The sequence below is a fragment of the Paenibacillus solanacearum genome (assembly GCF_910593845.1).
GTDB lineage: Bacteria > Bacillota > Bacilli > Paenibacillales > NBRC-103111 > Paenibacillus_G > Paenibacillus_G solanacearum.
In genome coordinates this window covers 115,344-157,113 of sequence record NZ_CAJVAS010000013.1, presented here as the reverse complement: position 1 = coordinate 157,113, position 41,770 = coordinate 115,344, and the positions used below count along the sequence as shown (strand labels likewise).

Sequence of the window (41,770 nt, the reverse complement as noted above, 5' to 3'; positions counted from 1 at the left end):
CCGTCCGCCGCTAACCCCGAAGGGTCCGCTCGACTTGCATGTATTAGGCACGCCGCCAGCGTTCGTCCTGAGCCAGGATCAAACTCTCCATTAAGGTATCTTTTTCGGACCGAAGACCGAATTGGATACAAATTGCTCGCATAATCCGAAGATTATGTTCGCTATAATGTAAGCTGATTGAGCTCAAAATTTACTGCTAGCGAGAATTTGCATTCTCTATTTCACTCACTCGTTGTTCAGTTTTCAAAGGGCAATTCGTGATCGTTTGCATCAGCCGCTGTTAGCAGCGACAAGATCGAAATTTACCACACTCGCTTTTAAAAAGCAAGCATTTTTTTCGTTCTTTTGTTTCGCAAGTTTCGGCATCATCTTCTCGACCAGCCGGATCACAACATATCACATTTGTTTCTCTCACGCAAGTACAATCTGTCTTCCATTCTTGAAGTTAAACTAGCAAGATCAGAGCTTACACATCGTCTTCGTTCAAGTCCTCGCTTATCCTTCCGGACAGCCGAGTCACAACATAACACATTTGTTTCTCTCACGCAAGCGCAACCTGTCTTCCATTCTTGAAGTTAACCTAACAAGATCAGAGTCCTTCCGGACAGCCGAGTCACAACATAACACATTTGTTACTTTCGCGCAAGCACAACCTGTCTTCCATTCTTGAAGTCAACCTAGCAAGATCAGAACTTACAAATCGTCATTGTTCAAAAGCTTTCCGCCAATCCTTCCAGATCGCCGAAACACAACATAACACATGAGTCACTTTTCCGCAAGCGCAACCTGTCTTCCATTCTTGAAGTCAACCTAGCAAGATCAGAGCTTACACATCGTCTTCGTACAAGTGTCCCGGCATGTCCTAGTGAACGACCGGACTAACAATGTATCACATTTGAATGATGCAAAGCAAGTATAATGTTTTCCATATAATGTTTTCCATTAAAAGAACGCCGCGCGCTCGCGGTTACTCGCTCCATTGAATCGCCGTAAGCAGCCGGTGCTTAAATAAGCATAAGACGAACTCGACATAGTAATCATGCCGAACGATCCACTGATATTCTTCGCCATGATGCGTGTAAAACAATACGTCCGTTATCACGTCGTTGTCATTAAAGTGATCCCTGATCTTCTTGACCGCCTTCTCCACTTCAGCATCCGGACGCTTTACCCGCAGGCAAAACTCCATATCCTGCCCGTCCAGCTTTTCTTCAAGCGACAGGAGCTCTTGATCGTATTCATAGTGCAGCAAGAGTACTCCTCCTTCATTAAATGACTATCCTACATCCAATATCTCACATATCCATATCCTTTTGCAATCGAGACGGATACGCGCATATGCGGAAAAGTCGATTTAAACAGATCTGAATCCTTCTCCTCTCCGCATTATGTCGGACGGCGATGCACATAGTACGTGAACACATGCTGCAGTATCACCTTCATGACGGCAAAGAACGGCACTGCCAGTATCAACCCGACAATGCCCGCCAGCTCCCCGCCAACCAGCAATGCGAAAATGATGATGAGCGGGTGCATTTTCAGCGAACGCCCGACCACTTGCGGCGAAATGACATTCCCCTCTAAAATCTGGCATGCCGTATTTACGATGATGACGAACAGCACCATTTTGAAAGACAGCGTCGACGCTACGACCAAAGCCGGCGCCGCTCCGAGAAAGGGTCCGAGATACGGAATGATGTTGAACACGGCTACGATGCAGGCAAGCAGCAGCGCATACGGCATGCCGATCAGCCAATAGCCGATATAAGCCAGTCCGCCGACAATGCAGCATACGAGAAACTGCCCCCGGATATAGTTGCCGAGCGCCGTGTCGATATCGACGAGCATCGTGACGATTTGCTTGCGCCGCGTCTTGGGCACGATGGCAAGCGCCGTATTCTCGAGCAGTTGAAAATCTTTGAGCATATAGAACGCCACGAAAGGAATGATGAAGATCAAGAACAGCGTATCGACCGTGTTGCCGATGTCGCGTATGTATTCCGCTACAGCCAGCGAAATTCCGTTCTCCAGCTTAGCCAGCGACTGATTGATTCCATTGCGGATGCTATCAGGCAAAAATTCGACCCGGTTCAAGTCGTCGACAACGCTCTGCGCCTTGAACGCCAGATCGGGCATATGCTCGTTCAGCTCGCTGAGCTGTCTTACGAGCATCGGAATCACATTCATCAGCACGACGGTCGATGAAGTAATAAACACGGCGTAGATCAGCAGCACCGCGGCCGTACGCGGCACTTTACGCACCCCGAGCAGCGTGACGACCGGATTCAGCACATACGAGATGATCAAAGCGACGATAAACGGCGTGAGGATTTCGCACAAAAAGTTATACACCCAGGAGATCATCGGCCTGATTTGGATCAGCAAAAACAAGATGATCAAACCGAGCAGCGTATAAACCATGCCGATGAACAAATGGTTTTTCGTAAACCGATCCACAGCATGCCCTCCCCCTTGAAAATGCGCTTTTTACAGTATATGTACAAGTTGATTTTTCTAATCCAGCTCCGCGCGGACATAGCCCGGCCCGACAGCGAATATATATAATAGAAAAAACAAGCATTCGAAAACGCAAAAAAACACCGCCCCCGCCATTCCGATCATCGAAAAGGCAGACACGGTGTAGGAACCGTCCGGTTAGTTCGCGTGCACTTGCGGTATTTCTTCTTCAAAAAACAAATCGTCCAGCGAGCTCAGCGTGCCGTCTTCTTCTACTTGATAAACGGACATTTTCTCGCCATTCACGGTCAGTTCGATGAAGCAGCCCCAGCAGTAAAACTGATGAGAGCCGATCTTGCCGATATCTTTGGAATTGCAATTTGGACAACGTAACATAGTGATCACCCTATTCTTCTAAAGGTTCGAAGATTTCCTGCAGCGCTTCGGAAGCGCCGACGGGAACAATAACGGCGTCCTCGCCGATTTTTACCGAATCCGGGAGCGGAAGCCACTTGCGCCCTTCCTTCAAATCCGAAATGAATCCCTCGGTCAATTCATAGCCTATTACCTGTTTACCCCATTTGGGCTCCAAATAAACATCCTCGATGACGCCAAGCTGCTGGCCGTTCACCGTGATGATCGGCATTCCCTTCACTTTGTTGTCCCCGCTGAGCAAAGCGGTCCATTCCAACTGCTCGACAAACGGTTTCACTACGTCCAGATTCGGAATCGTGATGGCATCCTCGCCGATCGCGATGACATCTGAAAGCGAAATGAATTTCGCATCGGAATACCAATGCTTGATTTCGAGCAATATTGCCTCTACCTGCCATTCGGCGTTCAGCAGGAGATCCTTCGCGATGCCCGCATGCTTGCCGGTTTCTACGCAAAGGATCGGCAGCCCGATCACATACCGCGCTCTTTTCAAAAGAGATTCTCTCCTGACTCAAAGATGAATTTCCAATGGGTGTGCTGCGTACGCGGGTGTAAATCAACATTTGTTTACCTTATTTACGCAAACGGTTCATGATCGTTTCAACGATTTGCACGACGGCGGTTACTTGCTCCAAGGTGTTGTTCGTGCCGAAGCTGAATCGTACGGCAGAATTCGTTATTGCCTCAGGCAGCCGCATGGCTTGAAGGACGTGGGACACTTCGAGGGAACCGGAGGTGCAGGCGGAACCGCTGGCTGCAGCGATCCCTGCCAGATCGAGGTTCATCAGCATCGTTTCCGTGGATATTCCGGGAAAGCTCACGTTCAATATGTGCGGAAGCCGCTCGGTGGGATGACCGTTCATGACAAACGCGTGCTCTCCCAAACGTATTCGCAGCTCATTCACCATTTCCTGACGTAGTTTTTCCATCTTTTGTTGCGATTCATACCTGTTGCTCTCAAAAATTTGCACGGCCTTGGCAAAACCGGCAATACCTGCCGTATTCTCCGTGCCGGGACGCCGTTTGCGTTCCTGGGAGCCGCCGAACATGAGCGGCGATAAACGAACGTGCTTCGCTATATATAAAGCGCCGACCCCTTTGGGTCCATTCAACTTATGCGCGGAAAAACTCATCAGATCGACCGGCAGCGTGCTCAGATCGATCGGAACATGCGCCAGCGCTTGCACCGCATCGACGTGAAACAAGATGCCTTTGCTTCGCGCCAGCTTGCCGATCTCCCCGATCGGTTGAAGCGTGCCGACCTCATTGTTGCCGTACATGACGCTGATCAGGCTCGTATCGGGCCGGATGGCCGCTTCTACATCGGCTGCGGCGACCTGCCCGCAGCGATCCACCGGCAAATACGTAACCTCATAGCCGAGCTGTTCGAGCCGCTCGCAAGCATGCAGCACCGCATGGTGCTCAATCTGCGTCGTCACAATATGTTTGCCTCGCGACCGGCCCGCTTCCGCAGCGCCGAGCAGCGCCATATTGTCGCTCTCCGTGCCGCTTCCCGTAAATACGAGCTCTGCGGGACGGCAGCCGACAAAAGCGGCGATGCGATCGCGCGCTTCGTTCAGCGCGTGCCGGGCAGCCCGCCCGGCTTGGTGCGTGCTGGACGCGTTTCCGTATATACCCGTCAAGTAGGGCAGCATCGCTTCGACGACGTCCGGATGAACCGGCGTCGTAGCGGCATGATCCAAATAAATAAAATCCAATGCATTCACCACAATCGGTTTCGTTAAATGTAGAACATATAGCTGTCTTTGCTGCCTTCGTCTTTATAGCTGATCAAGTCGGACAACGTGGTGGAGTCCAGTACATTCGCAATGCTGTCGCGAATGCGCACCCACAAATCCCGCTTCGCCGGGTCGTCCTCTTCCGTGAAATCGACGGGGCTGATCGGCCCTTCCAGAACGCGGATGACATCGCCCGCGGTAAGCTCCTCAGGCGCTTTGGATAAAATATATCCGCCATAGGCGCCGCGAATGCTTTTGACCAGTCCGGCATTGCGCAGCGGAGCAACCAGCTGTTCCAGGTAATGCTCGGACAGTCCGTGCTTTTCCGCAATGCTTTTCAATGAAGTCGGGCCATCGCCGAATCTGGTGGCCAGCTCCATCATGATGGTCAGGCCGTAGCGACCTTTGGTAGAAATTTTCAATGCAAGCACCTCGTTTACATTTCATACATTTTTGTATCATTACTATGTTATCATAAATCCGTGTATTGTGGGAGAAAAACCTTGACATAATGATGAAATATTTTATTATTGCAGCAAACCGATGTATAATACAAAACAAGCTAGCCAGCTTATGCATGCAAAGTGAGGTTGAACCTAATGACGAACAAACCGCGCGTCGTCCTCGGCATGTCCGGAGGCGTCGATTCTTCCGTTTCGGCGCTGCTGCTCAAAGAGCAAGGATACGAGGTCATCGGCGTTTTTATGAAAAACTGGGACGATACGGACGAGCTCGGCCACTGCACGGCGGAGGAAGATGCCGAGGACGTGCGCCGGGTATGCGATCAGATCGGCATTCCCTATTATACGGTAAATTTTGAGAAACAATACATGGACAAGGTGTTCTCCTACTTCCTGGACGAATACCGCAAAGGACGCACGCCGAATCCGGACGTGATGTGCAACCGGGAAATCAAGTTCGGTGAATTTTTGCAAAAAGCGCTGGAGCTCGGCGCCGACTATATCGCCACCGGCCACTATGCCCGCGTCGATCAAGTCGACGGGAAATACCGCCTGCTTCGCGGGCAGGACGCGAACAAGGACCAAACGTATTTCCTTCATGCGCTGAACCAGTATCAGCTGTCGAAGGCGATGTTCCCGATCGGTCATATTCCGAAACCCGAGGTGCGGGCCATTGCCGAGAAGGGCGGACTGGCCACCGCGAAGAAGAAGGACAGCACCGGCGTATGCTTCATCGGCGAGCGCAACTTCAAGGAGTTTTTGGGCGGCTATTTGCCGGCTCAGCCCGGTGATATGCGTACGCTCGAAGGCGAAGTAAAAGGCCGCCATGACGGTTTGATGTACTACACGCTCGGGCAGCGTCAAGGGCTCGGCATCGGCGGTTCGGGCACCGGGGAGCCTTGGTTCGTCGCCAGCAAGGACCTGGAGAACAACATTCTCTACGTGGTGCAGGGCGAGAAGCATCCGGCGCTGTATTCGAAGGGCCTCCTTGCGACCGACCTGAACTGGATTGCCGGAGAGCCACCGAAGGTAGTGCGCTGCACTGCGAAGTTCCGCTACCGCCAGCCGGATCAGGGCGTCTCCGTGCAGTTCGGCCCGGACGGCCGCTGCGAGGCCGCTTTCGACACGCCGCAAAAGGCGATTACGCCGGGACAATCCGTCGTGTTCTACGACGGCGAAGTATGCCTTGGCGGCGCAGTTATCGATAAGCTGCTCATGTAACGACTCCAGCTTACCGGGGCCATTCGCTGCTCCGGTTAGCCTCATAGCAAGAGCAAACGATGCCAAAAAGACGCTTCGATCCGCTATGCAAGCGGAATGAAGCGTCTTTTGCGCGTGAACCTGGAACCGGGACGAAGCCAATCCGTCTTCCTGGACGGATCGGCTACTGGTTGCGGATGCGCATGCACGCTCCCGGTCAGCTTCCGTGCGGCTGTCAAGCCCCGGATACGGCATCCTCCGCCGGCTGCTGCGTCCGGATCGGGCTCAGCCTTTCCTTGCTCATCCACAGCACGCACACGATGGTCAGCGCCGCCGGAACAAGCGCCCACAAAAACGTATGGGCGATGGAGCCGGACAGCGCGTCGGTAACGGCATCCAGCGTTGAGGCTGGAATCCCGCTCCGGGTCTCCGGCGACAGCAGCTGCCGCGGGTCGCTCATGCGCATCCCCGCCCCGCCCGCCTCCCCAATAGCGACTTCCAGATCGCCGGCAAACAAATGGCGCTGGACGATGCCGAACACGGTAATGCCAAGCGTCATGCCCAGCGAGCGTACAAAAGCCAAGGTCGCGTTGGCCGAGCCGCGCTGCCGCATATCGAAGTGATGTATGCCCGCCATCCCGAGCACGGAGAACGAAGCGCCGGTGCCGAGCCCTACAATAATCATGAACAGTGTGATCAAATAACGCGGCGTATCGACCGTCAAGGTACCAAGCAGCAAAATGCCAATGGTGAAAATGAGGGAGCACAAAATCATGACGCCGCGGTAGCTGAGCTTGCCGGAGCCCGCCAGGAAACCGCCCAGCTGTGAAGAAACGACGGTGCCGAGCATCATCGGCAGCAGCACAAGCCCCGAATGGGTCGCCGTCCCGCCAAGCACGCCCTGCACGTATATCGGAATGTAGACCGTAGCCACGATAAAGGCAGCGCCGTATAGCAAGGCGATCACGTTCGTTGCGGCGAACAAGCGAATGCGGAACATGGTGTACGAGAGGATCGGTTCCTCGGCAGCCTTCTCGGCAATCAAAAACAAGCCGAACAACAGCGCAAAGCCTGCGAATAAACCGAGGATCGGTATGGAGTCCCACGCAAACTCACCGCCGCCGAGCTCAAGGCCGAACATCAAGCACAATATCGCGCCAACCAGCGTCATGGCGCCAAGCCAATCGATCTTCTGCTTGGCATGGACCGGAGTTTCTTTGTAACACAGCGTAACGAAAGCCAGCGACAGCAAACCTAAAGGCAAATTGATGTAAAACACCCATCGCCAATCGGTATAGTCGGTTATATAGGCGCCAAGCAGCGGCCCGAATATGCTCGACAAGCCGAATACCGCACCGAACATGCCGGCCATCTTCCCTCTTTTCTCCGGAGGGAACAGGTCAAATACGATGGTGAAAGCAATCGGCATCAGCGCCCCGCCGCCGATCCCTTGAATGGCGCGATAGATGCTGAGCTGCACGATGCTCTGCGCGGTTCCGCACAGCACCGAGCCGAGCAAAAACACGATCAGTCCGAATACGAAGAAGCGCTTGCGCCCGTACATGTCGGACAGTTTGCCGAAGATCGGCATGCCCGCCATCTCGGCCGCCATATAGGCGGACGTAACCCATACGAACTGGTCGAGTCCGCCGAGATCGGCGACGATCGTGCCCATCGCGGTCGCTACAATCGTATTGTCCATTGCGGCGACCAGTATCCCGATCAATAAGCCTGCAATGACAAAGCCGAGGCGGCTGCCTTCAGATTTGCTTGGACTCATTGATCTTCGCCCCTTGATGCGGCTCGAATTGCTCCTTGTACTCCACGAGCTCGATTTCGCAGCCTTGCCCGATCGTCACGCGCTTGCCCCGCACGACCTTGGCCTTCGTATTCACCAGGTAAATGTCATCGCCTTCAATGACATCGGCGGTCAGCTTGAGCGCCAGCACCGGCAAGAACGGATACAGCAGCGAGCGCAATCCGTTTCGCTTGCCAACCTTGATCATTTCGCCGCCGATTTCCTTCGCACGGCACGAGCCGTACAGCGTAATATCGACAACCCCTGCATTCAGCAGCCCTTCGATCTCGAACGCGCCTTTGGCGCAAAACACCTCTGCTTCGCAATCGCCGTCCACCGTCATCTCGCCTTCAAGATCGAGGTTTTCCCCCGTCAAATCACCGTTAATCCGGGCGATGCCCCGGCACTTGAAATCGCCGTATTTGCCGCTCCCTTCCAGCTTCATGTCGCCGAAGACGCGCACCTCCTCCGCTTTCAGATCGCCGGTGATCACCGATAAGCCGTTAATTTGTGCGATCCTTGCCAAGACGCTGCCGTTTACTTCGCTTTTTCCGTTCGTCTTGAACTGGTTGCACTCCACATTGCCATACACTTTGCCTTCCCCGCTAATTTTCACATCGCGATATTGACCTCCACCCGAAGTTCCACTGCCGGATATGACCAAATCGCGGCGATTGTCCTGTTCCACCATAAAGCACCTCCGTACGCTAAGTTAATTTCAGTTTTAATTCTTCGATACAGCCGGCAACCGGAATCCGGTTCACCACGCGAATTCTCGGTTCCATGTACAGCTCGCCGGTCGCGCTCTTGAGCGCGAAGCCGGAAAGACCCATTTTACGGAAAAAAATAATGTCAAATGGCTTCCCTTCGAACTTCGCATAATGCTCCGTCAGCGTCTGCAGCAGCGACTTCCCCTCCTCCAGTGTCATCTCGCCCGTTTGCAGCAGCTTATCGACGACATAGAGAAACAAAATTTTGTCAAACGAGTAGATCGGCGGCTCGCCATACAGCTCGATGAAACAACGCAATGTTTCTGTCGAAACAATGTTACGATGATCCAGTTCCGTCCGCGTTAACGCCGTCTCCGTCAAATTCGGCGAAAAGACGTCCGCCAGCTCGTCGAGCGATAAGCCCTCCTTCATATTCACGATCTTATCGATTCTCGCCAATATGCTCTGCTTCGGAAAAAACGTTTCCTGCCCGGTAAAAGTCGATTTTCGGATAAACCAGTCTTCCGGGATGAGGTTTTTCCGCTTCCACCGGTACAGCTGCCCGTAGGATATCCCCGCAAGCTCCAGCAGATCTTTCTTCGAAATGAGTTCCTGTTCGGTCACCGCGAATCCCTCCTTACACATTTAATGTAACATAACACTGTTACGTTGTAAACATAAAAATAAAACGACCTGCCGCAAAACCATACGCAGCAAGCCGTTCTTCATATCACACTGTTACGGTAACCATTTTTCCTTGTACACGCTGTTACGTTGTTACGCTGTTATGTTCCTTCCGCCGCAGCGGAATCGGAATCCGAATCGGGCCCCGTGTGCGGATCTTCACTCTGTGGAAGCCGCTTTTTGACAAGAATGCGCGCTATGCGCAGATGGTCGGTCTCCTCGATGATAAACTCGATGGAATCTCCACCAAGGATGCGCTGGTCTTTCTTCGGCGGCATTTCCACTTGGGAATAAATCCATCCGCCGATCGTATCATAATCGTCCGACTCGATCCGCAGACTGAAGTAGCTGTTCACTTCCTCAATCAACATCCGGCCGTCGATCGAATAGGCCGCATCGTCTCTCTTTTCAATTTGGGGGCGCTCTTCGTCGAATTCGTCCTGTATTTCCCCGACGATCTCTTCGATAATATCCTCGAAGGTCACAAGTCCCGAAGTGCCTCCATATTCGTCAATCAACAGCGCCATCTGCGTTTTCTTTTTTTGCATCAGCTTGAGCAGCGCGCTAATGTGCATCGATTCGGGCACTTTCGTAATCGGGCGGATCATATCCTGCAAACTGTTCGTATCCGCCTCGGTCGTAAGCAGATCTTTGATATGAATGAAGCCGACAATGCTGTCTTTATCCGGGTCGCAAACCGGGTAGCGCGTATGCATCTCGTTAATCGCGATGGCTTTGTTTTCATCATACGTATTGCCTGCGTACAAGCAAACCATCTCCGTCCGGGGGATCATGATCTCCCGCGCATGCGTTTCCGTGAATTCAAAGATGTTGTCCACGAGGGCCAGCTCGGTGCTGTCGATCAAGCCGCTTTGGTTGCTTTCTTTCATCAAGCCGCGAATTTCCTCTTCCGTATGGGCAAGCCGCGTCTCCTCCGTCGGCTCAATGCCGGCAAACCGCAGCAGCATATTGGAAGCTCCGTTCAAAAACCAGATAAACGGGTACATCAATCGGTAAAATCCGATCAAGGGTACGGAGGATAGCAAGGTCACCTGCTCCGATTTGCGGATCGCGTACGTTTTCGGAAATTGCTCGCCGAGCGTAATATGCAGCACGGTAATGAGGGAGAAAGCGGCAATGAATGAAATGGTATGAATGACGGAGTCGGGCAGCCCAAGCGGATAAAGCAGAGGCTCCAGCACGCGAGCGACCACCGGTTCGCCGATCCAGCCGAGACCGAGCGAAGTCAGCGTAATGCCGAGCTGGCAAGCGGATAAATAAGCATCGAGGTTGCCGACAATCGATTTGGCGAAGCCGGCGCTTCGGTTTCCTTCCTGAATCAGCGTATCGATTCGGCTGGATCTCACCTTCACCATGGCAAACTCGGCTGCGACGAAGAAGCCGTTCAAAAACACCAACAACAGCACAAACAGGATGTTCAAAACTAACGGTACAGAGCCATCGCTCAAATGTTTTACCTACCCGCCCGTTTGAGGCGAACAGGTACACCTCCTTTGGGATACCAAATTGTAAGCGTTCGGCCGAGTCAACAGGAATTGTAAATAGACTGTTAATCCATGTATAAGCGCATAACCTGTTCAAATATGCGTTCTTTGCATGAATCAGCGGGAACTTTTCAGAGCATTCAGCATTTTGGAGGGGAGACATGCACGTTGGAAACGATGGGCTTGACCGGACACAGCTGGATGGACGAGACGATAGCGAAGGATGAGAGGATGAGCCAGGCTTCCGGTTTGTTCGCGGGAAAATCGTGGTTGAACATAAAGGAATAGACCGCACCTCAACAAAGGTAAGCGGTCTATTTCGGTCGCAGCCCCCTTTAAATCGGGTGCCCTTACAAGCGCTAACACTCGTCCTTCTGCAAGCTTATTGCGATCTTAATTACGCCCCGAAGTGCGGCGCCTTTGCTGGTTCTGGCCGATCTTCTCTTCCATCCCTTGGCGGGTCGCCTCGTAAAAATGCTCATGCTTGATCGGATCGGGCAAATACTGCTGATCTACATAGTGGCCGGGATAGTTATGCGGATACTGATAGCCTTTATGCCCGAGCTGCTCCGCCCCTTTGTAATGCGCGTCTCTCAAATGCAGCGGCACTTCCGCGGCGCGCAGCCGCTCCATTGCCTCCATCGCCTTGCCGATCGCCATCGGGATGGCGTTCGATTTGGGGCTCTCCACCGCGAACAGTATGGCCTGGGCAATGACATATTTCGACTCCGGCCAGCCGATTTTGTGATAAGCATCCATCGCCGTGACCGCCTGCACCATCGCCTGCGGGTTGGCCAGGCCGATGTCCTCGCTGCACATGACGATCAGCCGCCGCAGGAACGTCATCGGGTCCATGCCCAGCTTCTCGACGGCGTGCAGAAACCAGAACAGCGCCGCGTCGCTGGAGCCGCGCAAGCTTTTGTGGAACGCGGACAGCACGTCGTACTGCGTCGATTCGTCCGCCTTGACCGTCGGGCGCCGAATCGACTCCTCGGCGACCTCCAGCGTAATGCGCACCGTACCGCTCGCTTCAGGCGGCGTCGTCATCGCCGCAAGCTCCAGCGCATTGAGCGCCCGGCGAATATCGCCGCCGGCCATGCGCGACAGGTGCTCGAGCGCGCCGTCCTCGGCCTCGATCGTCATGAAGCCGAGTCCGCGGTCGCGGTCGGCCAGCGCGCGCCGCATGGCGATCAGCGAATGCTCGTGCGTCAAGTGCTGCAGCTGAAACAGCGTCGAACGCGAGAGCAGCGCGCCGTTGACGTGATGGAACGGATTTTCCGTCGTCGCGCCGATGAAAATGATAATTCCCTGCTCGACCGCAGGCAGCAGCGCGTCTTGGCGGGACGTATTAAACCGATGCACCTCGTCGAGGAACAATATCGTCTTTTTGCCGTATAACGCCCGGTTTTGCTTCGCTTGGTCGATCACCTCGCGCACGTCCTTGACGCTGGCGTCGACCGCGTTCAGCTTCACGAAGATGCCCGACGTGCGGTGCGAAATAATGTTCGCCAGTGTCGTCTTGCCGGTTCCCGGAGGGCCGTACAGCAAGATCGAGGTCACCTGATCCGCCTCGATCGCGCGCCGGAGCAGCTTGCCCGGTCCGACGATATGCTCCTGGCCGATATATTCATCCAGCGTGACCGGACGCATCCGGTCCGCCAGCAGTTTGCCGCTTGGACTTTGCTCCGCCGCCAGTGTAAATAAATCCATCGCTCACACAACCTTTATTCGAATGAGATCATGACCGTTCGACTTGACTGCTTCTGCCTCCAAAAAAAGAAGAAACATAGCGCCTCAGCATGTCCATGCCGGCTCTATGTTTCTATTATAATGGACGGCCGCGCTTTTCGAAACCTCGCGGCGTCCTTCCGTCTCTATTCCCTCGTTTCCGAGAGTCACAACCGTTCGGTTACTGAATACCGTTCTTCGTCAGCAAATCTCTAACCGCGACGCTGACCATAATGAGTCCGGCGACCGGCGGTACGAAGGCATTGCTGGCCGGCGGCTGCTGCGCTTTGCGGATTTCCGGCGCGTTCTCCGGCACGATCCGCTGGGTTACGTCGCCTCGCGGCTTCATCGGCTCCTCGGTGGAGAAGACGACCTTCACGCCCTTCTTGATCCCTTCCTTGCGCAGCTTGTGGCGAATAACCCGGGCCATCGGATCGACCGTCGTCTTCGAGATGTCCGCCACCTGGAACCGGGTCGGGTCCATCTTGTTCGCCGCGCCCATGCACGAAATGATCGGGATTTTGCGCGCGAGACACTGCTTGATCAAATGAATTTTATAGCTGATCGTGTCCGATGCATCAAGCACGTAATCGACCGGGTACTCGAACAACTGCTCATACGTTTCTTCGGTATAAAACATTTTCAGAGCAATCGCGTCGCACTCGGGATTGATTTGCAGGATGCGGTCGCGCATCAGCTCAGCCTTCGGCTGGCCTACCGTCGTGGTGAGCGCGTGAATTTGCCGGTTCACGTTCGTAATGTCGACGACGTCCTTATCGATCATGACGACGCGGCCGACGCCGGTGCGGGCGAGCGCCTCGGCGGCAATTGAGCCGACGCCGCCGATGCCGAGCACCGCCACCGTACTGTTCTTCATGACTTCAAGACCTTCGGGTCCGATCGCAAGCTCCGTTCGCGAAAATTGATGCAGCATCGGCTTTTGCCCACACTCCTTGTTCGATTCTTATTTGGAAGAAGGCTGCTTCAGCGCGAGACGAATCGAGAGCTGCTCCAGCTGCTTGTCGTCCACCGCTCCCGGCGCATCCGTCAGCAGATCGGTCGCGCTTGCGGTTTTCGGGAACGCGATCGTTTCGCGCAGGTTGGTGCGGCCTGTAATCAGCATGACCAGACGGTCGAAGCCGAACGCGATGCCGCCGTGCGGCGGTGTGCCGTACTCGAACGCCTCAAGCAGGAAGCCGAATTTCTCCTGTGCTTCCTCTTTGGAGAAACCAAGCGCGCTGAACATTTTCTCCTGTACCTCGCGCTTGTAAATCCGCATGGAGCCGCCGCCTACTTCGTAACCGTTGAGTACAAGGTCATACGCTTGCGCGCGGATTTGTCCCGGATCGGTATCGAAGAAATGGACGTCCTCTTCTTTTGGACGGGTGAACGGATGGTGCTCCGCCACGTAGCGCTTTTCTTCTTCGTCGTAGCTGAGCAGCGGGAAGTCCACCACCCAGGCGAATTTGAACTGGCTCTCGTCGATCAGGCCAAGCTGACGACCGATCTTCAGGCGCAGGTTGCCGAGTACGTCCGCAACGACCTTCTTCTTGTCGGCGGAGAACAGCAGCAGGTCGCCTTCCTCGGCTTCCAGACGCTCCTTGAGCAGCTCCAGCTCCTGCGCGTTGAAGAACTTCACGATCGGCCCTTTCAGCTCGCCTTCCTTATACGTAATCCAGGCAAGGCCTTTGGCGCCGTAACGGGCGGCGAATACGCCAAGGTCGTCGATCTCCTTGCGGCTCCAGCTCGCGCAGCCTTTGGCGTTCAGCGCCTTCACCTGGCCGCCGTTCTTGATGACGCTGGCGAACACTTGAACACCGGATTCGGACACAATATCCGATACGTCTTTCAGTTCCAGTCCGAAGCGAAGGTCCGGCTTGTCGGAGCCGTACTTGCCCATCGCGTCGGCATAGCTGATCCGCTGGAACGGCGTCGGGATGTCGGCGTTTGCCGTTTCTTTGAACAAACGGACGACAAGCTTCTCCATCAAGTCAAGCAGCTGATCCTGGGACAGGAACGATGTCTCGATGTCGACTTGCGTAAATTCCGGCTGACGGTCGGCGCGCAGGTCTTCGTCGCGGAAGCAGCGGGCGATCTGGTAGTAGCGCTCCATGCCGCCTACCATCAGCAGCTGTTTGAAAATTTGCGGCGATTGCGGCAGCGCGAAAAATTCGCCCGGATGCACCCGGCTCGGTACCAAATAATCGCGTGCGCCTTCCGGCGTGCTCTTGGTCAAGATCGGCGTCTCGATCTCGACGAAGCTGTTCTCGTCCAGATAATCGCGGAATACTTTGGCCGCTTTGGAACGAAGCATCAGCGTGCGCTGCATTTCCGGACGGCGCAAATCCAGGTAACGGTATTTCAAGCGAAGCGATTCGTCGATTTCAATGCCGTCTTCGATAAAGAACGGCGGGTTTTTGGCAGCGTTCATAATTTCGATTTCCGTTACGCGAATTTCGATCTCGCCGGTCGGAATGTTCGGGTTCACCGTTTCCTTATCGCGCTCGACGACTTGGCCGCGCACGGCAAGCACATATTCGTTACGGGCGCGGTCGGCAATGGCAAGCGCGTCCCCGGAGAATGCAGGGTTGAATACGATTTGCATCAGACCGCTGCGATCGCGCAGATCGATGAACAGAACGCCGCCCAGGTCGCGCCGGCGCTGTACCCAGCCGTTCAGTACGACGGTTTCCCCGACGTTTGCTTTCGTTAAAGCTCCGCAATGATGTGTTTTCAGCAACATTTGATATCTACCTCCAAGTGTGGTTAAGAATGGTCTCCCTTATACATGCCGGCTTCGGCTTTGCATCGTTTGTACGAATGCGTCGAGCGCGACCGTTTCCTGTTCGCCGGTTGCCATCGCCTTGACGGTAATCTCGCCGCGGGCGAGCTCGTCGTCGCCGAGAATCGCTACATAGGCCGCCTTATAACGGTCGGCCGATTTCATCTGCGCCTTGATTTTGCGGCCGAGATAGTCTTTCTCGGCCTTCAGCCCCGCGAGACGCAGGTCGTGGAGCAGCTTGACGCACGCTTGCTCGGCGGCTTCGCCGAGCGCGACCAGATACACGTCAAGCGGTTTGGGGACCGGAATGTCAACGCCTTGCGCCTGCAGCACAAGCAAGATGCGTTCCATCCCGAGGCCGAGCCCGACGCCGGGCTGATCCTGTCCGCCGATTTGGCCGACGAGGCCATTGTAGCGGCCGCCGCCGCCGATCGTATCGATGGCTCCGATGCCGCCGGCTTTGTACTCGAACGCCGTATGCGTGTAGTAATCCAGACCGCGGACGAGGCGCGGATTCAAGCGGAACGGAATGTCCATCGCCGTCAAGTAGTTTTGCACCGCCTGGAAGTGCGTGGAGCATTCCTCATCGAGATGCTCGACGATCGTCGGCGCGCCTTCGCCATACTTCTGGTCGATCTTGCAATCGAGAATGCGCATCGGGTTGCGGTCGAAGCGCGATTGGCAGTCCTTGCAAAGCTTATCCTTCACCGGAGCGAAGAATCGCTGAATATGTTCCCGGTACGCCGCGCGCACCGCCGGATTGCCGACGGAATTGATCTCCACCGTTACCTCTTTCAGCCCAAGCTCCTTGTAGAACGTGTAGCCAAGCGCGATCACCTCCGCATCGATGGCCGGATCCTGCGAGCCGAACGCCTCGATCCCGAATTGATGGAATTGGCGGTAGCGGCCGGCCTGCGGCTGCTCGTAACGGAACATCGGGCCGATATAATACAGCTTGTTTACATCCGGTTCGCCGTACAGCTTGTTTTCCACATAAGCGCGCACTACGCCGGCTGTCCCTTCCGGGCGGAGCGAGATGCTGCGGTCTCCTTTATCCAGGAAAGTGTACATTTCCTTTTCTACGATATCCGTCGTTTCTCCGACGCCGCGCTGGAACAGCTCGGTATGCTCGAAAACAGGCGTGCGAATTTCTTTGTAGTTGAACCTCGCGCACAGCTCTCTCGCTTTGGCTTCGACATACTGCCATTTCTCGATTTCGCCGGGCAGCAGATCCTGGGTTCCTTTCGGCTTTTGAATACTCATCGATTCCAGCTCCTTTCTTCCGGTTCATGCGGGTTCAGATTAAATATAATAAAAAAACTCTCGTCCCTGAAGGCTGCATTGCAGTCAGGGACGAGAGTTGATGTCGATCAAGCTCCCGCGGTACCACCCACGATTCGAATGAACGGGCTATGCCGTTTCATTCACACTTTAAGGATGCGGGTAACGCCCGCTTGCGCCGAACGGCTACTGCCCAAGGGTTCGCCGCCGGTCCTCCGGGAGGTCTGTTCGTCCGAGTCGCATAAGGAAGCTTTCAGCCGCGGGGCTTCCCTCTCTGGCTATGCAAGGTTCGAAGTACTTTGTCCCATCAATGGATCAGCACATATCAATGTAAGAATTAAGCATAATTCTAAACGCGAAGTTTGTCAAAGTCAAGCAAAAATCGACAGCAGGACCAAGTCCCGAGGGTGCTCGGCACGATTGCGTCTGCGCCTCAACATCCGGCCGTCCCGCGACGCAGAATGATCGGCGCGACGCCGTCATCCGCAGCCGCCATTACTTATTTTGCCGCTTTCAGCGCGTTATAAACATCCTTGATCAGCATATACGAATCGCCGTTGGTCAGCTCCTGCTTGTTCGCGATCGTATCGACCGATTCCTTCGTCAGGAAGCTTTTGCTTTGGAGCGCCGCAACCGCTGTAGCCGGCGTCGCATCCACTTTGAGCAGCAGCGCGATCATGTAAGCGGCCTGGTCGAGCGATACCGGCAGCGTCTTCGGATCGGTGCCCTTGGCGATCGCCCCGGACGGGCTGCCGACGAGCTTGTCCGGCTTGAACTTGCGCATTCCTTCGAGCTGATTGATCATGCGCTGCTGGTTCGATTTCGCATCGAGCGAAAAGTCGTTGTTGTACCCGCCGGTCGCAATGGCAAGCGACATGGCGACTTCCAGTCCCTTGTACGATTTATGCCCCATGAATGTCTTCCAGCCTTTGTAGGCGGCGTAACTGTCGGACAAACCCATCGCCTTGATGTCGAACGGCTTCAGCACCATGCCCTGCTTGTTTAACTGGTCCTGCAGCTTCGCGATCGATTCCTTGGAAGCTGACAACTGCCGGAATGTCATCTTCTGATCGATGGCCAGCTTCGCCGAAGCGCCGGCCGCTTCGCCCGTCGCCATCCCGACGGGAATAACGCGCGCCGAGCCGTGCGGCAGCGTATCGAAGCTGGCGGCCCGTCCGACGACGAGCAGCCCGTCCACCCTGAGCGGAACGATGCTGCGGTAAGGCACTGCGTACTGCAGCGGCTGACCGACGACCGCGCCCGTATCCGCAGGCGACAGCCGCTGGATATCGATCGGATAGGAACCGAAGGCGATACGATCCCATTGATCGCGGTTTTCCATCACGTCAAGAATGTTCAACCGGTATTCGCCTTGAATGTGGCGGGTTTCCCGCACATACAGCTCCGACGCCGTTGCGTCGAGCTCGATGCCTGCGAACTCCGGGTATTTTTCTTTCATGTAATCCACGATGCGGGGCAGCTCTTTCTTTCCGAGCTCGAACGCTTCTTCGCGGGCTTTCGGGTCCGTCCCGTCAATCCCGAAAATTTGCAGCGCGTTGATCAGCATCGTGTTGTTGTTTTGCCGGCCAATGTTCAGTCCGCGCATGGCGACGCGATCTTTGTTGAGCGGCGGGTAGTCTTTCATTTCCTTATAGCCCCAGACGCTCATCTCATTGGCGCCGGTGCCCTCGTCGTTATCGTTTTCCATCCGCTTCTGCATCTGCTTCCAGACGTCAGGCGTAATGTTTTTCAGACGAAACACGAGGGTAACTGCCATTTTCGATTTTTTGTCGCCCAGATCCTCGCGCCCGAATGTGTAAGGCACGCCGGAAGCTGCGGCAATGTCGGCATCCTGGGTGGCGTCGATGACGGCCTTCGCCTGAACGGTTTTCACTTTGCCGTCGGCTTGTGTAATTTTCAATCCGGTAATCGTTGACGTTTCGCCTGTTTTGGCAAGCACCGGCTCCATCGCCTTCGTCTTCAGCAGCACATCGATATTTTTTTGCTGCGCCACCAATTCCTTGAACACGTTGGCCGCCGTCACGACGTCGAACGAGTCGCCTTCGACTTTGTTGTACCACTCCGTGAAAATCCCTTTATTCAAAATTTCACGCTTGTACAGCGGCCCCTTGTCCGGCTCGTAGTTGTTATCGAGGCTGTTCAGCCAGCCCAGCGTCATCAAGCCGCCGAGAATGTCACGGTCTCTGCCGTCCACCAGCAGCGTGCTGAGTCCGTTTCTCGCTGCCGATACGGCGGCTGCTACGCCTTCCGGATCGGTGCCAACGACGATGACGTCGTAGCTGTCCTTCGGCGATTTGACCGTGCTCACTTCGGCAAGCTGCTTCGGCGTGCCCAGCTTCCCCTTGCCGCTCGTTTTCCAAACGTACCAGCTGGCGCCGGCGGCGGCCAATACGACGAGTACGACAATCGCGATAATCAAATAGCTTCTTTTGCGGTTACTTCGGGTCATGCTCGTTTTCGAAGACATACAACACCTCTGAATAAAGAAATAAGATCAACCGTCCTGCTTATCCTGATGCTATACGGCAAAATCGGCAAAAGGATGCAATTTTTCGGCAATTTTCATCATCATGTCACAACTGGCGGCTATTGCATCCTGCTCGCGCCTCTTCGATTAAGATTGTCCCGTGGCGACGCGGCCGTACGCTTCGTCCAGCAGGCGAATTTTTTTCTCGATATATTCCTTGTACGCCTTATTGTATACCGCAGGCTCCTTCGGATTCGGAAATCGTTCGATCCGCTGCTCGTAGCCGTCCTCATGCTCGACCTTCGGGAACAGCACTTTGCTGACCGCGCCGCAGCCGAGACCGATGATCGTCTGCCGCTCTTCCATCATCAGAATGTTGTACAAGCTCTCGTAGCCTTCCAGAGAATAGCCGACATTTTCCTGATTGCCGAGAATGTTCTTTTGCCGGTACATGTAGTACGGCACGTAACCGTGACGCTCGGTCCATTCGGACGTCGTGCGGATCATCTCGGTAATTTCGTCCCGCTCCGCCACTTCGTAATCGTCCTTGTTCTTCGTCATCCGGGAAGCCCGCTTGAACGACAGCGTATGCACCGTGAGCGACTCCGGCAGCAGCGCGGCCGTCTGGTCCAGCGTCCGCTGCAGCTCCGTCATCCCTTCGTTCGGCAGGCCGATAATGAGGTCCATGTTGATGTTGTTCATCCCCATCTCGCGAGCCAGCTTGAACTTGTCCAGCGTCTCCGTAACTGTATGATGCCGTCCGATCGTGTCGAGCGTCGCCTGCGTGAAGCTTTGCGGGTTAATGCTGATCCGGTCGACGTTCCACTTCTTCATCACATGGATCTTGTCTTCCGTAATCGTATCCGGCCGACCCGCCTCTACGGTCAACTCGCGTACCCGGTCCATCGCCGGGAACGATTCCTGCATCGTCGCGAACAGCGCGTCCATCTGCTCCGCGGTAATGCTGGTCGGCGTACCGCCCCCCCAATAAATCGTCGTGACCGCCACGTCTGCTTCGCGCATCCATTTCCCCATCTCGCGAATCTCATAATGCAGCCCTTCGAGAAACGCTTCCACCGAACCGTTGTTTCCCCGAATATCGTAGGCAGGGAAGGTGCAATACGCGCATTTGGTCGGACAAAAAGGAATGCCGATATAAATGCTGACCTCCCGTTCCAACCGGAATAGGTCAGGAATGACCTTAAGCTGCCGCTCGGCGATGCCGCTGAGCAGCTCCACCTTCGGCTCCGTCACCAAGTTCTCGTCTCGCAGCACCTGCTTGCAGTGCTCGATGCCGTGCTTCATCATCAGGTTATGCATCAGCTTCGTCGGGCGCACGCCGGTCAGCGTACCCCACGCCTGCTCGATGCCGGTATATTCCTGCAGCACTTGCAGCAAGCAGTACCCGACTGTCCGTTTCACGGCTCGCCTGTACCCTTCATCCCGCGCCTCGATTGCGCGTGCGTGACGGCTTCCATGAACGGCTCCCGTCTCGCGGTCGGTCATCGACACCTCCGCCGCGATCGTTCGTGCGCTCTCATCCGCCGTCACCGTAACCCGGATCAGCAGACGCGCGTCGTCCGACGGTTCGTATACCGACTCCACCTCTTCAAAAAACAGCTTGCATATATGGAACATCTCCGTCGCTTGTTCGCTGAAGCCAACGCGCTCGAACTCAATTTTCATTTCGTTTCCCTCCTTGCTTTCCGGGACATCTCATAGCAAAACTAGCAATAGTGTAGCATATTCGCCGGGCCTTGAAAACAAAACAGGCCGCTTTCGCCCTTGCCGGGGAAAACGGCCTGCCCTTTAGCGGTAAGCCTTGCGCTGCGTTTGCTTCATCTGCTCCTGACCGGAGCTATGGGCGGCGCTCAGTTCCGTATCCGCCATATCCGAGGCGAGCAGCGCCTGCGTATCCTGTAGCCCGCCGGCCAGCAGCTGCTGCTCCGGCATCGAGGCGATGCGTTCCTTGGGGGAACGGTACATGTCTTGTCCACTCCTTACGGTCCATAAAATAGGCGAACGGCTCACACCTATTTTTGCCATAAGAAAGCGGATCTATCCTCTGCAAGGAAATCGATGAAGCTTGGGTCGATGTCCATTCGGTCGCCGGTTCCTACTGCCTGCTCTCCACGATCAATGTCACCGGCCCGTCGTTGACCAGGGAAACGTCCATCATCGCACCGAAGCGCCCGGTCTCGACCTGCAGCCCAAGCTCCCGCAGCATCCCGTTAAACCGGTTGTACAGCGGCTCGGCCTGCTCCGGTCGGGCGGCGGCCATGAAGTTCGGCCTCTTTCCCTTGCGGCAATCGCCATATAGCGTAAACTGCGAGACAGAAAGCACCTGACCGCCCGTTTCCAGCACCGAACGGTTCATCTTCCCGTCCTCGTCTTCAAAAATACGCAATCCCGCCACCTTTTCCGCGACATACTTGGCATCCTGCTCCGTATCTTCATGGGTAATGCCAACCAGCAGGACGAGTCCGTGGTCGATCCGGCCGACCGTTTCCCCATCCACCGTAACCTGTGCAGCTTTGCTGCGCTGAATGACTGCTTTCATCTTCGACCTTTGCTCCTTAGCGGCATCGCATGGATGCGCGTTTCACGTCTGCATAATCCGCTGTACGGAATACACGTCCTTCACCCGCTTGATCTTCTCGACAACGGAATGCAGATGATCGATGTTGCGGATCAATATCGTCATATGAATGACGACCATCTTGTTTTTATCCGATCGCCCGGATACGGCCGATATGGTCGTCTTGCTCTCCGAGACGGCCTTCAGCACCTCATTGAGCATACCGAGCCGGTCATGTCCGGTAATTTCGATTTCCACGCTGTAGTTCGCTTCGACGTCTTCCACCCATTCGACTTCAATCACGCGATTCCCCTCGTCCTCGCATTCCGCCGAAGGGATGTTCGTACAGTCCGAACGGTGAACGGATACGCCGCGGCCGCGGGTAATATAGCCGATGATATCGTCGCCCGGCACCGGATTGCAGCAGCGGGCAAACCGAACAAGCAGGTTGTCGACGCCCTTGACGCGGACGCCGTTCGTCGGCCGGCTCTTCCGCTCCTTATCCGCCGCCTTCACCTCGCGCACCTCAGAGGTGAGCTGCATCGCTTGCTGCTGCGCTTCCTCCGCTTCCTTGCGCACCTTCTCGGTGAGCCGGGTGACGATTTGCGCTGCCGTAATGCCGCCGAAGCCAACAGCCGAGAACATATCCTCGACTTCATGGAAGTTAAACTTGCCGGCAACCTCGAGCAGCTCTTCTTCCTTCATGAGTGCGGACGTCTCGTAGCCGAGACGCTTCAGCTCGCGTTCGATGGCCTCGCGGCCCTTCACGACGTTCTCCTCGCGCCGTTCCTTCTTGAACCATTGGCGAATTTTCGTCCGCGCATGGGACGACTGGGCGATCTTGACCCAATCCTGACTCGGTCCGTACGAATGCTTCGACGTCAAGATCTCCACAATATCGCCGGTCTTCAGCTTATGGTCGAGCGGCACGATGCGCCCGTTCACCTTCGCTCCGATCGTCCGATTGCCTACCTCCGTATGAATCCGGTACGCGAAATCAAGCGGTACCGAACCGGCCGGCAGCTCGATGACCTCGCCCTTCGGCGTAAAAACGAACACGAGATCGGCGAAAAAATCCATTTTGAGCGACTCCACGAACTCTGAGGCGTCCTGCGCTTCGTTTTGCAGCTCCAATATTTCGCGGATGAACTGCATCTTGTCCTCGTAGCCGCCGGACGGCATCGAAGTGCCTTCCTTGTAAGCCCAATGCGCGGCTACCCCGAACTCCGACGTGCGATGCATGTCGAACGTACGGATCTGCACCTCGAGCGGCTCCCCCTTGGGACCGATCACGGTCGTATGCAGCGACTGGTACATGTTCGGCTTGGGCATCGCGATATAGTCCTTGAACCGGCCCGGCATCGGCTTCCACAGCGTATGAATAATGCCGAGCGTCGCATAGCAATCTTTAATGTTGTCGACGATAATGCGCAGCGCGAGCAGGTCGTAAATTTCGTTAAACTGCTTGGCGCGCGCGGTCATCTTTTTGTAAATGCTGTATATGTGTTTCGGCCGTCCCGAAATATCGCCGTCGATGCCCATCTCGTGGAGCTTTTCCTGCACGGTATGGATGACGTCGTTAATGTACTGCTCGCGTTCGGCGCGTTTCTTCTGCATCAAGTTGACGATCCGGTAGTACTGCTGCGGATTCAGGTAACGAAGGGCAATATCCTCCATCTCCCACTTGATCGCCGAAATGCCGAGCCGGTGCGCGATCGGGCAAAAAATTTCCAGCGTTTCGTCCGCAATCCGGCGCTGCGCTTCCTCCGACTGGTGCTTCAGCGTACGCATATTATGGAGCCGGTCCGCCAGCTTGATCAAAATAACGCGAATGTCCTGGGCCATCGCCACGAACATTTTGCGATAGTTCTCGTTTTGCTGCTCCACCTTGCTCTTGAATTTGATCTTCTCCAGCTTGGTGAGGCCGTCGACGATCATCGCGCACGTCGGTCCGAATTTCTCATGGACAGTTTCGAGCGACACCGTCGTATCCTCCACCACGTCATGAAGCAGCGCCGCAATGATGGACGTCGTATCCATCTGCATGCCGACAAGAATTTCCGCAACCGCAAGCGGGTGCAATATATAGGGCTCCCCGGACTTGCGGACCTGACCGTAGTGGGCCTGATCTGCAAATTCGTACGCTTCCCGGATTTTCGTCAGATCGCTTTCTTTCAAATAGCCGGATGCCTTCTCAAGAAGCTGCTCAATCCCCATCCGCTCATCCATTCCCTTAGATCGATTTTAATCCATTATGCCCCGAGATAGGCATGCCGTCAAGAATTTACGGGACAATCCGACATGTTCCGCATGGAAGGGGGCAGCCGCATGCCTTTTCCGTCCGGCACCGCCCGCAAAAGCTACAACGTACGGATCGCTTCGGAGATATGCTCGCGACGTTCCTCCACATACCGGCGTATGAATTGCGGTTCCCCGTCGAACACGCTGAAGGACCATTTGCGCGATGGATCGCGATAAACATAAGGGCGAATACTGCGATGCAATGCTTCGGCTGCCGGAACGATCGTTTGAACGGTGAAATGCTTCTTCAACAGGCGGGCAAGGATGTTCTTATACCGCTTGCGGAAGGACGGATACTGCAGCAGCCGGCGCGTAAGCCGATTGTAGCCCGTTACATCGACAAGATTGCTTCCGCACGGCTTCCCGTAACAGTTACGGCCCCACGTGCCTTCATAATCCCATGGAATGATTCTGTATTTGCGCGTAGGCTCGTGCACGTACAGCGCATAGTTCTGGTCGAACCCGTCATAATTGCCCGTCAGCACGGCGCCGGCCAGCCAGTGAAGATAACGGTCAATATCGAGCCGGCTCTGCAAGAAGCGCCGCAGCGACGCCGACCGGTCCGGACCGGTGTTGATCCGCCTAACAAAGCCGGTCAGCGCATGGCGGTCCGGCTCGCCGCCCACCATCTGCTGGTATCCGGAAAATAATGATGCTTTTCTTCGCTTCGTGCCTCCCGACCGAAGCCCAAAGTTCGCATTGTCGTTGGCTGCGTAAAATAACGCGGTGGCACCGATCCCTCTTTTGCGGAAAAATCTTCGATCTACGCTCTCGATTTCGAGATAAACCCCAAGGCTGCGGCCGTTCAAATAAAGCAAGCAGTGTCTCGTATCCGGAGCATCCACGCCGATCCGCTGGAAAAACCGGAAGGATAGCGCATTGCGGATCAAGGACGGATCGTCGTATTCCGCGTTGTAATGGTAAGTCTTTCCTGAAATTGCGATTTCATACGAACGCTTCGGATACTCTCGCGTATGTCCTCCGCGATAACGAATCTGGATCGGGACGGTTCGCCCGTGCTTCGTCATCGCCGCTGGAACGAAACGTTCGCTCCACACGTTTCGCTCCAGCCGTCTCCACTGCTCCTCTGGAATCCATAAGTGATATACGGGAATATGCGCCGGCATGGCAAGCTCCGCCTTTCGTTCGGAAAGCAAAAAGCCTATCGATAAGGATAGGCTTTTTGTGTTATTACACCGTATGCGGTTGTGCAGGCCGAAGCCACGGCATCTGTCCTACAGCCAAAAGCCGTGGGGCGCCCCGAGCGGAGAAACCGACGGATGATTTTCCGCACCTTTGGCCGCGTTGCCGCGCGTCCGATGGCCATGCGTCAAATGGCCGCGGGTTGCATTCTCTTTATCTGCCACGCCTTGGGTCAAATTGCCGCGCGTCGCATTTTCCATTACGCCCTGCGTGACGTTTTCCAGGTTCGAGTTTTCTTTTTTCGTCTTTCTCCGGACGACATTGCCGCGTCCCGCCGTTCTGCGTTTTTTCACACAGCGGCACTTGCGTATCGGATGTCCCTTGCCTTTCGAAGACTTAGACTGTGCTCCCATTTCCTTCACTACCTCCTTTTAGGGGATAGTCCAATATATGGCTGCTCCCGCCTCGAAGACACGGCCATAGCGGTGATCGAAGAAAATGGGTTTCCGCAGCGGAACGAGCACCCGAACGCGCGCCGCATTACGCGGCCAGCCGCTGCCGCACGGGCGATCGCCCTTACACCAAAAAAAAGACGCCCTTCTATCAGGCGCCTTCATCATGCCGCATTCGGCGATGGATCAATACTGTACCAGCGATTCGATCTCGATGTCACCGAGCTTCTCCCGGCCGTTCAGCTCCAGCAGTTCAATGAGGAACGCTGCGCCGATCACATCGCCGCCCAACTGCTTGACCAGGTTGATCGATGTGGCGATCGTGCCTCCGGTCGCCAGCAGGTCGTCGGCGATCAGCACTTTTTGTCCGGGCTGGATCGCGTCCTTGTGCATGGCCAGCTTGTCTTTGCCGTATTCCAGCGCATAATCGGCCTCAATCGTTTCGCCTGGCAGCTTGCCGCTCTTGCGAATCGGCACGAAGCCCACGCCCAGCGCCACGGCGAGCGGAGCGCCGATCACAAAGCCCCTCGCCTCCGGCCCGGCGATCAAATCGATCTGCTTGCCTTCCATACGGCGGGCCAGCTCGGCAATCACTTCCCGGTATACCTTTCCGTCATTGAGCAGCGTCGTAATGTCTTTGAAGCTAATGCCGGGCTGCGGAAAGTCATCAATGACCCGAATATAAGGTTTGAAATCCATTAAGCAATTCCCTCCAAAAGGATATAGTTAGCTTTATATTGACGTGGCTTATCGTGCTCTAGGCTCCGCTGCTTTTCAGCCACGCTTGCGGCTGCGCAGCCGAGAGCGGCTGGAGCAGCCGCGAAAGCAGCTCCTTCGCCGACGTGTAGAGCAGCTCCTGCTCCACTTCAGGCCGATGCTGACGGCTCTGGTACCGCAGGGAGGAAGTAAGATCCCGCTTCTCCGGCGACGGAACGAGCCGGCACGTCTTGCCGTCCGCTTCCATCAGCCCCAGTTCGGCAAACACGTCGATAATAAACCGTACCGTGCCTGCCTGCATTTGGCAGCGCCTCGCAATCGCTTGAATGTAGTCCGGCGGTCCGGCAGACCGCAGGGCGCCGACCGCGCCGTAGACGGTCTTGAACATCTCGCGGTTCGGCATGACGGACGCCTGCTTCTCCTCCTCCGTGCCTCCGAAGGCGGCGTAGTATCGCTCGGCTGCCGCTGCCTGCTCGACCGCTGCGTCAAGCTGCGCCAGCCGGTCAGGCAGCGCATAGAAGAAAATATCCCGCGCGTCCTCGTAGCGGGACTGTATCGCTTGCTCGTTCAGCGGCGCGAGCCGTCCCAGTCCATCGGCATGCCACAGCGCAAACTTGGCAGGCAGCTGCTTCAGCGCGGACGGAACCGCGGGCTCGAACAGCACCACCGCCGGATAAGCAGCCTCCCCTAGTCCGGCGCCGCCCTGCTCCAGCTTGCGGCACAGCTCGTCGAGCTTTTTATCCGGCTTTGGCGCCCCCCGCCAATCAAACAGCTGCGCATGCGGGATGCGCAAGTCCTGGATCATGATTTGCGGACGGCGGACGCCGTTCCATTCGTTAATGTTCAGCTCGCCCAAGACGTCGATGCGCGCCGACGGGGTAATCCACTCCGCCAGCCGCCCCTTACTGAACCCTACAGCGTCAAGCCCGGCCGCCGCTTCATCCGTCGCACTGCGCAGCGACAGCTTCAAATGCTGCTGCTCCTTGCCCATCGTGCGCAGCTCGCCCAGCCGCAAGCCACTGAACACGAACTTCGGTGACGGGTTCCCCATCCCGAACGGCCCGAGCAGCCCCAGCTGCTCGATATTTTCGATCCCTGCTTCATCGAAGCCGCAGGCCATATCGGCCTGCATCACCGGAATCCAATCATCCGGCGCAAGCCATTCCTCCGTGAGCCGCGCAAGCCGGCGCTCCAGCTCGGGCAAATGCTCTCTCGACAGCGTCATCCCGGCCGCCATCGGATGCCCGCCGAAATGATCCATCAAATCATGGCAGTGCGTTAAAGCCCGGTACATGTCAAAACCAGCGATCGAACGGGCGGAGCCTTTGGCCATGCCCGTCTCCTTATCGATTCCGAGGATGATCGCAGGCTTGTAAAACCGGTCAACCAGCTTGGACGCAACGATCCCGATTACGCCTACGTTCCAGTCCTCGTGAGCGAGGACGAACGCTTGGGGCGTCTCGCCCGTTAGGCGCGTGCGCTCCTCGACCATCGTCACCGCCTGCTTCGTCATTTCGTCGACGATCTTCTGCCGTTCCCGGTTGAGCTGGTCCAGCTCGTCCGCCAATCTTCTTGCTTCCTGCTCGTCCTCCGTCGTCAGCAGACGGACGGCGGTATCGGCGCTCAGCAGCCTCCCGCTTGCGTTGATGCGTGGAGCCAAGGAATATCCGATATGCGTTTCGTTCGTCTCCCGCACCGCGATCCCCGCAACCTCGAGGAGCGCTTTAATGCCGGGACAGCTCGTCTCCCGCATTTTTTGCAGACCTTGCTTGACGATGATCCGGTTTTCCCCCGTTAACGGCATCAAATCGGCCACCGTGCCGATGACCGCAATTTCCAGCAGCTCCTCCGGCCACCGGCCGAGCAGCGCCTGCGCCAGCTTCAACGCGACGCCAACGCCTGCGAGCTGCTTGAACGGGTACGGACAGCCCGGCTTCTTCGGATTAATCAACGCGTACGCTTCCGGCAATTGCTCCGGCGGCTCATGGTGGTCGGTCACGATCACGTCGATGCCGAGCGAGCTCGCATGCGCGATCTCGTTTACAGCGCTGATCCCGGTGTCCACCGTAATGATCAGCGTCACGCCCTGCGCATGCGCCGCGTCGATCGCCGCGCAGTGAAGGCCGTATCCCTCCTGCACCCGGTGCGGGATGTAGAAATCGTATGTAGCGTGAAGCTGGCTCAGCAGCCGCACCATCAGCGTCGTGCTGCTAACGCCGTCGGCGTCATAGTCGCCGTAGATCCGGATGCGCTCGCCGCGCTCGAGCGCGAGTCGAATTCGCTCGACCGCCTCCTTCATGCCATCCAGCAAATACGGATCATGCGTCTGTTCGGTCCCCCCGTACAGAAAACCGGCGGCATGCTCGATGTCTGTTATTCCGCGGATCACAAGCATATTGGCAAGCAGCGGCGAGATGTCGAGCGCCTTTGATAAAGCGGCCGCCTTGTCCGCATCCCCCTGGCCTATGTTCCACCTGGCTTTTGCTTGAAGCATGCCGGCAGCGCCTCCTTAGTGTAGCAATGTCGGATAATCATCCGCTTCCATTTCCGCATTTTTGTACGGATATCCCGCATCGTACGGGTGGACGTGCACGAGCACGTCGGATACGTGAGTAAACCGTTTCATCAACGTATGCTTTACGATCTTGGCAATATCATGGCCTTCCTGAACGGTAATTTTCGGATTGACGCTAATCTTCATGTCGACAATCACGTAATGACCGTGCTCCCGGGGACGCAGCTCGTCGACGGAAATGACGCCTTTGACGCGCTGGACGGTTTCCAGCAGATCGGCGGTATCTTCCTGGTGCAAGATTCGCCCTAATGTATGATGTATGGATTGCTGAATCAGCCGGTATCCTTTGCGCAGCACGAGCAGCGAGATGAACAAACCTGCAGCCGGATCCAAATAATAAAACAAATCATTGCCCAGCGATGTTCCAAGCAGCGCGCCGCCAACCCCGATAAATGCCGCAATGGACGAGTATACGTCAGAGCGGTGCTCCCAGGCATTCATCATCAGCGTTTGGCTGGACAGCTGCTTCCCCAGCCGGTATTTATAACGAAACATAACTTCTTTGGCGATAATGGAAAGAATGACGACAATGAATGCGAGCAAGTTCGGCGGTTCGGTCACTCCATAGTAGATCGCTTGCCCGGATGTGATGCCTATCTCAATCGCGATGACCAGTAAAACGACTGCGACCGTCATGGCGGCAACGGATTCCGTCTTGCCCCTTGCATAGCGGTGGTCTTCAAGCGAAGACCGCTTGCCCGACCGGCCCCCGATCCAGACGGCGATCGCTCCCGCGGCCGCCGAGGCCGAATGCAGCGCGTCTGCAAGCAGCGCTTTGCTGTGGGTAACGTAACCGACCAGTCCTTGGAGCAAGATTAAGGCAATATTGCCCGCAATGCCGATCCATACAACAAATTCCGTTTTCTTGTAACGTTCCTCCGTCATGGGGTCACCCCTCCATGAGATGATATAAGCTCAAAATGATTAGAAAGGCCGCCGAAACTCGCGGTTTCGCGCGGCCGGTACTTTTATTTCTTACGCTGCGGCTTTCTTTTTAGAACCGAGCGATTTGTTCTTGAAATAGTACCAGAGCGGACCGGCAATGCAAATGGACGAATATGCGCCGCTGGTCAACCCGATAATCTTTGCAAGAGCAAACAGTTTGATGGCCGGGCTGCCGAAAATGAACAAGCAAACCGCAGCAATCAATACGGTAAGAACCGTGTTAATGTTTCGCGACATCGTCTGCCAAATACTGTCGTTGAGCAGCTTCGCTACGTCTTCGGACGACTTGAGCTTGGCGAACCGCAGATTTTCCCGCACGCGGTCGAAAATAACGATTTTATCGTTAATCGAATAACCGATGGTCGTCAGCACCGCCGCCATAAACGGCAGGTTGACCTCAAAGCGGAAAATCGAGAAAAACGCAATAACCATAAAAGCATCGTGAAGAATGGCGATAATGGAGGCGATCGCGAATCTCCATTCGAACCGGATCGTCACGTACAGACAGATCGCCAAGCTCGCGATGCCGATGGCGATAATCGCCTTGTTTCTTTGTTCAATCGCCATATCCGGCGTGACGGTATTCACTTCTTGGGACACTTTGTCCCCGTAAACGGAGACGAATTCGTCCTTAATTTTTTTTACGGTCTCTTCCGATAAAATATCGTCGAACCGGACGGACAGCCGGTCGCCGCTCTCGCCGCCGATCGTGCTGACCGCCGGCTCTACGCCGGCATTTTTAAAGATTTGCTCCGCTTTCGCCGAATCCACGGCTTGTCCGACCGTAATGTCCAGCGAAGTTCCCGCCTTGAAGTCGACGCCGTAATTCATGCCGCTTACGAGCAGGAAGATCAGGCCGATCACGATGATCGCGAGCGAGGAGAAATAAAACTTTTTACGATGCTTTACAAAATCGATATGATGCTTAAAGGTCACGAATTTCCGCCTCCTTCACTCCGAAATACCCCGGCTTTTTGAACAAATTGCCGCGGATTAACAAGTGAATGAGCAGCCGCGCCAAAAAGATATTCGTAAGGATACTGATAACGACGCTCACGATGCTCGTGAAGGCAAAGCCTCGGATCGCGCCATTACCGATGTAGAACAGGACCGCGCTCGCAATAATATTCGTAATGTTCGCGTCCATAATCGTACGGAACGAATGTTTGGAGCCCGATTTCAGCGAGGAGAGAATGCTCTTGCCGCTGCGAATTTCCTCCCGAATCCGTTCGTACGTAATGATGTTGGCGTCCACCGCCATCCCGATCCCGAGAATAAAGGCCGCAATCCCCGGCAGCGTCAGCGTCGCATTCGCCAGTTCGAAGACGATGAGCAGCAGCCAGGTGTACGTAATGATCGTAATCGAAGCCACGACGCCCGGAATGCGGTAAAACACGAGCATGAACAGCAGGATCAGGACGGATCCGATCAAGCCGGCTTTCACCGTCTCCTGCAGCGACAGCAGCCCGAGGGAAGCCCCCACGCTCTGCGTGTACTTCTCCGTCAGCTTCAGCGGCAGCGCTCCCAAGTTGATCGTATCCGCCAGCTTCTTCGCTTCGTCAAACGTATAGTTACCGGTAATGCTTGCCGAGCCGTCTGTCAGAACCTGCTGCACGATCGGCGCGGAAAGCTCCGTTTCATCCAAATAAATCGCCAGCGGCTTGCCCAGAAGCTTCTCGGTCACCGCTTTGAATTTGTCCTTATCTTTCACCTGGATCGAGATCATCGGCCGGTTGCTCTGGTCGTACCCGAGTTTAGCCCCGCCTTCGACAAAGTCGCTGCCGACCATCTCTTTTGTTCCGTCGGGACCGCGGAACGAGAGCTCCGCCGGCTTCTTAATGATTTTCCTTACTTCTTCTTCGTTGACGACCCCGGCCAACCGGACGCGAATCCGATTCGTGCCTTCCGTCGTAATTTCCGGCTCGGCCACGCCGAGCTCGCTTGCTCTTTTTTCCAAGCTAACCGCCGTTTGCCGGAGCGATTCCGGTGTCACCGGCTTTCCCGCCTCGATCGGCTCCGCCACGTACAGGATTTCAAACCCGCCCTTGAGATCCAGCCCGAGCTTGATGTTCTTCACCAGCGTAGGACTCGTGTACGCAATGGACGCGAATAAAATCGCGACGATAGCGAAAAAAGAGACAATTCTTTTGATGTCCATAACGATCTCCTTCCATAATCAATATTCCTATTATACCTACCTCCGAAAAACGAGTCAATTTGCTGGAAATCGGCGATTTTTCATTGGCGCGAGCGAAAAAAAGACGCCCCCCTTTTCAACGGAAATGGGCATCTTTATATATGCTCATCGTCATCCAGTTCATGAACTGCGTTACTTTCAGCGATAAAATATCGTTCACGATCCGGTGAATCGGCGGAATGCCGATTTTCCCATACTTATCGCTGACGCATTCCCATATTTCTTTGCCGGTCACCTGCTCGTAGCCGAGCATGCGGAATTCCGCGGCCTTGCTGCGGCATATTTCCTCAATGACCTGGTTCAGCTCGTCCGCTGCCATCGCCGGCTCTTCCTCTAGCTCCGGCTCTTCTTCCAATGCGGACTGCTCCTCCGGCTCCCCGGTCATGTCTTCATCCCCCGCAGGCGCTTGATCCAAGACGGCTTCCGCGTCTACCGCTTCGACGATGCCCGCCGCCGTCTCGTCTATCGCCGTGGGGGGCAGTTCCTGCAGCGGCGTCAGCTCGCCGGCTTCCGATCCGAAAAACTGCTCCATATAAGGCACGGCGCTTTCCTGCCCTTCGGCTCCCGGTGTCGATTCAATCGAAGCAGGCAGCTCGCGCTCCCCGGCCTGTTCCTGCTTGCCGGAGCTTTCCCGGCGCTGCTTCCCATCGTCATGCTCCATATAGGCTCGACCTCCCGCGCAATCGCTTGTCGAATAATGTATTCGCTGCGAGCATCCGTTTTCCTGCCGCCGATTGCGTTTTCGCCTTTATAAAAATTATTGCATGCAAGCGGACAGGTTATGCATATCCATTACTAATCAGGTGGCAGAAAAGAGGTTTATTCCCGTGACCAAACAATCGTTCATCAAGGGCACGCTCATCCTGCTTGCAGCCGGCATCGTCAACCGCATCCTCGGGTTCATTCCGCGGATCACGCTTCCGCGGGTGATCGGCGCCGAGGGCATCGGTCTTTATCAGATGGGATACCCGTTTCTTATCGTCATCTTGACGATCGTCACCGGAGGCATTCCGATTGCCGTGGCCAAGCTGGTCGCCGCCGCCGAAGCCGAAGGAGACGAAGCGAAGGTCCGCAGCATTTTCCGGATGACGATGGCGCTCTCGATCGTCCTCAGTTCCGTGTTTACCGTCGGCACTTATTTCGGCGCCCGCCGGATCACGGAATATTTGTTTACCGACGATCGGGTGTATTTGACCTTTCTCTGTATGACACCGATCATCTTCGTCGTCGGCATATCGGCCGTCTTCCGGGGCTACTTCCAAGGACGCCACAACATGATTCCGACAGCGCTCTCCCAGGTCGTCGAAACGATCGTGCGGATTGTCACCGTGCTTGCGTTCGCTTATTTGATGCTGCCCTACGGGATCGAGTATGCGGCGGCGGGAGCGATGGTCGGCGTACTCGCCGGAGAAATATGCGCCTTTCTCGTCCTTATGCTGTTGTACAGGCAGGCGCGCAAGCGGGAGCAGCCGGCTGGACCCGTCAAGAAGAGCAAGATGGGCGCCTTCTCGCGCATCAGCAACTTGAAACAAATCATAACGCTCGCGCTACCGGTCACGGGCAGCAAGCTGGTCGGCTCCTGCTCCTATTTGCTCGAATCGATATTGATCGTGCACTGCCTGGCGGCTGCGGGAGTCGCCACTAACATGGCGACGGCCCAATACGGCGCGCTGCAAGGGATGGTTATGCCGGTGCTGCTGCTCCCGAGCGCCCTGACATATTCGCTTGCTGTCTCGTTAATTCCTTCGTTATCCGAGGCTTCGGCACTCGGCGATATGAAGACCATCCACAAACGGCTGCATCAATCGCTAAAACTCGCTCTGGTCACCGGCGCTCCGTTCGCCGTCATCATGTATGTGCTAGCCGAGCCGATATGTCTTTATATGTATGGACAGGCCGGGGTTGGCCCTATGCTCAAGATGATGGCCCCTGCTGCGCTGTTCATTTACTTCCAAGCTCCGTTGCAGGCGGCCCTTCAGGCGCTTGAGCGTCCCGGCAGCGCGCTGGTGAATACACTCGCCGGATCGACCGTGAAGCTGCTGCTCATTTATATGCTGGCCAGCAATCCGGAATTCGGCATTCTCGGTGCAGTCGTTGCCATAACAATCAATATTATGCTCGTTACCGTCCTGCACTGGAACAGCATTGCCCGTCTGCTGAAATTTTCGATGAACGCAGGCGACTTTCTCAAAGTCGGGTTAAGCATGGCCGCCGCCGGAATGACCTGCCAGCTCGTGATGTTTACGTTATGGACCGGCAGCGGAATGATCCGATTCCTGGCTGCGTGCTGCGCCGGAATGGTTGTGTACTTGCTCGTTGCGATGCTGCTGAAGCTGTTCGACCGCTCCGATGTGTTCCGTCTCTTCTGGCTCGGCAAGCGGTTTGTCAAATAGCCGCTCAACGCTTTTTATCGATAAACCATTTGCCCCGATGATCGATAGAGCAAAAAAACACTTCTTTAAAGTCTTTGATTCCTTTCGTTTCCAGCTCCCGTTTCAGCCAAAATCGGGTTTTGCCCAGCTTGGTCAAGCTGTCATCCTGCACTTTGCCGTCCATGATGAGCGGAAGCGGCAGCCCTTCATAGCGGAATAAAGGTTTGTCCTTCCCGCCGCCGGATGACTGAACCGGCGTTTTTTCTTTGACCGTCAGCTTGCCGGAAGGCTCCAATATCGCAAATTCGACATCCGCGACGTTCAACACTTTATTCTCCCGCAGCTGCAGCAGCAAGTCGTCCAGGTTGTACCGTTCCCGCTTCATCTCGTCGCGATTCAGCTTCCCGTTGACGATGAGCTCAGACGGCTTTCCTTCGAACCAGCGCCGCAGCTTTTCATGCTTGAGCGACACAAAGGCAATTCCCATCTGGATCGCAACGAGCGTAACCATCGGCAGGATGCCTTCGATTAATGGTTTGTTCATGTCCTCGAGCACAAATACCGCGATTTCCGCAATCATAATCGAAATGACCAAGTCGAAGACAGACAGCTTCCCGATTTCTCTTTTGCCCATAATACGCATCGTAAAAAATACGATCACATAAATCAGTATGGTGCGAAAAAGCAGCAATGTTATCTGCATGGAACGATCCGTCCTCCTTGGTAAGGGTGCATGGGTATTTTGACCTTGGGTGCAGACGAACATGCGGGTGAAATGTTGGTAAGCGAAAAACGAATTCGGGGGAACCTGTACTAATTCCGTGTACATGCCCATACAATGGGAATATAGAATGGTTCGTGATGGAGGTTGATGAACGTGAAAAGTTCTCCTTTGTTTTCCGGTTTGATGTACGCGGGACTGTTTATGCTGATGGGCACGCTGCTGGCTTCCCTGATCATGCTCGGAACGAATGTGCCGGAAAGCTCGTGGCTGGGCTCGGCTCTGTTCATCCATGGCGTTGCCATGTTCATCGGCGGCATCTCGTCGGGCAGGCGCGGCGGCAGCAAAGGCTGGTATCACGGCGGCCTGCTGGGCATCATCTATTCGGTCATCGTCTGGATCATCGGCTTTTTGGCGTATGATGCCGGACTAACGAAAGAGCTGATGATTTTGACCGGCGTTGCCTTTGCCGCAGGTGCGCTCGGAGGCATGATCGGCGTCAACATGAAAAAATAGCATCATGCCACATGAAAAAAGCGAGTGCCACGGACGAATCCGGGCCTCGCTTTTTTTGGCATGCGCGACTGCTTATGCCTTATTTCTTCTCGTCTTTCTTGTCTTCCTTCTTCTCTTCCGCTTGCGAAACGCTGGTCACGGAATTGATGGCGGAGCGATCGAACGTCAGCTTCGTTACATCGTTTACGCGAAGAACGACGCTATCGTCTGTCAGCTCGAGAATCGTCCCGTGCATCCCGCCGATCGTCACGACCTTGTCCCCTTTTTTCAAATTGGAGAGCATCATGCCGCGCGTCTTTTGACGCTTCTGTTGAGGACGAATCAGTAGGAAATACAGAACAACGAACATCAGTACAAGCGGACCGTAAGTGACAAGCATCGATTCCACGCCGGACGGCTGTGCCGCCGGGTCAGCTGCTAACCACATGCAATCTACCCCCTTCTCCATTTACTAAAATCGTTATGTATGCAGCCGAGCGGCTCCGACAGGAGCGCTCCGCCGCGGTTAAAACCCTTTGCTGTTCTCGTCAATGCCGTATTGTTCAAAGAAGGATGCCCGGAAATCGAGCAAGCGGTCTTCGCGGATCGCTTGGCGAACGTTCCGCATCAATTCCAGCAAAAAGTGCAAGTTATGATATGTGGTCAGTCGAATGCCGAACGTCTCGTCCGCTTTAATCAAGTGACGAATATAGGCGCGCGAATAGTTCGTGCAGGTGTAGCAGGAGCATTTCGGATCCAACGGTCCGAAATCTTCCGCATATTTGGCATTGCGCACCACGAGCCGGCCCGAGCTGGTCATAATCGTACCGTTGCGGGCAATCCGCGTCGGGAGCACGCAATCGAACATATCGACGCCGCGAATAGACCCGTCGACAAGCGCATCGGGCGAGCCGACCCCCATCAGGTAGCGCGGTTTATTTTCCGGTAACAGCGGAACGGTATAATCCAGCACCTCATACATGAGATGCTTCGGCTCACCGACGCTCAATCCCCCAATAGCATACCCCGGGAAATCCATGGAAGTCAACTCAGCGGCGCTCTGCTTGCGCAGATCTTCATACATGCCGCCCTGTACGATAGCGAACAGCCCCTGCTCATTCGGACGGCTGTGCGCCTTGAGGCATCTTTCCGCCCAGCGGGTCGTCCGCTCCAGCGAGTGCTTCGCATAGCTGTGCTCCGCCGGATATGGCGGACACTCGTCGAACGCCATGATGATATCCGCGCCAAGCGCGTTCTGAATTTCAATCGACTTCTCCGGGGAGATGAACAGCTTGTCTCCGTTCAAGTGGGATCGGAATTCGACCCCTTGTTCGCTGATCTTGCGCATTTCGCTGAGTGAAAACACTTGGAACCCGCCACTGTCCGTCAGTATCGGCCGATCCCAGTTCATGAAGCGGTGCAGCCCGCCGGCTGCTTTCACCAGCTCATGTCCCGGCCGCAAAAACAGATGATACGTGTTGCTCAAAATAATGTGCGCGTCCATCGCCTTGAGTTCTTCCGGGCTCATCGTTTTTACCGTCGCCTGTGTGCCGACCGGCATAAATGCCGGCGTCTCGATCACGCCGTGCGGAGTGTGCACCCGTCCGAGTCTCGCGCCGGACTGCTTGCACGTCTTAATATGTTCATATCGAATCGTCATAATTTAATCCTTCTCCCTATCCGTTCACAGCCGCTTCAATGAATAAACATCGCATCGCCAAAGCTGAAGAAGCGGTATTCGCGGCGCACCGCTTCGTTATAAGCCGCAAGCACATGCTCGCGTCCGGCCAGCGCGCTGATCAGCATCAGCAGCGTCGATTGCGGCAGATGGAAATTGGTCAGCAGCGCCTCGACGATGCGGAATCGGTAGCCCGGGTAAATAAAGATGCCCGTCCATCCGCGGCCCGCACGCAGCATGCCGTTCTCGTCGGCCGCCGTCTCCAGCGTACGCGCCGATGTCGTTCCGACCGCAATCACACGGCCGCCCTGTTGTTTGATACGATTGACGAGCGCTGCGGTTTCATCCGTAACCTCATAAAATTCTTCATGCATCTCATGCGCTTCCACAGTTTCCGCCGATACCGGCCGGAACGTGCCCAGACCGACATGCAGGGTAACATAAGCTAATTGTACACCTTTTTGTTCCAGCTTATGCAAATATTCCTTCGTGAAGTGAAGGCCTGCCGTCGGCGCCGCGGCCGATCCTTCATGCCGGGCATATACGGTTTGATACCGCTCCCGATCTTCAAGCTGTTCTTTAATATAAGGAGGCAGCGGCATCGTACCGAGCCGGTCCAGCACTTCATTGAAAATGCCTTTATAATGGAAGCGAAGCACACGCCCGCCCATCTCGCCTTCCTCTTCTACCGTCGCCGTCAGCAGCGGTTGTCCGGAAGGAGCGGAGCCATCCGATTGTTCCGCTTCGGCGCCAAAATGGAGCACGGCTCCCGTCTTAAGCCGCTTCGCCGGACGCACGAGCACTTCCCAGCGGTCTCCTTCCAGCTGCTTGAGCAGCAGCACCTCGGCCTTGGCTCCGGTATCCGCCTTCACGCCAAAAAGCCGGGCTGGAATGACCCGTGTATCGTTCAACACGAGCACATCCCCGGCTTGAATATATTGTTCCAGTTGTTCAAACGTATGATGACCGATTTGACCCGTTCGTTTGTCCAGCGTCATGAGCCGCGAAGCGGTGCGCTCCGCTAGCGGTGTCTGGGCAATGAGCGATTCGGGCAAATGGTAATCGAACAAGTCGACTTGCATAATGTTGGCTTCATCCCTTAACGACCGAGACCCCTACATAGTAGGTCTGCAGTATTTTTTGATAATCGTAACCGAGCTCCGCGTACCCTCGAGCCCCCCACTGGGACATGCCGAGACCGTGGCCAAGACCGGTGCCTCTAAATATATATTGCTGGTTCTTCGTAACCAATCGTACGCTGCCGCCGGCGTCCATCACAAACAGCTGAGGCTCCTTCTGCTGCACCGCCGGGCCGGAGCCCGAAGCTACGTACAACGGCGTGGACGAGGCCGACTGATTGCGGGTGATCCCGTCCGTACCCAATATAGTATACCGTCCCGTATCTTCAATTTCAAACAGGTTGCTCGGCAGTCCGCCCAGCAAGGTGCGAAGCGCATCCGGATAAGCGGCCTTCAGCGGCTGCCCGTTCGCGGTGACTTCGAGCACCCGGCCGGAAGGGCCGCGCTTCGATATTTCCAGCTTGTCGATCGAGGCTGCGCCAGCGCCTGCCGGCAGCGCGCCGGCCAGCTTGTCCCTCAGCTTCGCCGGGTCATACGGTCCGCGCACCCATGCGTAGGCGTTCGATTCTTTGACTTCGTCGATAACAACGAAGCGATCCCCGATGTTGACCTTGAAGAGCGCCGGGTTCGCCGCATTATCTACGTAAGGCGCGGGCCGCACGCTGACGTCGGTGCCGGTCGACACATAGAACGGCAAGCCGGCCGGATTCGATTGCCCGGTCGCTCGCGCATAATCGGAGTGAATATAACCGGTAGCGCCGTTCGGCAAAACGATGCGATACCATGGCTTCTTGCCAGTATCGGCGCCTTCGTCGGGGGAAGGGACGCTCTTCAAATATTCGACCTTGTTCCCCCACACTTCCGTCGACTCGGCGGTTTTCCCGCCTGCGTTGGAATAAAAGAGCGGATCGATCAGCGCATTTTTATACAGCAGCACTTCGCCTTGCGTCGCCTGCACCGCTTGGAGCGCGGCGGGAAATTCCGCCGTGAGCCCCTTGTACACTTGGTCGATCGTCGAGTCGGCCACGTGCGCGATCTGGTATTTGGCGCCCTGCTTGAGCGCATAGGTGCGGGCGGCGACCGCCTGCGCCTTCAACGCCTCCAAGGGCCAGTCTTTGGTCAATTCGGAGCCGACGACCGAATATAAGTAATCTTCCAGCGGAAGCTCGTTGATGACGGCGAGCTTCCCGTTCAGCTGCGTTAGCTCGATGCCGCCGCGATACGTCCGGCCGTCCCGCTCGCGGACGGCGATGCCGCCTGCAGCGGAGCCATCGGCAGCCGCCGGGACGGCCCACAGCTTGATCGGGCCGCCGAATACGAAGGCACGGGCCGCATCCGCGGCGCTGCCGCTGACCGCTAGCTCGCTGCGCTGCAGCACGTAGCCCTGCTGCGCGGCGTCCACCGGCGTCAGCGCTACGCCGGGCAGCGCGGCGGCCAACTGCGCGCGCTGCCCTTGCAACGCGGCTGCGTCCGCGCCGCCGCCAACCAGCACGGCGTACGCGGGTGCCCCCGCGCTGCCGGCGGTCAGCTGCGCCACGTCGGCGTCGAAGCCGGCCTGCGCGATCGCAGCCGCCTGCGTCTGCGCCTCCGCGGCGCTCGCATACGAGCCCGCGCTCAGCCGCAGCGGGCCGGTTAGCACCGCTCCGGCTTGCGAAGCCGCCGCGGCGGACGCCGCTTCCTTGGTCGGATACGGACCAAGGTAGACTTGATAGGCCGGCTGGCCCCGCTTCGTGCGCTGCACGACGCCGGCATCCTTGCCGGCCGCGGCCAGCTTCTGCGCCTGCGCCTTCGCCTGGGCGGCATCCGCCGTATCCGGTAGCTGCGCGTAGTAGCCGTCCGCGTATACACGGACCGGCTCCTTCGCCGCGGCCGTATGCACGGCGCCGCCCGAGCCCCGCAGGCTGAGCGTCAGCCCGGCGCCCGAGGACAGCGTAACCGCGGACGCCGTGTCCTTGTACTTGCCCGCGTCGATGAACAGAGCGACGCGGATCTGCTCCAGCTTCGGCATAGCCGCCTGCGCCGTGCCGTACGATCCGCCGGATAGCAGCAGACCGGCGAGCAGTACAGCCTTCACGCCGATTCCGGCGGCATAAGTCAACGTGCGGACGGCGCCTCGTCCCGTAAAGCGCCGTCCTATTCCTTTCATCACTTGCGGATTCCCCTCTCCTTGAAGACTGTTGCGGCCTTTGCCTCCCGCCTAGCTGCCCTTACGAACGGCTCGGCATCGGCAGACCAAGATGCTTGCAGGCCGCGGCTGTAATCATGCGTCCGCGCGGCGTGCGCTGCAAAAATCCGATTTGCAGCAAGTATGGCTCATATACATCCTCAATCGTTTGGCTTTCTTCCCCGATCGACGCGGCAATCGTATCCAGCCCGACCGGCCCGCCCTGAAAACTGAGAATAATGGCGCGCAGCATCTTGTGATCGATCTCGTCGAGTCCGAGCGGATCGACCTGAATGCTGATCAGTGCGGCGCGGGCGATGTCTACCGTAATGATGCCGTCGCCCTTCACCTGCGCGAAATCGCGCACCCGCTTCAGCAGCCGGTTGGCAATCCGCGGCGTCCCGCGCGAACGCATCCCGATCTCGCGGGATGCTTCCCCGACGATCTGCACCTGCAATAAATCGGCCGTCCGGCTGACGATATACGCAAGCTCGTCGACCGTGTAATACTCCAGACGGCTGACGACGCCGAAACGGTCGCGCAGCGGCGCCGACAGCAGCCCCGCCCGCGTCGTCGCTCCGATCAGCGTAAACGGCGGCAGATCGAGCCGTACCGAGCGCGCGCTCGGCCCTTTGCCGATAATAATGTCCAGCGCATAATCTTCCATCGCCGGATACAGCACTTCTTCCACCGTCCGGTGCAGCCGGTGAATTTCGTCGATGAACAGCACGTCGTTTTCCTGCAAGTTCGTCAAAATCGCCGCCAAATCGCCCGGCCGCTCGATGGCCGGCCCCGACGTCGTGCGCAAATTGACGCCAAGCTCATTGGCGATAATGTTCGAGAGCGTCGTCTTGCCCAGTCCCGGGGGCCCGTACAGCAGCACATGATCAAGCGCCTCGTTGCGCATTTTGGCCGCCTCGATGTAAATTTTCAAATTATCCTTCGCCTGCTTCTGCCCGATGTACTCGGCCAAATAACGGGGGCGCAGGCTGAACTCCATCTGCTGATCCTCCATCATCAGATGAGCCGAAATAATACGGTCTTCCATGCTGTGCCGCAGCTCCTTCCTCTATCCCGCCAAATCC

At 56.0% G+C, this 41,770-nt stretch carries 36 protein-coding genes and 1 rRNA gene; 3 read left to right on the top strand and 34 right to left on the bottom strand.

Annotated elements, in window-relative coordinates; genetic code table 11:
- The 7 genes from KXG62_RS16445 to cymR form a co-directional block, all read right to left on the bottom strand.
- Positions 1–94: ribosomal RNA gene (locus KXG62_RS16445) — 16S ribosomal RNA — on the bottom strand; the annotation flags it as partial.
- 873 nt (positions 95–967) lie between these two features.
- Positions 968–1,252, bottom strand: coding sequence for a hypothetical protein (locus KXG62_RS16440; RefSeq protein ID WP_218093076.1), 285 nt, complete (start codon positions 1,250–1,252; stop codon positions 968–970).
- 134 nt (positions 1,253–1,386) lie between these two features.
- Positions 1,387–2,457 carry an AI-2E family transporter gene (locus KXG62_RS16435; RefSeq protein WP_218093075.1) on the bottom strand — a complete coding sequence of 357 codons (1,071 nt, stop codon included), beginning with the start codon at positions 2,455–2,457 and terminating at the stop codon, positions 1,387–1,389.
- Between the two features lie 198 nt (positions 2,458–2,655).
- On the bottom strand, positions 2,656–2,853 hold the full coding sequence (locus KXG62_RS16430) for a hypothetical protein (RefSeq protein ID WP_218093074.1): 198 nt from the start codon (positions 2,851–2,853) through the stop codon (positions 2,656–2,658).
- Between the two features lie 10 nt (positions 2,854–2,863).
- The gene (locus KXG62_RS16425; protein WP_218093073.1) at positions 2,864–3,385 is read right to left on the bottom strand and encodes a PRC-barrel domain-containing protein; all 522 of its coding nucleotides are present in this window, start codon (positions 3,383–3,385) and stop codon (positions 2,864–2,866) included.
- Positions 3,386–3,464: 79 nt separating this feature from the next.
- Entirely contained in the window at positions 3,465–4,610 is a 1,146-nt protein-coding gene (locus KXG62_RS16420) for a cysteine desulfurase family protein (protein WP_218093088.1), read from the bottom strand.
- A gap of 23 nt (positions 4,611–4,633) precedes the next feature.
- Entirely contained in the window at positions 4,634–5,053 is a 420-nt protein-coding gene (gene cymR, locus KXG62_RS16415; RefSeq protein WP_218093072.1) for a cysteine metabolism transcriptional regulator CymR, read from the bottom strand.
- A 177-nt stretch (positions 5,054–5,230) separates the two neighbouring features.
- Between cymR and mnmA the strand changes: the two genes are divergently transcribed.
- Positions 5,231–6,313 carry a tRNA 2-thiouridine(34) synthase MnmA gene (mnmA, locus tag KXG62_RS16410; protein WP_281426846.1) on the top strand — a complete coding sequence of 361 codons (1,083 nt, stop codon included), beginning with the start codon at positions 5,231–5,233 and terminating at the stop codon, positions 6,311–6,313.
- Positions 6,314–6,527: 214 nt separating this feature from the next.
- Here mnmA and KXG62_RS16405 read toward each other — a convergent pair whose 3' ends face one another.
- The 21 genes from KXG62_RS16405 to KXG62_RS34525 all read right to left on the bottom strand — a co-directional run bounded on the left by KXG62_RS16405 (position 6,528) and on the right by KXG62_RS34525 (position 32,837).
- A complete protein-coding gene (locus KXG62_RS16405; RefSeq protein WP_218093070.1) occupies positions 6,528–8,072 on the bottom strand; it encodes an MDR family MFS transporter in 1,545 nt (514 codons plus the stop codon).
- Positions 8,053–8,781: a bactofilin gene (locus KXG62_RS16400; RefSeq protein WP_218093069.1), complete on the bottom strand. Its 729-nt coding sequence runs from the start codon at positions 8,779–8,781 to the stop codon at positions 8,053–8,055. The genes KXG62_RS16405 and KXG62_RS16400 overlap by 20 nt, the downstream gene beginning before the upstream one ends.
- A gap of 16 nt (positions 8,782–8,797) precedes the next feature.
- On the bottom strand, positions 8,798–9,424 hold the full coding sequence (locus tag KXG62_RS16395; RefSeq protein ID WP_246627481.1) for a YhbD family protein: 627 nt from the start codon (positions 9,422–9,424) through the stop codon (positions 8,798–8,800).
- 161 nt (positions 9,425–9,585) lie between these two features.
- Positions 9,586–10,953, bottom strand: a complete 1,368-nt coding sequence (locus KXG62_RS16390; RefSeq protein ID WP_218093067.1) for a hemolysin family protein — start codon at positions 10,951–10,953, stop codon at positions 9,586–9,588.
- Between the two features lie 429 nt (positions 10,954–11,382).
- A complete protein-coding gene (locus KXG62_RS16385) occupies positions 11,383–12,699 on the bottom strand; it encodes a replication-associated recombination protein A (RefSeq protein ID WP_218093066.1) in 1,317 nt (438 codons plus the stop codon).
- Between the two features lie 199 nt (positions 12,700–12,898).
- Positions 12,899–13,651: a tRNA threonylcarbamoyladenosine dehydratase gene (locus tag KXG62_RS16380; RefSeq protein ID WP_218093065.1), complete on the bottom strand. Its 753-nt coding sequence runs from the start codon at positions 13,649–13,651 to the stop codon at positions 12,899–12,901.
- A gap of 30 nt (positions 13,652–13,681) precedes the next feature.
- A complete protein-coding gene (gene aspS, locus KXG62_RS16375; protein WP_218093064.1) occupies positions 13,682–15,460 on the bottom strand; it encodes an aspartate--tRNA ligase in 1,779 nt (592 codons plus the stop codon).
- 39 nt (positions 15,461–15,499) lie between these two features.
- Positions 15,500–16,762 carry a histidine--tRNA ligase gene (hisS, locus tag KXG62_RS16370; protein WP_218093063.1) on the bottom strand — a complete coding sequence of 421 codons (1,263 nt, stop codon included), beginning with the start codon at positions 16,760–16,762 and terminating at the stop codon, positions 15,500–15,502.
- A 517-nt stretch (positions 16,763–17,279) separates the two neighbouring features.
- A complete protein-coding gene (locus KXG62_RS16365) occupies positions 17,280–19,268 on the bottom strand; it encodes an FAD-dependent oxidoreductase (RefSeq protein ID WP_218093062.1) in 1,989 nt (662 codons plus the stop codon).
- Between the two features lie 147 nt (positions 19,269–19,415).
- Positions 19,416–20,954 carry a coproporphyrinogen III oxidase gene (locus KXG62_RS16360; protein WP_218093061.1) on the bottom strand — a complete coding sequence of 513 codons (1,539 nt, stop codon included), beginning with the start codon at positions 20,952–20,954 and terminating at the stop codon, positions 19,416–19,418.
- A 123-nt stretch (positions 20,955–21,077) separates the two neighbouring features.
- Positions 21,078–21,254, bottom strand: a complete 177-nt coding sequence (locus KXG62_RS16355; RefSeq protein WP_218093060.1) for a hypothetical protein — start codon at positions 21,252–21,254, stop codon at positions 21,078–21,080.
- Positions 21,255–21,384: 130 nt separating this feature from the next.
- Complete coding sequence (gene dtd / locus KXG62_RS16350; RefSeq protein ID WP_218093059.1) at positions 21,385–21,828, bottom strand: D-aminoacyl-tRNA deacylase; 444 nt, start codon at positions 21,826–21,828, stop codon at positions 21,385–21,387.
- 42 nt (positions 21,829–21,870) lie between these two features.
- Entirely contained in the window at positions 21,871–24,063 is a 2,193-nt protein-coding gene (locus KXG62_RS16345) for a RelA/SpoT family protein (RefSeq protein ID WP_218093058.1), read from the bottom strand.
- Between the two features lie 143 nt (positions 24,064–24,206).
- Positions 24,207–25,274: a CotH kinase family protein gene (locus tag KXG62_RS16340; protein WP_218093057.1), complete on the bottom strand. Its 1,068-nt coding sequence runs from the start codon at positions 25,272–25,274 to the stop codon at positions 24,207–24,209.
- A 108-nt stretch (positions 25,275–25,382) separates the two neighbouring features.
- Entirely contained in the window at positions 25,383–25,703 is a 321-nt protein-coding gene (locus tag KXG62_RS16335) for a hypothetical protein (RefSeq protein WP_218093056.1), read from the bottom strand.
- Between the two features lie 225 nt (positions 25,704–25,928).
- Positions 25,929–26,441 carry an adenine phosphoribosyltransferase gene (locus tag KXG62_RS16330; protein WP_218093055.1) on the bottom strand — a complete coding sequence of 171 codons (513 nt, stop codon included), beginning with the start codon at positions 26,439–26,441 and terminating at the stop codon, positions 25,929–25,931.
- 58 nt (positions 26,442–26,499) lie between these two features.
- Positions 26,500–28,953, bottom strand: coding sequence for a single-stranded-DNA-specific exonuclease RecJ (gene recJ, locus KXG62_RS16325; protein WP_218093054.1), 2,454 nt, complete (start codon positions 28,951–28,953; stop codon positions 26,500–26,502).
- 15 nt (positions 28,954–28,968) lie between these two features.
- A complete protein-coding gene (locus KXG62_RS16320) occupies positions 28,969–29,919 on the bottom strand; it encodes a cation diffusion facilitator family transporter (protein ID WP_218093053.1) in 951 nt (316 codons plus the stop codon).
- 90 nt (positions 29,920–30,009) lie between these two features.
- On the bottom strand, positions 30,010–30,915 hold the full coding sequence (gene secF / locus KXG62_RS16315; RefSeq protein WP_218093052.1) for a protein translocase subunit SecF: 906 nt from the start codon (positions 30,913–30,915) through the stop codon (positions 30,010–30,012).
- Positions 30,905–32,137, bottom strand: a complete 1,233-nt coding sequence (gene secD / locus KXG62_RS16310; RefSeq protein ID WP_218093051.1) for a protein translocase subunit SecD — start codon at positions 32,135–32,137, stop codon at positions 30,905–30,907. Before secD ends, secF begins: the two co-directional genes overlap by 11 nt.
- Positions 32,138–32,252: 115 nt before the next feature.
- The gene (locus KXG62_RS34525; protein WP_343223483.1) at positions 32,253–32,837 is read right to left on the bottom strand and encodes a post-transcriptional regulator; all 585 of its coding nucleotides are present in this window, start codon (positions 32,835–32,837) and stop codon (positions 32,253–32,255) included.
- Positions 32,838–33,003: 166 nt separating this feature from the next.
- Between KXG62_RS34525 and spoVB the strand changes: the two genes are divergently transcribed.
- Complete coding sequence (spoVB, locus tag KXG62_RS16300; RefSeq protein ID WP_218093050.1) at positions 33,004–34,569, top strand: stage V sporulation protein B; 1,566 nt, start codon at positions 33,004–33,006, stop codon at positions 34,567–34,569.
- 4 nt (positions 34,570–34,573) lie between these two features.
- Here spoVB and KXG62_RS16295 read toward each other — a convergent pair whose 3' ends face one another.
- Positions 34,574–35,251, bottom strand: a complete 678-nt coding sequence (locus KXG62_RS16295) for a DUF421 domain-containing protein (protein WP_218093049.1) — start codon at positions 35,249–35,251, stop codon at positions 34,574–34,576.
- Between the two features lie 174 nt (positions 35,252–35,425).
- Here KXG62_RS16295 and KXG62_RS16290 point away from each other — a divergent pair, with 174 nt between their 5' ends.
- Positions 35,426–35,785: a TIGR04086 family membrane protein gene (locus KXG62_RS16290; RefSeq protein ID WP_218093048.1), complete on the top strand. Its 360-nt coding sequence runs from the start codon at positions 35,426–35,428 to the stop codon at positions 35,783–35,785.
- A gap of 79 nt (positions 35,786–35,864) precedes the next feature.
- Here the strand turns inward: KXG62_RS16290 and yajC are convergent, their stop codons facing one another.
- The 5 genes from yajC to ruvB all read right to left on the bottom strand — a co-directional run bounded on the left by yajC (position 35,865) and on the right by ruvB (position 41,733).
- Complete coding sequence (gene yajC, locus KXG62_RS16285; RefSeq protein WP_218093047.1) at positions 35,865–36,212, bottom strand: preprotein translocase subunit YajC; 348 nt, start codon at positions 36,210–36,212, stop codon at positions 35,865–35,867.
- Between the two features lie 78 nt (positions 36,213–36,290).
- Positions 36,291–37,424 carry a tRNA guanosine(34) transglycosylase Tgt gene (gene tgt, locus KXG62_RS16280; protein WP_218093046.1) on the bottom strand — a complete coding sequence of 378 codons (1,134 nt, stop codon included), beginning with the start codon at positions 37,422–37,424 and terminating at the stop codon, positions 36,291–36,293.
- Between the two features lie 35 nt (positions 37,425–37,459).
- Entirely contained in the window at positions 37,460–38,524 is a 1,065-nt protein-coding gene (queA, locus tag KXG62_RS16275) for a tRNA preQ1(34) S-adenosylmethionine ribosyltransferase-isomerase QueA (RefSeq protein ID WP_218093045.1), read from the bottom strand.
- A gap of 10 nt (positions 38,525–38,534) precedes the next feature.
- Positions 38,535–40,667, bottom strand: coding sequence for a SpoIID/LytB domain-containing protein (locus tag KXG62_RS16270; RefSeq protein ID WP_218093086.1), 2,133 nt, complete (start codon positions 40,665–40,667; stop codon positions 38,535–38,537).
- A gap of 61 nt (positions 40,668–40,728) precedes the next feature.
- On the bottom strand, positions 40,729–41,733 hold the full coding sequence (ruvB, locus tag KXG62_RS16265) for a Holliday junction branch migration DNA helicase RuvB (protein ID WP_218093044.1): 1,005 nt from the start codon (positions 41,731–41,733) through the stop codon (positions 40,729–40,731).
- Positions 41,734–41,770 lie beyond the last annotated feature (37 nt).

Excerpts from the sequence above, each read along its gene's own strand:
- tgt (WP_218093046.1), bottom strand. The coding sequence starts at position 37,424 with ATGACGATTCGATATGAACATATTAAGACGTGCAAGCAGTCCGGCGCG.
- KXG62_RS16405 (WP_218093070.1), bottom strand. The coding sequence starts at position 8,072 with ATGAGTCCAAGCAAATCTGAAGGCAGCCGCCTCGGCTTTGTCATTGCA.
- KXG62_RS16400 (WP_218093069.1), bottom strand. The coding sequence starts at position 8,781 with ATGGTGGAACAGGACAATCGCCGCGATTTGGTCATATCCGGCAGTGGA.
- KXG62_RS16360 (WP_218093061.1), bottom strand. The coding sequence starts at position 20,954 with ATGAAAATTGAGTTCGAGCGCGTTGGCTTCAGCGAACAAGCGACGGAG.
- KXG62_RS16270 (WP_218093086.1), bottom strand. The coding sequence starts at position 40,667 with ATGAAAGGAATAGGACGGCGCTTTACGGGACGAGGCGCCGTCCGCACG.
- hisS (WP_218093063.1), bottom strand. The coding sequence starts at position 16,762 with ATGAGTATTCAAAAGCCGAAAGGAACCCAGGATCTGCTGCCCGGCGAA.
- KXG62_RS16365 (WP_218093062.1), bottom strand. The coding sequence starts at position 19,268 with ATGTCTTCGAAAACGAGCATGACCCGAAGTAACCGCAAAAGAAGCTAT.
- KXG62_RS16335 (WP_218093056.1), bottom strand. The coding sequence starts at position 25,703 with ATGGGAGCACAGTCTAAGTCTTCGAAAGGCAAGGGACATCCGATACGC.
- KXG62_RS16430 (WP_218093074.1), bottom strand. The coding sequence starts at position 2,853 with ATGTTACGTTGTCCAAATTGCAATTCCAAAGATATCGGCAAGATCGGC.
- ruvB (WP_218093044.1), bottom strand. The coding sequence starts at position 41,733 with ATGGAAGACCGTATTATTTCGGCTCATCTGATGATGGAGGATCAGCAG.
- KXG62_RS16330 (WP_218093055.1), bottom strand. The coding sequence starts at position 26,441 with ATGGATTTCAAACCTTATATTCGGGTCATTGATGACTTTCCGCAGCCC.
- KXG62_RS16345 (WP_218093058.1), bottom strand. The coding sequence starts at position 24,063 with ATGGGGATTGAGCAGCTTCTTGAGAAGGCATCCGGCTATTTGAAAGAA.
- KXG62_RS16295 (WP_218093049.1), bottom strand. The coding sequence starts at position 35,251 with ATGCAGATAACATTGCTGCTTTTTCGCACCATACTGATTTATGTGATC.
- yajC (WP_218093047.1), bottom strand. The coding sequence starts at position 36,212 with ATGTGGTTAGCAGCTGACCCGGCGGCACAGCCGTCCGGCGTGGAATCG.
- KXG62_RS34525 (WP_343223483.1), bottom strand. The coding sequence starts at position 32,837 with ATGGAGCATGACGATGGGAAGCAGCGCCGGGAAAGCTCCGGCAAGCAG.
- KXG62_RS16340 (WP_218093057.1), bottom strand. The coding sequence starts at position 25,274 with ATGCCGGCGCATATTCCCGTATATCACTTATGGATTCCAGAGGAGCAG.
- recJ (WP_218093054.1), bottom strand. The coding sequence starts at position 28,953 with ATGCTTCAAGCAAAAGCCAGGTGGAACATAGGCCAGGGGGATGCGGAC.
- KXG62_RS16385 (WP_218093066.1), bottom strand. The coding sequence starts at position 12,699 with ATGGATTTATTTACACTGGCGGCGGAGCAAAGTCCAAGCGGCAAACTG.
- dtd (WP_218093059.1), bottom strand. The coding sequence starts at position 21,828 with ATGAAAGCAGTCATTCAGCGCAGCAAAGCTGCACAGGTTACGGTGGAT.
- KXG62_RS16320 (WP_218093053.1), bottom strand. The coding sequence starts at position 29,919 with ATGACGGAGGAACGTTACAAGAAAACGGAATTTGTTGTATGGATCGGC.
- KXG62_RS16380 (WP_218093065.1), bottom strand. The coding sequence starts at position 13,651 with ATGCTGCATCAATTTTCGCGAACGGAGCTTGCGATCGGACCCGAAGGT.
- aspS (WP_218093064.1), bottom strand. The coding sequence starts at position 15,460 with ATGTTGCTGAAAACACATCATTGCGGAGCTTTAACGAAAGCAAACGTC.
- secD (WP_218093051.1), bottom strand. The coding sequence starts at position 32,137 with ATGGACATCAAAAGAATTGTCTCTTTTTTCGCTATCGTCGCGATTTTA.
- queA (WP_218093045.1), bottom strand. The coding sequence starts at position 38,524 with ATGCAAGTCGACTTGTTCGATTACCATTTGCCCGAATCGCTCATTGCC.
- KXG62_RS16355 (WP_218093060.1), bottom strand. The coding sequence starts at position 21,254 with ATGTACCGTTCCCCCAAGGAACGCATCGCCTCGATGCCGGAGCAGCAG.
- mnmA (WP_281426846.1), top strand. The coding sequence starts at position 5,231 with ATGACGAACAAACCGCGCGTCGTCCTCGGCATGTCCGGAGGCGTCGAT.